The 57,671-nt window shown below is 38.4% G+C and carries 53 protein-coding genes and 1 tRNA gene (1 of these 54 only partly in view); 29 read left to right on the forward strand and 25 right to left on the reverse strand.

The features are described from left to right. The first annotated feature begins 320 nt into the window (after nucleotides 1-320). Nucleotides 321-1,898, forward strand: coding sequence for a glutamine-hydrolyzing GMP synthase (gene guaA, locus H4J56_RS02080; protein WP_182221150.1), 1,578 nt, complete (start codon nucleotides 321-323; stop codon nucleotides 1,896-1,898). A 195-nt stretch (nucleotides 1,899-2,093) separates the two neighbouring features. Here the strand turns inward: guaA and H4J56_RS02085 are convergent, their stop codons facing one another. The 6 genes from H4J56_RS02085 to tkt form a co-directional block, all read right to left on the reverse strand. Further along, entirely contained in the window at nucleotides 2,094-2,879 is a 786-nt protein-coding gene (locus H4J56_RS02085; RefSeq protein ID WP_182221149.1) for a YdiY family protein, read from the reverse strand. Beyond that, complete coding sequence (locus H4J56_RS02090; protein ID WP_182213283.1) at nucleotides 2,869-3,699, reverse strand: mechanosensitive ion channel family protein; 831 nt, start codon at nucleotides 3,697-3,699, stop codon at nucleotides 2,869-2,871. Before H4J56_RS02090 ends, H4J56_RS02085 begins: the two co-directional genes overlap by 11 nt. A 143-nt stretch (nucleotides 3,700-3,842) precedes the next feature. Beyond that, entirely contained in the window at nucleotides 3,843-4,907 is a 1,065-nt protein-coding gene (gene fba / locus H4J56_RS02095) for a class II fructose-bisphosphate aldolase (protein WP_070374794.1), read from the reverse strand. 394 nt (nucleotides 4,908-5,301) lie between these two features. After that, nucleotides 5,302-6,480 (reverse strand): phosphoglycerate kinase, encoded by a 1,179-nt coding sequence (locus H4J56_RS02100; RefSeq protein WP_182213285.1) that lies wholly within the window; start codon nucleotides 6,478-6,480, stop codon nucleotides 5,302-5,304. A 52-nt stretch (nucleotides 6,481-6,532) separates the two neighbouring features. Further along, nucleotides 6,533-7,558, reverse strand: a complete 1,026-nt coding sequence (epd, locus tag H4J56_RS02105; RefSeq protein ID WP_182213568.1) for an erythrose-4-phosphate dehydrogenase — start codon at nucleotides 7,556-7,558, stop codon at nucleotides 6,533-6,535. A gap of 114 nt (nucleotides 7,559-7,672) precedes the next feature. Continuing rightward, nucleotides 7,673-9,661 carry a transketolase gene (gene tkt, locus H4J56_RS02110; protein WP_182258783.1) on the reverse strand — a complete coding sequence of 663 codons (1,989 nt, stop codon included), beginning with the start codon at nucleotides 9,659-9,661 and terminating at the stop codon, nucleotides 7,673-7,675. Between the two features lie 312 nt (nucleotides 9,662-9,973). Between tkt and H4J56_RS02115 the strand changes: the two genes are divergently transcribed. Beyond that, nucleotides 9,974-10,114 (forward strand): hypothetical protein, encoded by a 141-nt coding sequence (locus H4J56_RS02115; RefSeq protein ID WP_182213288.1) that lies wholly within the window; start codon nucleotides 9,974-9,976, stop codon nucleotides 10,112-10,114. 228 nt (nucleotides 10,115-10,342) lie between these two features. Here H4J56_RS02115 and H4J56_RS02120 read toward each other — a convergent pair whose 3' ends face one another. From H4J56_RS02120 to H4J56_RS02130, 3 genes are all read right to left on the reverse strand, one after another. Further along, nucleotides 10,343-10,726 (reverse strand): hypothetical protein, encoded by a 384-nt coding sequence (locus tag H4J56_RS02120; protein ID WP_182258784.1) that lies wholly within the window; start codon nucleotides 10,724-10,726, stop codon nucleotides 10,343-10,345. Between the two features lie 717 nt (nucleotides 10,727-11,443). Beyond that, nucleotides 11,444-12,058, reverse strand: a complete 615-nt coding sequence (locus tag H4J56_RS02125) for a hypothetical protein (RefSeq protein ID WP_182258785.1) — start codon at nucleotides 12,056-12,058, stop codon at nucleotides 11,444-11,446. 19 nt (nucleotides 12,059-12,077) lie between these two features. After that, nucleotides 12,078-12,320, reverse strand: coding sequence for a hypothetical protein (locus tag H4J56_RS02130; protein ID WP_182258786.1), 243 nt, complete (start codon nucleotides 12,318-12,320; stop codon nucleotides 12,078-12,080). 366 nt (nucleotides 12,321-12,686) lie between these two features. Here H4J56_RS02130 and H4J56_RS02135 point away from each other — a divergent pair, with 366 nt between their 5' ends. Continuing rightward, complete coding sequence (locus H4J56_RS02135) at nucleotides 12,687-13,262, forward strand: PEP-CTERM sorting domain-containing protein (RefSeq protein WP_310733824.1); 576 nt, start codon at nucleotides 12,687-12,689, stop codon at nucleotides 13,260-13,262. 64 nt (nucleotides 13,263-13,326) lie between these two features. Here H4J56_RS02135 and H4J56_RS02140 read toward each other — a convergent pair whose 3' ends face one another. The 6 genes from H4J56_RS02140 to H4J56_RS02165 all read right to left on the reverse strand — a co-directional run bounded on the left by H4J56_RS02140 (nucleotide 13,327) and on the right by H4J56_RS02165 (nucleotide 17,336). Next, nucleotides 13,327-13,899, reverse strand: coding sequence for an inovirus-type Gp2 protein (locus tag H4J56_RS02140; RefSeq protein WP_182258787.1), 573 nt, complete (start codon nucleotides 13,897-13,899; stop codon nucleotides 13,327-13,329). Nucleotides 13,900-14,200: 301 nt separating this feature from the next. Beyond that, complete coding sequence (locus tag H4J56_RS02145; RefSeq protein ID WP_259368141.1) at nucleotides 14,201-14,635, reverse strand: hypothetical protein; 435 nt, start codon at nucleotides 14,633-14,635, stop codon at nucleotides 14,201-14,203. An 8-nt stretch (nucleotides 14,636-14,643) separates the two neighbouring features. Next, nucleotides 14,644-14,895, reverse strand: a complete 252-nt coding sequence (locus H4J56_RS02150) for an AlpA family transcriptional regulator (RefSeq protein WP_182258788.1) — start codon at nucleotides 14,893-14,895, stop codon at nucleotides 14,644-14,646. A gap of 73 nt (nucleotides 14,896-14,968) precedes the next feature. Further along, nucleotides 14,969-15,853: a hypothetical protein gene (locus H4J56_RS02155; RefSeq protein WP_182258789.1), complete on the reverse strand. Its 885-nt coding sequence runs from the start codon at nucleotides 15,851-15,853 to the stop codon at nucleotides 14,969-14,971. 1 nt (nucleotide 15,854) lies between these two features. Beyond that, on the reverse strand, nucleotides 15,855-17,093 hold the full coding sequence (locus H4J56_RS02160) for an integrase domain-containing protein (protein WP_182258790.1): 1,239 nt from the start codon (nucleotides 17,091-17,093) through the stop codon (nucleotides 15,855-15,857). Nucleotides 17,094-17,259: 166 nt separating this feature from the next. After that, nucleotides 17,260-17,336, reverse strand: a tRNA-Arg gene (locus H4J56_RS02165). A gap of 183 nt (nucleotides 17,337-17,519) precedes the next feature. Between H4J56_RS02165 and H4J56_RS02170 the strand changes: the two genes are divergently transcribed. The 21 genes from H4J56_RS02170 (at nucleotide 17,520) to lpxC (ending at nucleotide 43,347) form a co-directional block, all read left to right on the forward strand. Continuing rightward, on the forward strand, nucleotides 17,520-19,427 hold the full coding sequence (locus H4J56_RS02170) for a diguanylate cyclase (RefSeq protein WP_182229965.1): 1,908 nt from the start codon (nucleotides 17,520-17,522) through the stop codon (nucleotides 19,425-19,427). Further along, the gene (locus H4J56_RS02175) at nucleotides 19,427-20,728 is read left to right on the forward strand and encodes a GGDEF domain-containing protein (protein WP_182258791.1); all 1,302 of its coding nucleotides are present in this window, start codon (nucleotides 19,427-19,429) and stop codon (nucleotides 20,726-20,728) included. The genes H4J56_RS02170 and H4J56_RS02175 overlap by 1 nt, the downstream gene beginning before the upstream one ends. A gap of 199 nt (nucleotides 20,729-20,927) precedes the next feature. Beyond that, a complete protein-coding gene (gene parC, locus H4J56_RS02180; RefSeq protein ID WP_182221136.1) occupies nucleotides 20,928-23,237 on the forward strand; it encodes a DNA topoisomerase IV subunit A in 2,310 nt (769 codons plus the stop codon). A 91-nt stretch (nucleotides 23,238-23,328) separates the two neighbouring features. Next, entirely contained in the window at nucleotides 23,329-23,820 is a 492-nt protein-coding gene (locus tag H4J56_RS02185; protein WP_182229967.1) for a YcxB family protein, read from the forward strand. 78 nt (nucleotides 23,821-23,898) lie between these two features. Beyond that, complete coding sequence (locus tag H4J56_RS02190; RefSeq protein WP_259368142.1) at nucleotides 23,899-24,696, forward strand: sulfite exporter TauE/SafE family protein; 798 nt, start codon at nucleotides 23,899-23,901, stop codon at nucleotides 24,694-24,696. 256 nt (nucleotides 24,697-24,952) lie between these two features. After that, nucleotides 24,953-25,411 (forward strand): division/cell wall cluster transcriptional repressor MraZ, encoded by a 459-nt coding sequence (gene mraZ, locus H4J56_RS02195; RefSeq protein ID WP_070374782.1) that lies wholly within the window; start codon nucleotides 24,953-24,955, stop codon nucleotides 25,409-25,411. A gap of 82 nt (nucleotides 25,412-25,493) precedes the next feature. Further along, nucleotides 25,494-26,435: a 16S rRNA (cytosine(1402)-N(4))-methyltransferase RsmH gene (rsmH, locus tag H4J56_RS02200; RefSeq protein WP_070377051.1), complete on the forward strand. Its 942-nt coding sequence runs from the start codon at nucleotides 25,494-25,496 to the stop codon at nucleotides 26,433-26,435. Nucleotides 26,436-26,451: 16 nt separating this feature from the next. Beyond that, nucleotides 26,452-26,766, forward strand: coding sequence for a cell division protein FtsL (ftsL, locus tag H4J56_RS02205; protein WP_182213312.1), 315 nt, complete (start codon nucleotides 26,452-26,454; stop codon nucleotides 26,764-26,766). Beyond that, nucleotides 26,763-28,541, forward strand: a complete 1,779-nt coding sequence (locus tag H4J56_RS02210) for a penicillin-binding protein 2 (protein WP_182213314.1) — start codon at nucleotides 26,763-26,765, stop codon at nucleotides 28,539-28,541. Before ftsL ends, H4J56_RS02210 begins: the two co-directional genes overlap by 4 nt. Next, a complete protein-coding gene (locus H4J56_RS02215; protein WP_182221133.1) occupies nucleotides 28,534-30,117 on the forward strand; it encodes a UDP-N-acetylmuramoyl-L-alanyl-D-glutamate--2,6-diaminopimelate ligase in 1,584 nt (527 codons plus the stop codon). The genes H4J56_RS02210 and H4J56_RS02215 overlap by 8 nt, the downstream gene beginning before the upstream one ends. Next, complete coding sequence (gene murF, locus H4J56_RS02220) at nucleotides 30,114-31,526, forward strand: UDP-N-acetylmuramoyl-tripeptide--D-alanyl-D-alanine ligase (RefSeq protein WP_182258793.1); 1,413 nt, start codon at nucleotides 30,114-30,116, stop codon at nucleotides 31,524-31,526. Before H4J56_RS02215 ends, murF begins: the two co-directional genes overlap by 4 nt. Next, nucleotides 31,520-32,602, forward strand: coding sequence for a phospho-N-acetylmuramoyl-pentapeptide-transferase (gene mraY, locus H4J56_RS02225; RefSeq protein ID WP_182213320.1), 1,083 nt, complete (start codon nucleotides 31,520-31,522; stop codon nucleotides 32,600-32,602). The genes murF and mraY overlap by 7 nt, the downstream gene beginning before the upstream one ends. Nucleotides 32,603-32,664: 62 nt before the next feature. After that, on the forward strand, nucleotides 32,665-34,086 hold the full coding sequence (murD, locus tag H4J56_RS02230) for a UDP-N-acetylmuramoyl-L-alanine--D-glutamate ligase (protein WP_182258794.1): 1,422 nt from the start codon (nucleotides 32,665-32,667) through the stop codon (nucleotides 34,084-34,086). Between the two features lie 41 nt (nucleotides 34,087-34,127). Beyond that, nucleotides 34,128-35,378: a cell division protein FtsW gene (ftsW, locus tag H4J56_RS02235; protein WP_259364715.1), complete on the forward strand. Its 1,251-nt coding sequence runs from the start codon at nucleotides 34,128-34,130 to the stop codon at nucleotides 35,376-35,378. Next, on the forward strand, nucleotides 35,365-36,471 hold the full coding sequence (gene murG, locus H4J56_RS02240) for an undecaprenyldiphospho-muramoylpentapeptide beta-N-acetylglucosaminyltransferase (RefSeq protein WP_182258795.1): 1,107 nt from the start codon (nucleotides 35,365-35,367) through the stop codon (nucleotides 36,469-36,471). Before ftsW ends, murG begins: the two co-directional genes overlap by 14 nt. A gap of 11 nt (nucleotides 36,472-36,482) precedes the next feature. After that, nucleotides 36,483-37,943, forward strand: coding sequence for a UDP-N-acetylmuramate--L-alanine ligase (murC, locus tag H4J56_RS02245; protein WP_182221130.1), 1,461 nt, complete (start codon nucleotides 36,483-36,485; stop codon nucleotides 37,941-37,943). Then, nucleotides 37,940-38,881, forward strand: coding sequence for a D-alanine--D-alanine ligase (locus tag H4J56_RS02250; RefSeq protein WP_182258796.1), 942 nt, complete (start codon nucleotides 37,940-37,942; stop codon nucleotides 38,879-38,881). The genes murC and H4J56_RS02250 overlap by 4 nt, the downstream gene beginning before the upstream one ends. Next, nucleotides 38,881-39,672, forward strand: a complete 792-nt coding sequence (locus H4J56_RS02255) for a cell division protein FtsQ/DivIB (protein ID WP_259368143.1) — start codon at nucleotides 38,881-38,883, stop codon at nucleotides 39,670-39,672. The genes H4J56_RS02250 and H4J56_RS02255 overlap by 1 nt, the downstream gene beginning before the upstream one ends. Nucleotides 39,673-39,677: 5 nt before the next feature. Beyond that, nucleotides 39,678-40,913: a cell division protein FtsA gene (ftsA, locus tag H4J56_RS02260; protein WP_070374773.1), complete on the forward strand. Its 1,236-nt coding sequence runs from the start codon at nucleotides 39,678-39,680 to the stop codon at nucleotides 40,911-40,913. Nucleotides 40,914-41,046: 133 nt separating this feature from the next. Beyond that, nucleotides 41,047-42,204 (forward strand): cell division protein FtsZ, encoded by a 1,158-nt coding sequence (gene ftsZ, locus H4J56_RS02265; RefSeq protein WP_070374772.1) that lies wholly within the window; start codon nucleotides 41,047-41,049, stop codon nucleotides 42,202-42,204. 225 nt (nucleotides 42,205-42,429) lie between these two features. After that, nucleotides 42,430-43,347, forward strand: a complete 918-nt coding sequence (lpxC, locus tag H4J56_RS02270; protein WP_070374771.1) for a UDP-3-O-acyl-N-acetylglucosamine deacetylase — start codon at nucleotides 42,430-42,432, stop codon at nucleotides 43,345-43,347. A gap of 96 nt (nucleotides 43,348-43,443) precedes the next feature. Here lpxC and H4J56_RS02275 read toward each other — a convergent pair whose 3' ends face one another. Then, entirely contained in the window at nucleotides 43,444-43,914 is a 471-nt protein-coding gene (locus H4J56_RS02275) for a DUF721 domain-containing protein (RefSeq protein ID WP_070374770.1), read from the reverse strand. An 80-nt stretch (nucleotides 43,915-43,994) separates the two neighbouring features. On the opposite strand from H4J56_RS02275, the gene H4J56_RS02280 reads away from it, so the two are divergent. The 3 genes from H4J56_RS02280 (at nucleotide 43,995) to mutT (ending at nucleotide 48,304) form a co-directional block, all read left to right on the forward strand. Continuing rightward, nucleotides 43,995-44,846 carry a M23 family metallopeptidase gene (locus H4J56_RS02280; protein ID WP_231907448.1) on the forward strand — a complete coding sequence of 284 codons (852 nt, stop codon included), beginning with the start codon at nucleotides 43,995-43,997 and terminating at the stop codon, nucleotides 44,844-44,846. Between the two features lie 78 nt (nucleotides 44,847-44,924). Further along, a complete protein-coding gene (gene secA, locus H4J56_RS02285) occupies nucleotides 44,925-47,624 on the forward strand; it encodes a preprotein translocase subunit SecA (protein ID WP_182258797.1) in 2,700 nt (899 codons plus the stop codon). A gap of 287 nt (nucleotides 47,625-47,911) precedes the next feature. Next, nucleotides 47,912-48,304 (forward strand): 8-oxo-dGTP diphosphatase MutT, encoded by a 393-nt coding sequence (gene mutT, locus H4J56_RS02290; RefSeq protein WP_182213326.1) that lies wholly within the window; start codon nucleotides 47,912-47,914, stop codon nucleotides 48,302-48,304. Between the two features lie 2 nt (nucleotides 48,305-48,306). Here the strand turns inward: mutT and yacG are convergent, their stop codons facing one another. The 9 genes from yacG to H4J56_RS02335 all read right to left on the reverse strand — a co-directional run bounded on the left by yacG (nucleotide 48,307) and on the right by H4J56_RS02335 (nucleotide 56,367). After that, nucleotides 48,307-48,543: a DNA gyrase inhibitor YacG gene (yacG, locus tag H4J56_RS02295; RefSeq protein WP_070374766.1), complete on the reverse strand. Its 237-nt coding sequence runs from the start codon at nucleotides 48,541-48,543 to the stop codon at nucleotides 48,307-48,309. A gap of 112 nt (nucleotides 48,544-48,655) precedes the next feature. Beyond that, the gene (gene zapD / locus H4J56_RS02300; RefSeq protein ID WP_182213328.1) at nucleotides 48,656-49,402 is read right to left on the reverse strand and encodes a cell division protein ZapD; all 747 of its coding nucleotides are present in this window, start codon (nucleotides 49,400-49,402) and stop codon (nucleotides 48,656-48,658) included. A gap of 107 nt (nucleotides 49,403-49,509) precedes the next feature. Next, entirely contained in the window at nucleotides 49,510-50,124 is a 615-nt protein-coding gene (gene coaE / locus H4J56_RS02305) for a dephospho-CoA kinase (protein WP_182221128.1), read from the reverse strand. Nucleotides 50,125-50,134: 10 nt separating this feature from the next. Beyond that, nucleotides 50,135-51,016, reverse strand: a complete 882-nt coding sequence (locus tag H4J56_RS02310) for an A24 family peptidase (protein WP_259368144.1) — start codon at nucleotides 51,014-51,016, stop codon at nucleotides 50,135-50,137. Between the two features lie 69 nt (nucleotides 51,017-51,085). Continuing rightward, nucleotides 51,086-52,336 (reverse strand): type II secretion system F family protein, encoded by a 1,251-nt coding sequence (locus tag H4J56_RS02315; RefSeq protein WP_182258798.1) that lies wholly within the window; start codon nucleotides 52,334-52,336, stop codon nucleotides 51,086-51,088. Between the two features lie 83 nt (nucleotides 52,337-52,419). Beyond that, nucleotides 52,420-54,123: a type IV-A pilus assembly ATPase PilB gene (gene pilB / locus H4J56_RS02320; RefSeq protein WP_182258799.1), complete on the reverse strand. Its 1,704-nt coding sequence runs from the start codon at nucleotides 54,121-54,123 to the stop codon at nucleotides 52,420-52,422. Nucleotides 54,124-54,258: 135 nt separating this feature from the next. After that, nucleotides 54,259-54,720 (reverse strand): prepilin-type N-terminal cleavage/methylation domain-containing protein, encoded by a 462-nt coding sequence (locus tag H4J56_RS02325; RefSeq protein WP_182258800.1) that lies wholly within the window; start codon nucleotides 54,718-54,720, stop codon nucleotides 54,259-54,261. Between the two features lie 160 nt (nucleotides 54,721-54,880). Beyond that, nucleotides 54,881-55,759 (reverse strand): carboxylating nicotinate-nucleotide diphosphorylase, encoded by an 879-nt coding sequence (nadC, locus tag H4J56_RS02330; protein ID WP_404842631.1) that lies wholly within the window; start codon nucleotides 55,757-55,759, stop codon nucleotides 54,881-54,883. A gap of 89 nt (nucleotides 55,760-55,848) precedes the next feature. After that, entirely contained in the window at nucleotides 55,849-56,367 is a 519-nt protein-coding gene (locus H4J56_RS02335) for a TIGR02281 family clan AA aspartic protease (RefSeq protein ID WP_182258802.1), read from the reverse strand. A gap of 42 nt (nucleotides 56,368-56,409) precedes the next feature. Between H4J56_RS02335 and ampD the strand changes: the two genes are divergently transcribed. Continuing rightward, on the forward strand, nucleotides 56,410-57,003 hold the full coding sequence (ampD, locus tag H4J56_RS02340) for a 1,6-anhydro-N-acetylmuramyl-L-alanine amidase AmpD (protein WP_259368145.1): 594 nt from the start codon (nucleotides 56,410-56,412) through the stop codon (nucleotides 57,001-57,003). Between the two features lie 113 nt (nucleotides 57,004-57,116). Further along, nucleotides 57,117-57,671: the 5' portion of a beta-lactamase regulator AmpE gene (gene ampE / locus H4J56_RS02345; protein WP_182258803.1), read on the forward strand. Its footprint extends 375 nt past the window's final position; only the first 555 of its 930 coding nucleotides appear in the window; its start codon is at nucleotides 57,117-57,119; its stop codon lies beyond the right edge, outside the window.

Here is a 57,671-nt window from a genome sequence, read left to right on the forward strand (position 1 = left end):
GCTCATTGACTATCGTCAACTCCGCGCTAGCGCCTTGAAATAGAGCTAAAATATTCTCAACTTGATGCACTGAAAATATTCTTAGTTACTTTTAGTTAACTGGAAAACAAAAGATTCTACAGGCTGAGTTATCAATAAATAACTCAGCCTGTTCATTTTATAAATCCGCTCTAAATGAATGAGCTTTAGGCAAGGCTGTTGAGTAATTAAACAAATGACTTATCTTATTATAAATAAGGTTTTATAAATGATTTTGTTTCATTACGAATACAACGCAGTATAAAGTTTAGACATAACGAGCGTTAAAGTAGGAAAACAACATGAGTAAAGACATTCATGATCACCGAATACTAATTTTAGATTTTGGTTCACAATATACTCAGCTAATTGCTCGTCGCGTACGTGAAATAGGTGTTTATTGTGAACTTTGGTCTTGGGATGTAACCGAAGAGCAAATTAAAGGTTTTAACCCGACAGGTATCATTCTAGCTGGCGGCCCTGAGTCGGTCACTGCAGAAAATTCACCTCGTGCACCTGAATATGTTTATAACGCTGGCGTTCCTGTTCTAGGTATTTGCTATGGCATGCAAACAATGGCTGAACAACTTGGCGGTGGTGTTGAAAGTTCAACGCACAAAGAGTTTGGTTATGCCGCGGTTGAACTTATTGCTAAATCTGCGTTATTCAACAATGTTGAAGACAGTATTGGTACTAACGGTAATGCTTTACTAGATGTCTGGATGAGCCACGGCGACAAAGTGTCAGCTATACCAACAGGCTTTGTTACTGTTGCACAAACAGCAAGTTGTGCTTATGCAGCAATGGCAAACGAAGAAAAGCAATTCTATGGTGTGCAGTTTCACCCTGAAGTGACCCACACTAAACAAGGTTTACGCATTTTAGAAAACTTTGTTGTTGAAATTTGCCAGTGTGAAAAATTATGGACTTCATCATCAATCATTGATGATGCTATTGCAAAAATGAAAGCTCAAGTCGGCGACGACGAAGTTATCTTAGGTCTTTCAGGCGGTGTTGATTCATCAGTAGTTGCTATGTTATTACATCGAGCGATTGGCGATAAATTGACCTGTGTATTTGTTGATAATGGTTTACTTCGTTTAGATGAAGGCCAGCAAGTCATGGATATGTTTGGCGATCACTTTGGTTTAAATATTATAAAAATTGAAGCCGAAGATAGATTTTTAGACCGCTTAGCGGGTGAAAGTGAGCCAGAAGCAAAACGTAAAATTATTGGTAATGTTTTTATTGATGTTTTCGAAGAAGAGTCGAATAAGTTAGATAATGCCAAATGGTTAGCACAGGGCACTATTTACCCTGACGTCATTGAATCGGCCGCCTCAGCGACCGGTAAAGCGCATGTTATTAAATCACATCATAATGTTGGCGGCTTACCTGATTACATGAAACTAGGCTTAGTTGAACCATTACGTGAGTTATTTAAAGATGAAGTACGTAAAATAGGCTTAGAGCTTGGCTTACCGTACGATATGCTTTACCGTCATCCGTTTCCTGGCCCTGGGTTGGGTGTACGTATTCTAGGTGAAGTTAAAAAAGAATATGCTGATTTATTACGTCGTGCCGATGCTATTTTCATTGAAGAATTACACAAGCATGATTTATACACTAAAGTAAGCCAAGCGTTTACCGTATTTTTACCGGTAAAATCAGTAGGAGTTATGGGCGATGCCCGTAAATATGATTGGGTTGTATCATTACGTTGTGTTGAAACCATCGACTTTATGACAGCACGTTGGTCACATTTGCCTTATGATTTCTTAGGTTTAGTGTCTAATCGGATCATTAACGAAATTGATGGTATTTCACGTGTCGTTTATGATATTTCAGGTAAACCACCCGCGACGATTGAGTGGGAATAAACAGCACTTTTATTACTTATAAATAATAATGGCCTTAGCATTTAAATGTTAGGGCTTTTTTTTTACTTATTGTTTTAGCGTGTAAAAATAAAGTAGGTGATAAAACCTGTGCTGAGAGAGATTAGGGATGAAAAGGAAATATATTTAGCCTTCAAAAGAGTTGAAGGCTAAATAAAGCATCTTAGTTTAGGTCAACTAGAAGCTATAAACGAGCGTTAACGCCGTTTGAGTATTGGTGTTTTCTTTGCCTTCTTCAACATCAGTATTATAGTCAATCTTAAAACTAACTTTTAATTGTAACGTTGAAATAAGCTTAGTAGTTATTGAGCTTTCTGCTTGATAATTACTGTTTTCACCACTTTTAGTCGCATACTTAGCAACAAATCGCTGCTTAAATTTAACATGTTCGTTTAAATTACGTGTATACAAAGCTTGTGCTTGTATAATGAAAGCAGACTTGTTTTCAGTATACTCATTACCATTTTCATCTTCTAAACGTACAACGTCTTTTTTATAACCGGGTCCGATATCAGCATCAAATGTGCCTGTTTTACTTTCAAACCAACGACGACCCCAACCAGCAGAGATAGAGCTTTGAGTCTCAAATCCGCCAAAACGATTATCGTCGTGAGATACATTACCATAGACATAGTTAGTTTTTTTAGCGCCAATGGTATAGTTAGTTTGACCCACTATCTTCCATTGCTGATCTGTTGTTTGAGTCTGTTGAACACCCTCTTCATCTTCAATCTCTGCTTTACTTGCAAGCAAGTCAAAGCGAACAGTACTTCGCCATAAACCTAATTCATGATCTAAATCGAAGCCAGCTTTTATATCGGTGCTTTTATTATCGCCAGTTTTAAATAGTGCGCCTAATTCAGCAGACATACTTAATGGATCTTTTGGAGCGACTGCTTCTTCGGCAAAAGCATTAAGTGATAAGCTGCTACATAAAGCAACAATTGCTAATTTATTGTTCATTTTTGGTCTCTTGATTAACATGTACAGAAAGTTGTGGAAAAGGTATTTCGATACCAGCTTTGTCTAGTTCTATTTTAATCGCTTCTAGCAAATCAAAATGCACAGGCCAATAGTCTGCTGTTTTTACCCATGGACGAACGACAAAGTTCACTGAACTATCAGCTAAGGCACTAACACCAACAGTAATAGCTTGGTCTTTTAATACTAAATCATGATTACTCACAACATCTTTTAGTATTTGCTTTGTTTGTTTTAAATCTGCGCTATAACCAACACCAATGACTAAATCTATTCTTCTGGTTGCTTTAGCTGAATAATTTGTAATGGTGCCACTTGTAATACCACCATTAGGAATAATAACTGTTTTGTTATCACCGGTTCTTAACTGTGTTGAAAATACATGCACTTCTTCAACAATACCTGCGGTACCTGAAATTTCAACAAAATCACCGGCTTTAAAAGGCTTTAATGAAATTAACAAAATACCTGAGGCAAAGTTTGATAATGAACCTTGTAATGCTAAGCCTATTGCAAGACCTGCAGCACCAACAATGGCCACTAATGAGGTGGTATTAAAACCTAAGTGAGAAATCGCAGCAATAAAGGCAACCATCACAACTAAGCCATAAATTAAGCTAGCGATAAAAGAAGTTACGGTATTATCGAATTTTTTGTGGGTAAGGATTTTTTTTGTTGCAGAACTGATCAGTTTTGCGACAAATTTACCAATCACAAAGATAGCAATCGCGATGATAAATTTTATTAGATTTTCTTGTAACATAGCCTGGTTTTCAACTAACCAATTAGTAACATTGTCCATTTTTTGTACTCCGTTTAAAAATTGTGGAATATTATAGTGAATTTGACAACATATTTCTAATAATATTACATTTTTCTAATAATATAACGAAAAATTTACAAAAAAAGGAGCCGAAGCTCCTTAATCTTAATGGCTAGCTGATGTTATTTTATAATAGCGTTCAGTTTGCCAGCATCATATAAATCAAACATAGTATCTAATGAAATGGGTTTGATTTTATCTGCATTACCCGATGCGCCAAATGAATCATAGCGAGCTATACAAATTTCAGTCATGGCTTTAGTGGTTTCAGCTAAAAATTTACGTGGATCAAATTCGCTTGGGTTGTGTGCTAAGAAGCGACGAGTTGCCCCCGTTGATGCTAAACGTAAATCAGTATCAATATTAATTTTACGAACACCATTTTTAATGCCTTCTTGAATTTGCTCTACTGGCACGCCGTAAGTTTCAGGAATATTACCACCATATTCATTGATGATAGCAAGCCACTCTTGTGGCACTGATGATGAACCGTGCATAACTAAATGGGTATTTGGGATACGGTTATGTATCGCTTTAATACGGTCAATCGCTAAGATGTCACCTGTTGGTGGACGCGTAAATTTGTAAGCGCCATGAGAAGTTCCACAAGCAATCGCTAAAGCATCAACTTGAGTTTTCTTAACAAAGTCAGCGGCTTCTTCTGGGTCAGTTAACATTTGTTCTTTTGTTAATATCCCTACTGCACCAATACCGTCTTCTTCACCCGCTTCACCTGTCTCTAATGAACCAAGACAACCTAATTCACCTTCAACAGAAACACCACAAGCATGTGCCATTTCAACGGTTCTGCGTGTTACATCAACGTTGTATTCATAGCTTGAAGGCGTTTTACCATCAGACATTAAAGAACCATCCATCATAACTGATGAAAAACCCATTTGAATTGAACGCTGACAAACACTCGGCGAGGTGCCGTGATCTTGATGCATTACCACGGGAATATGAGGGAATTCTTCAATTGCGGCAAGAATTAAATGACGAAGAAAAGGAGCGCCAGCATACTTACGAGCACCTGCAGAACCTTGTAAAATAACCGGGCTATTGGTTTTGTCTGCAGCGATCATTATTGCTCTAACTTGCTCTAAGTTGTTAACGTTAAAAGCGGGAATACCGTATCCGTATTCTGCAGCGTGATCTAACATTTGGCGCATAGAAATTAAAGCCATTGAATTACTCCTAAGTGTTTAAGATGTCATATATTATTTGCCCAATCTCAAAAAAAACAAGTTTCATTGTGAAATTTAAGCTTTCGTAACGTAAGTATATCAGATAAGAAATTGACATGGCAAAAGAAAAAATAATGCCATTAATGGTTTTTATCTGTTTATTTATAACGGTTTTAAATAATGTTCTATAATTACTATCAAGAAGGTCGATAAACTCGATTTATAGCGAATATTTGTGCTTTTGTTTTGTAAGTTTACAACGAAAGAGTGAAATGTAATGAAAGCGCCGTTGATGGTTTTTATGAAGTTTTTTAGAAATAATAAAGAAAGCTAAAAAAAACCGCCTTTTATAAAATAAAGAGCGGTTTGATGTTGATGATTTAATTAACGTGTTTTACGTTTTAGCGCGTTCTTCTAAGATAGCGACAGCGGGTAACACTTTCCCTTCTAAAAATTCTAAGAAAGCACCACCACCGGTTGAAATATAGGAGATTTTATCGGCTATATCATATTTATCAACAGCAGCTAAGGTATCGCCACCACCAGCAATTGAAAAGGCTGAGCTTTCGGCAATTGCTTTTGCAATAGTTTCTGTACCACTACCGAATTGATCAAATTCAAAAACGCCAACAGGTCCATTCCAAACAATAGTGCCAGCATTTTTAATTATTTCTACGAGTGCCTGCGCTGAATCTGGTCCGATATCAAAAATCATATCTTCATCGCTAACATCGTTAACTGACTTTAACGTTGCGACAGCCGTTTCTGAAAACTCTGTACCAGTAATAACATCTGTTGGCACCGGAATATCGCCATCATTTGCTCTTGCCTGCTGCGTTAAACGGTTAGCTTCATCAAGTAAATCGGCTTCGTATAATGATTTACCCACATTATGTCCGCTTGCTGCTATAAAAGTATTTGCAATGCCGCCGCCAACCACTAATTGGTCAACAATTTTCGCTAATGACTCTAACACGGTTAATTTTGTAGAAACTTTAGAACCACCAACGATCGCCACTAATGGGCGTGCAGGATTGTCTAGTGCTTTACCAAGTGCTGCTAATTCACCGGACAATAGTGGACCCGCACAAGCAATAGGTGCAAACTTTGCTACGCCATGTGTACTAGCTTGCGCGCGGTGCGCGGTACCAAAGGCATCCATGACAAATACATCACATAATGCAGCTAATTTTTTTGATAAAATATCATCATTATTTTTTTCGCCGACATTAAAGCGAATGTTTTCAAAAACAACTAATTCACCTACTTTTGCATCAACGCCATCTAAGTAATCTTTTGCTAGATGCACGGGGACATTTAATGCGGCAGCTAAATAGTCAACGACAGGTTTTAATGAAAATTCTTCGTTGTACTCACCTTCAGTTGGACGACCAAGGTGGGACATTATCATCACTTTTGCGCCCGCTTCTAAAGCAAGTTTAAGGGTAGGTAAAGCCGCTCTTAATCGAGCATCAGAGGTTATTTTTCCGTCTTTAAGAGGTACATTGAGATCTTCTCGGATCAAAACTCTTTGATTGGCTAGCGCCAAGTCGGTCATTTTAATTACTGACATTTGCTGTTTCCTATTCGATAAATTTTAAAGTTATGGGTGTTTTTTACTGTTATTATTTTTTAAGCTGAATATCTTTTGCCATGGTTTTTGCCGTATCTATCATACGATTTGCAAAGCCCCACTCGTTATCACACCAGACCAGCATTTTTACTAAACGCTTGTGGCTAACACGCGTTTGGTTGCCGTCAACAATACAAGAATGTGGGTCATGATTAAAATCTACAGAAACCAGTGGTTCTTCTGTGTAGCCTAAAATTCCTTGTAGTCCATTATTTTGTGCACGAATAATGGCTTGGTTAATCGCGTTAATATCAACATCTGTCGACAAGGTTAGGCTTAAATCCATCGCGGTAACATTAATCGTTGGTACTCGCACGGCAATCGCTTCGAAGCGTCCAGCAAATTTAGGCAGTATTCTTTCAATACCTGCTGCTAACTTGGTGTCAACCGGGATGATAGATTGGCTTGCTGCTCTACTAAGACGAAGATCTGGATGGTAAGCGTCGATAACTTGTTGATCATGCATAGAGGAATGAATAGTGGTAATACTGCCACTTTCAACGCCAAAAGCTTCATCAATGACTTTTATGACAGGCACAACGCAATTCGTGGTGCATGAGCCGTTCGAGACTATTTTATCTTTTTCACTGAGTTGTTGATGATTAATACCATAAATAATGGTGGCATCAACGTCTTGTTCACCAGGGTAAGAGTAAAGTACTTTACTGGCTCCTTGGCTCAAGTGAATATTTCCATCGTGTTGATTGGCAAATTTACCGGTGCAATCAAGAACGATATCTATGTTATGTTTTTTCCATGGCATGTCTTCGAGGGACTTTTCATGGCTAAGTTGTATGACATCGCCAGCGATAACTAACTGATTGTCAGCTAACTCAACTGAAAAAGGGAAACGACCATGGGTGGTGTCATATTTTAATAAATGCGCAATACCTTTAGGCTCGGCAAGCTCATTAATTGCGACAAGCTTTAAATATTGGTTATCAGCATTCTCATAGAGGGCACGAGCAACACTTCGACCAATTCGGCCAAAGCCATTAATAGCAATGTTTACAGACATAAGTTTATCGGCATAGGTTGATGGTATTAATTTAGGGTGTTGATAAAAGTCAAAGTCCTTCAAACGAGTATACATTTCGCTTGAAGGCTTTAACTTATAGGCTTTAGTTAATGATTAAAGCTTGTTTACAGTCTTAACAACATTTGCCACGGTGAAACCAAAATGTTCAAGTAACACGTTACCTGGTGCAGATTCACCAAAAGTTGTCATACCGACAACAGCGCCAGAAAAACCAACATACTTGTACCAAAAATCAGTGTGAGCAGCTTCGATAGCGACACGTTTTATCACAGATGAAGGTAATACTGATTCTTTGTATTCGCTTGATTGCACATCAAAAGTATTGGTTGACGGCATAGAAACTACACGTACTTTTTTACCATCAGCGGTTAATTGTTTTGCAGAATCAAGGGCTAATGATACTTCAGAACCCGTTGCAATGAGTATAACGTCAGCAGTACCCTCACAGTCTTGCAATACATAAGCGCCTTTGGCGATGTTTGTTACTTGTGAACTGTTACGCGCTACTGCCGGCAAACCTTGGCGAGAAAATATTAATGACGTAGGGCCATTTTTACGTTCAATCGCTGATTTCCAAGCAACAACAGATTCTGTTGCATCACATGGGCGCCAAGTATCCATATTTGGGGTAGTACGTAAATTCGTTAACTGTTCGATTGGCTGATGTGTTGGACCATCTTCACCTTGGCCAATAGAATCGTGAGTGTAAACAAATATATTTTGAATACCCATTAAAGCCGACATACGAACTGCGTTACGCGCATACTCCATAAACATCATGAACGTTGCACCGTAATTAATGAAACCACCGTGCAATGAAACGCCATTCATAATGCCGCTCATACCAAATTCACGTACGCCGTAATAAATGTAGTTACCGGCAGCGTCTTTTTCAATACCTTTAGAACCTGACCATAACGTTAAGTTAGAACCCGCTAAATCAGCAGAACCACCCAATAACTCAGGTAATATAGCGCCAAAAGCTTCAATAGTATTTTGTGAGGCTTTACGCGAAGCAATATTCTCGCCTTTATCTTGGCAAGCTTGCACTAAGGCATTGGCTTTCTCTTCGAAGTCGCTTGGTAAATCACCTTTAATAACTCGACGCTCGTATTCGGCAGCAAGTTCTGGGTGAGCTTGTTGGTATGCTGAAAATTGGTCATTCCAAGAAACTTGGCTCGATTGGCCTTTTTCTTTTTGATCCCATTCAGCATAAACATCGCTTGGAATTTCAAAAGGGGCATGTGGCCAGTTTAACGCTTTACGTGTCGCTGCAATCTCATCATCACCTAATGGTGCGCCATGACAATCATGTGTGCCTTCTTTATTCGGTGAACCAAAACCAATAATTGTTTTACAACAAATCATTGATGGTTTATCCGTTACTGCTTTAGCTGCAGTAATTGCCGCCGCTATAGCTGCTGAATCGTGACCGTCAACGCTTATAACGTGCCAGCCATAAGCTTCAAAGCGAGCAGGTGTATCATCTGTAAACCAACCTTCAACTTTACCATCAATTGAAATACCGTTGTCATCCCAAAAAGCGACTAATTTACCTAATCCTAAAGTGCCGGCTAATGAACATACTTCGTGAGAAATGCCCTCCATCAAACAACCATCACCTAAGAAACAATAAGTAAAGTGATCAACGATGTCGTGACCTGGACGGTTAAATTGTGCAGCAAGTGTTCTTTCAGCAATGGCCATACCAACGGCATTAGAAATACCAGCACCTAATGGTCCTGTCGTTGTTTCTACACCTGGGGTGTAACCGTATTCTGGGTGACCTGGTGTTTTAGAATGTAATTGACGGAAATTCTTTAATTCTTCAATCGGTAATTCATAACCGGTTAAATGTAATAAAGAATATATAAGCATTGAGCCATGACCGTTCGACAAAACAAAACGATCGCGGTCTGTCCAATTTGGATCTGTTGGATTATGTTTTAGAAAATCGCGCCATAGTACTTCGGCAATATCTGCCATGCCCATAGGGGCTCCAGGGTGTCCGGATTTCGCTTTCTGTACGGCATCCATACTTAAAGCTCTAATTGCATTGGCCAGTTCTTGACGAGACGGCATATTGACTCCAAATCTTTATTATATTTATACTTAAAATGAACTAAGTATATGAGGGGTGAAAGTGCCACCATTTTCACCTAGACCACCACTAAACTGCAAACGATATTATGCAAATAAGTGTTTTTTTTGGTATTACTTAGACCAAATGGCTAAAAAGACCATTAATATAACATTCTCTCACTGGTCGATTGTTTATAATTTATCTGTTTTATTAATTTTAAATGGTTGAATTACCAATGTTAATCGTATAGATTGGTTGAGTTTTGTACAGATGTCAAAATAACAACTATAAAACCTGACACAGGAACATTTATGAACAGGTCATCTTCACGAGGATTTAAGCTGACAACAGTGATTTTTGCGGTAATCGTATTGGCTGTTTCAGCGGCATTGAGTAATATCTCAATCGTAGGTGACAAGGAAGTTACAATAGAAAAATCTACCAGTGAGTAGTCGTTGGTAATAAATTATATGAATTTTAAAGGCCTCGTTTACGGGGCTTTTTTATCTCTACTCTGCATTAGTGCATTCTGCACGTTATTTTTGTTTACGACAAATTATAGACCCTCATCCATGGAGGCAATAGTACGGTGCTGTGACCGTATTGATGCAGGAAGTAGAGTAACGCAGTAGCAGTTATCGAGGTGGCAAGGAGTGTCTATGTTCCGAATCAACCAGCGATCAAGCTAGTTCTTTCTGTAGCCATTTAAGTGCTTGCTGGCGACCTAGCTCTAAACCATTAAACTGCTTAACGTTTAACTTATCATTACTACGTTTATTGATAATATCTTCAGTGTTAGCAACACCTTCTTTAGAATAGTTGATTGAGGCTATTGATTTCATATGAATTAGAGAACCCATCGTTAACTGTGCCTCTAGTGAATAGGTGTAAGGATAAATTTTATTGACGATAACACCAAAATCAGTTTTAAAAAAACTACAAAAAAAAGTTTCAATTTCTTCCATCATTTCAATTGAGATATAAACGTCTTTATCAAAAATTACTTCGGCAATTTTTTCATTTAAAAGGTTTATTTGAACAAAACTTAACCTGTGTTTTTCCATTTGGGGACTCATAGTGAAATGTATTTGATGAAGCAACAATTGTAGTCTGTTTTTGGAATTACTAGTAGGCTGATCTACGGATAAATTTATCGAGGGGCTAGCTAATAACAAAATAGTGCTTTTAGGTTAATAGCTGATATTTAGCGATAAAACTACTTATTAAAAGTGGGGCGCAATACTATGATGTTATCTATAAAGTAGATTATGTGATGGCAGATCAATACAGAGTATTCCCTATATTATATGCTTTATAGGTTCTTATGTGCTTGCTATAGAGGCCGATTACGAGCTTTGGCTAATAATTAAAGATGCTGTTTTTTCAGCTTTTTCTTTAATCCTTTCTCTTTTAAAAGATCTATAAATGGTATTTTTAACTAAAGAAAAATTAACAAAACAGGTGAATATTTCATTTAGTGCCAGGTTAATTTTTATTAACCAAGAGCTATTTCTTTGATTGTGACTTTATTATAGCAATGATAAGTGTGAGGGCTGTTATAAGCGGGTTACCTAGCGGTAAAAGGCTAGTTGTCTGTTTTTAAATTATCACTTAGTTTAGTGATTTTGGTGTCCTGAGAGACGTCGTTTTCAATGCTTAACTAATTGTTAAATATCTTGTTTGTGCTTTAGTCTTGTCTCTAGTGTTACTTGGAGTGTTACCATAATCAAAAGTCACTTTAAATGATTCAATCTATGACCTAGGAAAAATCTTAACAAATTTTAACAGTCAGGCATAAAATTATGACCAAACATTGCTTTCATTTGAGTATCAACCATAGGCCAGTATTTATTTTCTAACTCGCTTATCTTATCTCGTTTTAGATTAAAAGTTTTCCAGCGCATCCATTTAGGTTTAGGCCAATAAGCGATTGGTTCAAACATATTATTAACTTCAGGCCAGTCGTAACCCCATAGCTCTTTTCTTAGTTTTCTAATGCGCCTCATTAGTCGTTCGCTTGGTCTTTCACTTTGGCTGGCGTAATGTAAGCCGATACATTGCCGACAACCATAGGCGTATTTAATCGCGTAAAGGCTTTGTCGCTGTTTTTGGCAGTAGGGGCAAGTGATATATAGTTTATTGCTGGCGCTTTTATTATTAAGCTTTAAGGCTATTTGGTGGGCTTTATCGTTTATAGTAAATATCATTAAACGAGTACCGCACTCTAGCGCTGTTAATTTAAATTTTTGATGTTCAATACTAAGAAAGTCAGCATTAAGTGAGTAGCTACCGAATGGCACTGTTAATAGGTTTTTAAATGTCTTAGCAAATATACGATGATACTCACCAGTGTAAGCCCTTTTTTGTGTTCTCCCGTAATGTTGGCCTTTAGGCATAGTTATTTACTCCGAAAAACTAAAGTGAAAAAATATCATCTTCACCTGTTTCTCTACGAGCAGTCATAACCCCAACTTGTTTAATAGGAGCGCATACAAAAGGCATAAGCTTTGTTAAAAAGTTTAACCTTTGGATAGGGTCTTTAATTTCTGAAAGTGTTTCTGGTAAGTTGGTTAATTCATTTTGAATGGCTTGATTAATTAAATGCCTAATATCGCCAGCCATGTATTTATTGGTAGGTATTTGGTTATCTGTTGTCATATTAAAGTTAAACCTAGTTTGTAATAATATTATTACAGTATATCATTTTTATCTTGTACGAAAAATAGGTCTAAGTTCATACTTTTTTTAGGTCTTTATAAGGCTGGTTCTCTAGCTCTAATGCCTTGTATTATCCTTATCTATATGAGGTTGTTGAAATTAGCTAAATCCACAGTCGTATGAAAAACACCCGATTAACGATATGTAAATGTCCGGTTACTTTACAGTGATAAATTTAAGTCTTGATTTATTTTTATTAAGTTTTTGATATTATTGTATTTTCTCTGTTTGGCGTAATTTTTGCTTAGTTCAGCCAACAATAACAGAATACCCCTATTTCAGGGATTTATTATAAAGGAATATGTAGTGAACATAAAAATGTTAAAAGCCGCTGTTGCTGGTTTGGTTTTATCTGTAAGTGGTTTTGCTAATGCTGGCTTGATAACAACAATTGAGCTAGATACAGCAACAACAGGGCTTAACTATAATTTTGATACTGTTGTTTGGGAATGGTCAACTGCTATAAGCGCTGGCACAACAAATACAAGTGACATTGTTAATCTTTCAATGGCGTTATACTTTGGTTCAAATGTGGTTTTTCAAGATGTCATCATACAAAACAGCATCGCTCAAAATCATGTGGGTTATCCAAGAGTTTTAGGGGATATAGATTGGTCTTTTGATTTTTCTTCTATGACTTTGATATCTTTTGATAATTACGGACCTTATTCAAATTTAAATGGTCAAAATCCATACACTACAATGAACGTCTATGGTGGCAGAGGTACTTTTCGCGCCACTCCTTCTGACGATTATACCTCTAATTACGTCACAACTAACTTTACTCAAAGTACTGTAAATAGTGTGCCAGAACCTTCTACCATTGCCATCTTCGCATTAGGTATTATGGGTTTAGCAGCACGTAGATTCAAAAAACAGTAAACTGTTCTATACTCTTACTTTCAAGTAATGAGTAACGAATAAAGCACCATTGATTGGTGCTTTTTTATTGCCTGTCATTTATATTAATGCGACTTGTACCATAGTTTTTAGTTTGCTCAGGTTTATACCCCTTCCCCCTAGCTTTGGCTAAGTAAGATATACGCCAGATAGCATCCTGTATCGACTCGTAATCATTTCTTTTAACATTGTAATAGCAGTTATCAGGAAAGTATTCAGAGCCGTCTAATTGCCGCCATAGCTCTTTAACTTTGTTGGTTACTTCATAAGGAAAGTTAACCTTGTGACCATCAATTATTAACGCATAGTGATAGTGTTGTTTCTTGGCTGTTTCTAGTTCTCTACACCACATAAAGCCGACACGTTTAAAGTTGTATTTACGCTTCAGCCATTTATGTAATCTACGATTAAATGCCGTAATAATGCCGTTATTTTCAGTGTATTCATAAACTCTTAGATCAAACCGTATGATGTGAATTTTGCTATGGTGACTTAACATCGCATCAATCTGGTTAATCATCGCTTTAATGGTGTGGACAATTAACCCACTTCCTTTCGAGTTTACCCACCAAGTTTGACCGTTTACTGCTAATGCTTTGTCTTTGGTTATATATGCCATTAGATAGTTTATTAACTAAGATAACGCTAAAGGATATTATTAATTACCTAGCTCAATGTTAGTTATTACTTACCTGTCTAAACCGCGTGGTTGTAGTTGGTTTATTACAATTACCATAAATATAGGGGTAACAAACCTATAAATAGTGGTTAATAACAATCAACATAAACAGGGTCGTGCTTAACAGGTTTGTAACTACTAACTATTGAAAAGCTGTTAACTTGGTTATACTCTGGTAGTTGGCTAGTGGCTTTGTCGCTAAACTTATTCCACTAGCCAGTTTAAATGAAAGCCTACTTTGTTAATCCTCAGTGGGCTTTTTGCTTTCTATTCGTTGTTCATATTCTTTATCAGCTTCGGCTTTTTCTTTCTCCGCTTGTTTTAGCCGTTTTACCGCATTTCTACTGCCATAGTATGATCGGTCTTTGTATTGTTTTCGGGCAATAGTTCGTGCGTCTTTGTCTTGCTCCCAATCATAAGAAAAGTGCCGTTCATCTAACCAGTAGTATGCTTGTTTCTTGCCTTCATATTCGCTTTGCTCAGAGTGAATAAGCCAGTGTTGATAATATCCACTCATAAGTTGTTGTAGATTAGCCCTAAATCCTCCACCTAATTGATTACATAAATAATCTCTAGCGTGTTTGTTGCCGTCAGATAGAATTAAAAGTAAATCATAAGCTGGGCTATTTGTTTCAGGTAATGCGCCATCAGGAGCGGTAAATATTAAATTATTCATGTTGCCCCCTATGCTGCTTTACGTTGTTTGATTAGCTCAGAAACAAGCAGTTTAATTTGCTCAGGTGTTTGTTCTTCAATACGAGCTTGGATTATTGCTTCTACTTCATGCTTGATATAAGCAACGGCACGATCACCTATCGAGATAGGAGGGCAGAATAGGCCTGCTTTTTCGTCAAGTTGTAGTGCGGATTTTGATCTAGCTGTTTGAGATAAAACAGAAGGTCTGCGTATTAGTTGAAAGTATTTTTTAATAGTCATGTCAGTTCCTTATTGGTTAACTGACTACCTATTATTCACATATAAATTATGATCGCAAAAACAAATATTGTAGTTATTTGTCCATTACTAGTTGTAAAATATTTACTAAGTTTGATTCTACATTTATTTTACTATCAAAGTGGGCAGTAATTAATTTTGTAATTTCTTCAGGCTTGTAACCTAAACTTGTTAAGCAATTTTTGGTGGCTTCTCTATCTTCTATTGTTTTTGTAATTGATTTTTCATCGTTTATTTTACTCTTCCAACGATCATAACCTTTTAAAAAACTATTTATATTCTCTTCGTGGAAGTAACTTAAAGAGGGTATTTCTTCGTGGTTATTATCTATGTATCTGAGAGCAAAATTTTTTAAATCGAAGTCACTCTTATAATCTTCTCGTATTACGCTAAAATGAAATTCAGAATAAACCTGCTTTGAAGTCTTTCTTTGCGCATAATTACCAGCACGTTTTATAAGTTTTCCAAAAAACACATCCTCTAAAGTTAAAGTGCCATTTGACAAATAATATAGATTAAAGCATTTATATAACGAAGATAAAGTTTCAGGTGTCGGAATTTGACCATAAAGAATGTCGTTCATAAATAAATCGACTGGATTATCAATAATATAATTTGATTCATTAACCTCTGATAAACGTCCTCCTATTTTCAAAAATTTACTTTCAAGCAAATTTAATTCAAAAGAACCAAATGATCTAAAATTATTTAAATCATTTAAATTTGATGTAAACGATGGAGTTAAATCATTTTCAAATAAAGTATCACTAGTAATTAAAGGGAATGTTTCATTATTTTTTATTCTCTCATAGCAATTATTACTCCATTCAAATGAATTGAAATAATTACTTTCTAATAACCCATGATTAACTAAATCTAGAATATTTGATTCTTCATATGTAATTTCATCATTTAAATCATCTAGAAGTTCATCGTCCATATTAACCTCTTAAATAAGCTATTACTTTACTGGTTTTTGGCATACCTGATTGAGCCTGTTCTATATGCTCAGACCACCAAGCCATCATTACTCGCCTTCGCTCTAAGTATTCAGCGTGGTTATAAGCGCGTCTTACTTCGTTTTTATCAACGTGTGCTAATGCCGATTCAATAACATCAGCATCAAAACCTTGTTCGTTTAATGTGGTGCTGGCGAGAGAACGTAAACCATGCGCCACTAATTTGTTCTTATAACCAATACGCTTTAATGCCATGTTTGCTGACTCGCGGTTAGCGTGGCCTTTAAGGTTTCTATCGGCAGGGAATATGTATTCATTGTCGGCACTAACAGGCTTAATACGTTCTAATATTGCTAGGGTTTGTGGCGTTAAAGGTACAACGTGTGGCTTGTTCATTTTCATTACATCGCCAGGAATTCGCCAGCATGCGTTTTCAACATCAATATCAGCCCACTTTGCTGTAGCGGCTTCGTTTGAACGCACCATGGTATGAAGCTGCCATTCAATTAATAAGCGTGTTACTAGCCTTAGGGTTGAATAGCTTAGATCTGCCATTAGCTTTGGTAATTCTTCAGGCTTTATAGTCGGGTAATGTTGTTTCTTTGGTGCTTCAAAGGCTTTTAAAATGCCTGTTAATGGGTTGGTGTCAATCAAGCCTACATTGGCAGAATAGGTCATAATTTCATTAAGGCGTTGGCAAAGTCTTTTAATAACAAACAAACTGCCTTTATTAGCGATTGGCTTCATCGCATCAATAACAATAACAGGCGTTAAAGCGGTAACAGGGTGCTTACCTAGTTTTGGGAATATATGATTGTTAAGCGAGTTCCATGTGTCGTTAGCGGTATTTTGGGCAATGGTTTTCTTCTTTAATTCAAACCAATCTTCAGCAACCTTTAAGAGAGTATTGTTTAACTCTGCTTTTTTGCCTTCGGTAACTTCTTCTTTATGGGTTTTAGGGTCAATATCTTTAGCTAATAACTTTCTCGCATTAGTGCGCTTTTCTCTAGCATCAGCTAATGACACATCGGGATAATTGCCAAAACTAATATTTGCCCGTTTTTTGGTAAAAGGGCGGAAATAGTTAAAGATCCATAATTTAGAGCCTTGAGGTTTAACTCTAAGCGCCAAACCGTCACCGTCAGCAAGGTTGTATTCTTTACTTTTAGGTTTGGCTTTGTTTACTTCTGTATTGGTTAAAGACTTAGTTGTTTTTGCCATAATTGTAACACTGGAAACTCAAAGTAAGGGCTGGTGTTACAATGAGTGTTACAATAAAACGTGATTATTACAAGTTCTCTTTAAGCGTTAATAATCGCTAAATACTCTGATGGTATTGTTTTTAATGGGATTTGTGAGGTTTGTTGATCGTTATGAATAGTGATTTTGGTGTCCCTGAGACGATTCGAACGTCCGACCTAGCGCTTAGGAGGCGCTTGCTCTATCCAACTGAGCTACAAGGACATTATAACGCAAAAAGCGTTGTTAATTTATCTTAAAAGTTGTTGTTGTTCTAGTTTTATTTTCTCTGTATGCGGATGAAAAATAATTAATTAGAAATAACGGTTTATCATTCGCTTTAAATCGTTTTATACTGCAACTGAAGTTGATTAGACTATGGCTAAAACTATAAATAAGAGGTTGAATTTGTTAAAAAAACGTTACAAACAAGTTGCCTTGGTTTTTTGGTCTCTGTTAAGCGCTTTGTTGATAACAACGCAAACATTTGCAGATAATGGCACAACCAATCGTGACTTTATCTTTTTTGTTGAACGCGTTGAAAAATTACAAAATACCAATGTTACCGATGCACTTGCGCTGTTAGATTCTTATCAAACCAACATCAATGCGTTAACCGTTGGGAACCAGGTAAAGTATTACCAAGTACTGTCAGAAGTTTATATTGAAGCCTCTCAATATAAATCGGCGTTTAGCGCCGCATCACAAGGGTTAAAAATAGCACAACATTTAACTAGTCCTACAATATTGATTTCACAACTTTCATACTTACGTGGCTTTTCTTTAGAAAGTTTAGGTGATGCTAGTGGCGCGGTTGAGAATTATTTGAATGGCTTAGAAGTTGCCGAATCCTTAGATGCTAAAAAATTTATTGCCGATGGCTTTATCAACTTAGGTGCTATTTATTACCTAACTGAACAATATGAAAAGTCGTTGACTATGCTCAATAACGCGCTGGTTATTGCCAATACTCTAGATAATGAAGAACTTAAAGGTTCCGTTAACAGCGAGTTGGGTATTTTATACTCTTATATGTATAACCCTAAAAAATCGATAAAATTTTACCAAGCGTCTTACGAACATTATAAAAAAGCGGGTATGGCACTCTATGCGTTAAATAGTTTACAAAATATTGCAGTGAACTACATGGATCAAAGCCGATATGAACAAGCTATCGAGCTATTTGAAGAAGTCATAGCCAGTGCTAATAAATTTAGTAACAATGAAGTTATAAGTGGAGCTTATACTCGTTTGTCTATGTCACACGCTAAGAAGAAAGATCCTGATTTAGATGTTGCTTATCAATATATTACCCTTGCTGAACAATACCTAAAAGGTGTACAGCAACATAATGCCTTATTATTTTTTAACGTTAATAAGGCATACGTACTTGAAGCCATGGAACGATATGATGAGGCGCTTGAAAACTTAGCTGTCGCTGAAAAAATATTAGCAAAAAATAGTCAAACAAAAAATACTTTTTCAAATTATCACTTGATGTATTTGCAGTCTGAAATTTATTATAAAACACAAAGATATCAGCAAGCTTATGAAAAACAATCTCAATTTTTAACGCGTTTATTTAAAGATCAAGAAAACATAAACATGGAACAAATTGAAGAGTTACGATTAAGTTTTGAAAGCAAACAAGCAGACTTAAAAAACAAAATACTTGAACAGGAGAAGTCTGTACAAATAATAGAACTTAACGATGTGACCTACTACGAAGAAAATTTACATTTGTTGATTATTTTTGTCGGTACGGTGCTTGTCATACTCGCTTGGTTTTTGCTTAAAATGTTACAAAGCCAAAAACATCTTGTTCGAATTAGCCAAGTTGATGATTTAACAGGTGTTGCTAACCGCCGGCGTTTAATCGAGTTGGGTGAGCAAATGTTTACGCGAGCGGAAGAAGAACAGACACCTTTTAGTATATTAATGCTCGATGTTGATAATTTCAAAGCGATAAATGATAGCTTTGGTCATAATACTGGTGACAAAATACTCAAAGATATTGCTGACTTGGCTAACCATATTATGCGTCAAAGTGATTGTTTTGGCCGTTTCGGTGGCGAGGAATTTATTGCTTTATTAGCGAACACTTCACCCGAAAATGCTTATGATTTGGCTGAGAGATTACGCTTGAGTATTCAAAATAAAGTTTGGTCATATAAAAAACTCACTGGGGTTACGGTCAGTATTGGTATATCTTCTTACCAAAAAGGAAGTACTACAAGTTTTGCTCAACTGATAAAAGACGCGGATATTAATATGTATCAAGCAAAAAATTTAGGTAGAAATAAGGTGTGTTTTTAATGAAGCATTACTCTTTTTCTAATATATCACTGTGTGTCTTATTGAGCTTCTACTTGGCAAATGTAGCATTTTCTTCAGTAGCGCAAGCTTATTCAGTTGACGAAGCGTTAGCTGCAGAAGAAAATAAGAGTGACAATGCGCCTGCTGAGCCTGAAAATATTTTGAACAATAAAGAGCCGTTACCAATTAATGCTCGTATTTTGTCTTTGTTATCACTGGTTCAACAAAACGATCAAAAAGATGCTGTGCAAGTTACCGGTATTTTATTACAACTAGAAGAAATCAACTCAACTTTTAACGCCGCAGAACAGTATTTAATATTTTTGATACACGCTTTAATCGAGCACCATGCACAACAGGATAAACAGGCTATTGCTTGGCTTGAGAAGACATTAAACTTACGAGATGAAATCCCTGAAAAGCAGCTTTATTTACCTGAATTCTCTGAAGTGAATCTGATTTTTGCTCGCTCATTTTCTGCTTTGGGCGACTTTAAGCAAGCGTTCGATTATAAGAAAAAATATATAAGAAATGGTTACCAATACTTTGATGGAACACGAGCTGATAAAATTAAAGATCTTAATAAAACCTATGCAACTGATGAAAAAATTAAACAAAATGAATTATTAGCCAATCAAAATAAAATTAAACGTTTAAAAATTATTGCCGCAGAGAATAAAAAGTTTGCTCAGCAACGTAATATTTTAATACTAGTTGTCACTGTTATTGTTTTCTTTGTACTTCTATTGAGACAAATAAAAGTCAGAAAAAAATTAAAATATTTAGCAAAAGTAGATAGTCTAACTAACTTATATAACCGACGTACTTTGTTTGAAAAAGGCGCTGAAGCAGTTGCCACAGCGGTCAATGAAAAACAGAGTTTAAGTGTCATTCTATTAGATATAGATCACTTCAAAAATATAAATGATACTTACGGTCACGATATTGGTGATGAAGTTATTAAAATAATTGCCGAACTAGGCAGTGAAACTATGCGCTCTCGCGATCTTTTTGCCCGATTAGGTGGTGAAGAGTTTGCCGGTATATTACCAGAGGTAGGCTGTGCTGAAGCTAAGGCAATAGCCGAGCGTTTACGTGAAAAAGTGGCAAGTAAAGACTGGTCTGAATTTAATATTAACGAACAACTATCGGTATGTATTGGCGTTGCTTGTTTGGAGCAAGTCGAGTCAAATTTTGATGACTTACTTAATGCAGCTGATATAGCGATGTATTATGCTAAAGCTAACGGACGCAACCGCGTCTGTCAGTTTAATGATGAAGGCCAAAATAATAACGATTAATTTACAGGTTTTGATAAAGAAGTGTTTTCCTGCCTTGTCTCCCTATTGTCATTCAAAATGTACTCTCAAAGGCGCATCTTGATTGGCAACAGCTATATAATCATATAAGCTAGAGTCTAGCTAAATGTAATCTAAAAATAATAACCAAAGTCACGGGTAGGGCTACTCCCTAACAGGTTGACAATTCAGGAATTAATTCATGTCAGACGCGCTTAATTTTAGCCTCGAAGGTATTGAACAGCGACCACTTCGACAATTTACCGAAGAGTCTTATTTAAACTATTCGATGTACGTGATCATGGATCGAGCTTTACCACATATTGGTGATGGCTTGAAGCCAGTTCAAAGACGTATTGTCTATGCGATGTCTGAATTAGGTTTGTCTGCCAACGCAAAATATAAAAAATCAGCGCGTACTGTTGGTGATGTGCTGGGTAAATTTCACCCACATGGCGACTCTGCTTGCTATGAAGCTATGGTATTAATGGCTCAGCCATTTTCATATCGATATCCGCTGGTTGACGGACAAGGAAACTGGGGCGCGCCAGACGATCCGAAATCTTTCGCTGCTATGCGTTATACCGAATCACGTTTATCACGTTTTAGCGAAATATTACTTGCCGAATTAGGTCAAGGCACCGTTGATTGGACACCAAACTTTGACGGTACCATGAATGAACCTAAAACCTTGCCTGCTCGTTTACCTCATATACTCTTAAATGGTATTACCGGCATCGCGGTTGGTATGGCTACCGATATTCCGCCCCATAACGTTCGTGAAGTGGCTAATGCATGTGTGCATTTAATTGAACAACCTAAAGCGGAAATTAGTGATTTACTTGAGTATGTCAAAGGTCCTGATTACCCCACCGATGCTGAAATAATTACACCTAAAGCCGATATTGAAAAAATATATAGAACCGGTAAAGGTAGTATTAAGATGCGTGCCATCTTTGAGGTTGTGCAGGGTGATATTGTTATTACAGCTTTACCTCATCAAGCTTCTGGCGGCAAAATACTTGAACAAATTGCTGGGCAAATGAATGCGAAAAAACTACCTATGGTGGTTGATTTGCGTGACGAGTCTGATCATGAGAATCCAACCCGTTTAGTGGTGATCCCTCGTTCTAATCGAGTTGATATAGAACAATTAATGAATCACTTGTTTGCCAGTACCGATTTAGAAAAAAGTTATCGTGTTAATCTAAACATGATTGGCTTGAATAATAAACCTGCAGTAAAAGACTTGCGGGTTATTTTATCAGAATGGCTGGTATATCGTCGCGAAACTGTGCGTCGTCGCTTGCAGTATCGTCTCGATAAAGTGTTAGCTCGTTTACATTTATTAGACGGTTTATTGATCGCCTATTTAAATATTGATGAAGTTATCGAAATTATTCGAAATTTTGATAAACCCAAAGAAGAACTGATTTCTCGTTTTGATTTATCAGAACGTCAAGCAGAATCAATTTTAGAAATTAAGCTTCGCCAACTTGCTAAACTTGAAGAAATTAAAATAAGAGCAGAGCAAGCAGAGCTTAATATAGAACGTGAATATCTTGAAAAAATATTAAACTCAACAGCGCGAATGAATACGCTAATGAAAAAAGAAATTCAAGAAGCGGCTGAAAAATATGGTGATGACCGTCGTTCTGTTCTTATTGAGCGCAGCGAAGCAAAAGCACTATCTGAAAAAGATTTAGTCCCCAGTGAAGCCGTTACCGTTGTCGTTTCTCACAAGGGTTGGGCGCGTTGTGCCAAAGGTCATGATATTGAACCCGAAGCGCTGAGTTATAAATCAGGCGACAGCTACTTATGTTCTTCAAAAGGGCGCAGCAATAATCCTGTGGTCTTTATTGACTCAACGGGGCGTGCTTACACCACCGACGCTCATACATTGCCAACGGCAAGAAGCCAAGGTGAGCCGTTAAGTGGCCGTTTTAGCCTATCGACAGGAGAAACGTTTGTCACGAGTTTAATGGCAAGTGATGAAAGCAAATATTTACTCAGCAGTGATGCTGGCTATGGTTTTGTTGGTAAATTTTCTGACATGATCAGCCGCAATAAGAATGGTAAAGCATTATTAAGCGTGCCAGCAAATGCCAAAGTGAATACACCATTACCAATTGCTAATATTGATAATATGTTAGTGCTTGCCATTACGTCTGAAGGTCGAATGCTGGTATTTCCAGTTAAAGACTTACCGATACTTAGTAAAGGTAAAGGTAACAAAATTATTAATATTTCTGCAGCAAGAGCGAAAAGCCGTGAAGAATTTGTTTCGATACTAAACGTTATTTCAGCAGAAAGTTCGGTAACATTGCACGCGGGTAAACGTAAGTTAACCTTAAAAGCCAGCGATGTTGAACACTATCGTGGTGAGCGTGGTCGCCGTGGCAATAAGTTACCAAGAGGTCTACAACGCGTTGACCGTGTCGAAGTGGGTATGATCGCCGAAGAAATTAACATTGAAGACGTGGTAATTCCAACAGCCAATGATGAGATATAAGTAACCGTAACTTTTAATCACTATTTACTTCATCATTTATTAAAAACTCAGGTAAAATAACATTATTATTTTACCTGAGTTTTTTATCTTTATGTCACAGCCTTTTACCTACTCAACAACCTACGAATTAGACAAAGCCCATTTTCAAGAATGTTTTAGCGAATCTGTTGTCATCGTTACTTCAATAAGCGCCTATAAAAAATCAATTGCCTTAACCGTTGCTGGAATGTTGTTAGTACTGTTTACCGAAATGAATCCCTATGCAGCTTGGTTTGTTTTTGCTTTAGGTATTCTTGAAGCCGTCAGTACCTATTATCAAAAACCGTGGTGGGTGATGCGACAAATGCTCAGTAAAGCCGCCAAAGGTAATGTTGATTTAACGATTGATGAACAGGGCATTGTGAGTAAATCATTTTACGCTAGCTTGACATTATTGTGGTCAGACGTGCAATTAATACAAAACACCCAGCTAGGTTGGTTAATAAGACACGCTCAGGGGCGTAGTTACATTTCTAATAAAAATTTATCGGCAGCAGCGATAACATTCCTTACCGATAAACAGGCTCAGCAAAGTAAGCGTTAATATTCAGTGAATTTTTTTCGCTTAAATAACCCTAAATTTATTTTATTATTCATTTCGATTTGGTTTGGCATGCTAGTAATGTCTCCTATAGCTATCGAAGACATTCGTGAGTATGGGGTCTTTAGTTTTATTGGCTTACTTGGCGGTATTTTTGCCAATTCAACGGGAGCAGGTGGCGGGGTTGTCTTTATCCCATTGTTTAATCAACTCAACTTTACTGAACAACAATCTATAGCGACCAGCTTTGCTATTCAATGTTTTGGTATGACTGCCGGCGCTTTTACTTGGTGGTTTCATTACCATAGTGAAAAAACACAATTACGTTTATGGCAAGGGTTTAAACGTATTATCAGTGTGACCACAATAAGCTCAATTATGGGTATTTGGTTTGTTTATGGTAATCAACTTAGCTCACCCACTTCTTTGCATCACAGCTTTAGCTGGTTCTCTTTAGTGCTTGGCCTATTTATAATTGGCACTATCTTCTTTATTAAGCCACATCGCGAGCGTAGCCAACTCTACCTTTTTGATTGGCTCGCTTTAACCACCATAGGACTATTTGGTGGTGCGCTTACCGCTTGGCTATCGGTAGGTGTTGGTGAGTTATTGGCTATTTATTTAATTCTTCGACGTTTTGACATTAGTATGGCCGTGGCCGCAGCCGTGATTGTTTCAGCTTTTACTGTTTGGTCTGCCATCTGGCAGCATACCTTGATTCAATTTGAAATTTATTGGCAAGTGGTGCTATTCGCAGGTCCAGGTGCCTTGCTTGGCGGTATTTTTGCTAAGACCTTAGTGACGCACCTCTCAGCAACTAAGTTGAAATTATTTTTTGCTTTTTGGTTGTTAATAATAGGACTCATTGGTATCAAGTAAGTAGTCGCTAACCGCTCATCTTTTCTTCGAAATTAGCTAAAAAATTAATTGTATTACATATTCTGGGGCAAGGATCCACAAAACCCCACAAATTCATCAACTTTGCTCAAAGCCTTAATTTTATTGGCGTTCGGCCAGATCATTTATACCAATCTTTGCTTGACATGACTTCACTTTTCTCACTAAACTGTATCAATGTGGGAATAAGTGGGAATTAGTGGATCTTAAAGGATTACTAAAATAATAAAGCAGGATTATGTTTAGAGGCACAAGCGCAATTACGCTCGACAGTAAAAATAGAATCACGGTACCGACCAAGTACCGCGAAGAGCTATTTGCCGATTGCCAAGGAAAAATGGTTTGTACCGTTGATATTCAACATCCCTGCCTACTACTTTACCCGCTTCCTGAATGGGAAGAAATAGAATTAAAATTGTGTAGTTTATCGAGTATGAACCCACAAGAAAGATTGTTACAGCAAGTACTTTTAGGCAATGCTTCTGATTGTGAAATTGATAAGAGTGGTCGCTTATTGATTAATGGTCCGTTGCGTTTACATGCCAATTTAGAAAAAGGTGTGATGCTGGTAGGACAATTAAAGAAATTTGAAATTTGGAGTGAAAATGCCTGGCAAGCGCAAATGCAAAAAGGCATTAGCCAAATTCAGTCGGGTGAAATTGAACTGACTGACCGCTTGTTAGACTTATCACTGTAAATAGCAAAAATAAGACTAAAAATAGTTAATAACCCGATACCGAATTGATCACTTGGTATTCAGTAACATGGTGTTACCCAAAATGAAATTAGATAATTCACATATCTCGGTATTGCTTGACGAAGCAGTGACCGGACTCGCAATCAACCCCGATGGTACCTATATCGACTGTACGTTTGGTCGAGGCGGGCACTCAGCCCTTATACTTTCTCAACTCTCTGAAAATGGTCGGCTTATTGCCATTGACCGAGATCTTACGGCAATTAAAGCAGCAGAAAAATTTGCTGACGATGCTCGATTCACTATTGAGCACGAAGGCTTTGCCGACTTACAAAACATTGCTGAAAAGCATCAATTACTTGGTAAAGTTGACGGTATTCTCCTTGACCTTGGCGTGTCTTCGCCACAGCTTGATGAAGCCGAACGTGGCTTTAGCTTTATGAATGATGGCCCATTAGACATGCGTATGGATACTTCGCGTGGACAAACCGCAGCAGAATGGATTGCTGTGGCTGATGTTGAAGATATTACTTGGGTACTACGTACTTTTGGTGAAGAAAAACACGCTTGGCGAATTGCTAACGCCATTGTTGATACACGTGAAGAAACCCCTTATACCCGTACTAGTCAGTTAGCCAAAATCATTCAAACGACAGCACCACAACGCGAAATTAAAAAGCACCCAGCGACACGAAGCTTTCAAGCGATCCGTATTTACATTAATAGTGAGTTAGAGCAAATTGAAAAAGTACTTGCGGCATCATTATCAGTACTTGCTGAAAATGGTCGTTTAGTGGTTATTAGCTTCCATTCATTAGAAGACCGTCTTGTTAAGCAGTTTATGAAAAAACACTCGCAAGGCAAAAAAGTGCCTCGTGGTTTACCGATCAGTGAAGCAGAATTGAATAAAGGTAAAAAATTAGAACTTGTTGGTCGAAGACTAAAACCCAGTGAAAGTGAAGTTGAAGAAAATAAGCGTTCACGAAGTTCAGTCATGCGGGTTGCAATGAGATTACCGCTTTAATGCGGCTGATATAGTTATGGCAAACTCAAAAATGGCATTGCCATTAGAAGTTTGGTACGACATTCAGCGACATATATTTATATATCTGTTGTTAGTTATGGTGGTTATTTCGGCATTTTCGGTGATTTACTTCACCCATTTAAATCGTCAAACCACCAGTGGTTTAGAAATATTATTAACAGAAAGAGATGAGTTAGATATTGAGTGGCGTAATTTATTGTTAGAGCAAAATAGCCTAGCTGAGCACAGTACGATAGAAAGCAAAGCTAGAAAATTATTACAGATGAAAAGACCGAATATAAATTCGGAAATTATCATTCAACAACAATGAGCAAGTTAGTGAAGAAACAAGTAGATAAACAGCAAATTTCGGTGGCATGGCGTTTTTACGTTGTGGTCGGCCTAATAGTGTTTGTTTATGCAGGTTTGTTGGCTCGCAGTGCATATATTCAAATCATTGAACCCGACATGTTGAAAAAACAGGGAGATATGCGCTCATTACGTACCGCTGCTCATACCGTACAACGTGGTTCAATTGTCGATCGTAACGGCCGTGAACTGGCGATCAGTGTCCCGGTTGAAACCGTGTGGGCAGATCCTAAAATTATCATGGACAACAATGCGCTAGCAATGAAAGAGCATTGGCAAGCACTTGCCGATGTTTTAGGGCGTAATGTTAACAAACTAACTTCACGTATTGTTAAAAACCCAACTAAACGTTTTGTTTATGTTGAACGTAAAGTATCGCCAGCAATGGCTAAATACATTAAAGAATTAAAAATACCGGGTATTCATTTACGAAAAGAATCAAAACGCTTTTATCCGTCAGGAGAAATAAGCGCTCATGTTGTTGGCTTTACCAATGTAGATGACAAAGGTATCGAGGGTGTTGAACGCGTTTACGATCAATTACTGACGGGAACTGACGGCGAAAAACAATACCGTAAAGATGCTAAGGGCCGTAAAATAGAAATACTGTCTGAGCAAGAATCTACTCAGCCCAAAGATATCGTTTTGAGTATTGATCAGCGTATTCAAGCCATCGCTTATAAAGAATTAAAAGGTGCGGTAAAAGCATTTAAAGCGACATCAGGCTCAGTCGTTGTTACTAATGTTCATACCGGCGAAATTTTAGCGCTGGTAAATAGCCCATCTTATAATCCTAATAATCGTCGAAACACAGCGATCCATCGTTTTCGAAATCGAGCGATCACCGATTTTTATGAACCGGGTTCAACCTTAAAACCTTTAACTGCATTAACCGCCTTAGAGTTTGGTTCGGTAAAAGCCGACAGCATTATTGATACCAGTCCAGGTTGGATGCGTTTAGGTGGCCGCAGAGTTGGCGACCCAATTAACCGTGGCAAATTAAGTATTACTGATATTTTGGTGCATTCATCAAATATGGGCACGACAAAACTAGCACTTTCAGTACCGAAAGAATTTTTACTGAATAAATTTTTTGATGCTGGCTTTGGCGAAGAAACGGGTGTTGGCTTAGTTGGCGAAAGTTCAGGTATTATGCATGATCGCCAACGTTGGTCGAAATTTGAATTAGCGACCTTATCTTGGGGACATGGTGTTGCGGCAACCCCGCTTCAACTAGCACGTTTTTATTCAACCTTAGCTAATGGCGGCATTAAAAAGCCGCTCACTATTATCAAAAAAGATACCTTGGATACTATTCCACTTCGAGATGTACGGATTTTTTCAGAGCAATCGAGTGAACAAGTTGTTGGCATGTTAGAAAATGTGGTTAATGAACATACCCCAAATGCTAAGGTAGAAGGTTACCGTGTTGGTGGCAAAACGGGCACTGCAATTAAAGCTTTCGCTGGTGGCTATGGCAATGAATACGTTGGCTTGTTTGCTGGTATGGCACCAATTTCTGATCCTGAGATTGTGGTTGTTGTTGTTATTAATGAACCTGGCGGCGATTTATACCATGGTGGCGAAGTTGCTGCCCCTGTCTTTTCAAGAGTAATGAAAGGCGCATTGCGGGTATTAAATATTGCTCCAGATGCAAAGCGTGTTGCTGATATAAGACCTGTGGTCAGTGAAGACAAGCCAACAATGAAAGTAAAACAGGAGCATGCCGATGCCTAAGTTTACTTTTTCATTGAGCCAAGCACAATTATTTGACGTTTTTAAACGGTTTAATTTACCGTTACCCGCATTGGCTGAACGGGCTTATTTCCCAATGAATTGTGGAGATTTGATTAATGATACCCGTAAATTAAAAACGGGCGATGTCTTTTGTGCGATTATCGGCCATCAGCAAAATGGTAATGATTTTATTAACCAAGCCGTATCATTAGAGTGTGGGTTAATCATTGCTGAATGCAGCCATGCCAGCCAACATGGTGAAATTGTTTATTTAACGACAGAAAATTCAGATAAAAAAATAGCACAAGTCTATTTCTATCAACTCAATGAAAAGTTATTTTCATTTGCTAAGGGGTATTATCAAAGTCCACAAGATAATATGACGATTATAGGTATTACTGGCACCAATGGTAAAACCAGCACCAGTCAAATAATCTCAAAATTATTAGCGAGTTGCCAACAAAGAACAGCGGTTATAGGCACCAATGGCGCTGGACAAATTGAATCGCTACAATCCGTTGAAAATACGACACCGGCAGCAACACAGTTGCATCAGTTAATGGCTGAGTTCTCTGCAGATCATTGTAAAAATGTTGCTATGGAAATATCTTCTCATGCACTTGAGCAGCGGCGTGTTATAGCAAATTTACTTGATATTGCCGTGTTCACCAATTTGACACGCGATCATCTTGATTATCATAAAACCATGACAAACTATGCGGACGCCAAATATCAAATTTTTAGTCATGATGCCAAACAAATAGCCATTATTAATGGTGATGACCAGCAAGGTAAACAATGGTTAGCGCATTGGCCAAATAAGCAAAGTCTTATTGTTTATGGTAAATCGGCCGCAGTTACTCAATTTTCAGCTTATGCCCAAGCCAGTGAGATTAAAACCCATGCTAATGGTGTTCAATTCATCTTGAATACCCATCTTGGTCAACAAGAAATTGACAGCGTGCTAATGGGCGATTTCAATATTGAAAATTTATTAGCGGGTATTGCTGTATTGATGAGCAAAAATATTTCATTAAATGATATCGCGTTAGCGGTTAAAGCATTAACACCGATTGTTGGCCGTATGGAAACATTTAAAGCCAATAATAAAGCGACCACTATTGTTGACTATGCACATACTCCCGATGCATTAGTCAGTGCACTGCATGCTTGTCGCCACCATTGTAAAGGTGAGTTATGGGTGGTGTTTGGTTGTGGAGGAGACAGAGACAAAGGTAAGCGACCACTAATGGCGCTAGCAGCCGAGAATGGTGCTGATCATCTGGTGTTTACCACAGATAATCCAAGAACAGAAAAAGCTGAAGATATCGTTGCCGATATGCTCGCGGGGTGTCTTTTTCCTGAAAAAATCACCGTTTTACTTGACCGCGAAGCCGCGATCAAAGCTACCTTGGCAAAAGCAAAGGCTGATGACATGGTTTTACTTGCGGGTAAAGGCCATGAAGACTACATCATAGTAGCTAATGAAAAAATTAATTATAACGAACGTGAATTGGTTAAAGCCATTTATGACGTTTATCAACAACAAAGTAACACTGCAGGAGCAATATCATGATCCCATTATGCTTAGCTGAAATTGCTTTAGCCGTTGATGGTAAGCTCGTTGGAGAAAACATCACTATTGATAGCATTAATACCGATAGTCGAGCATTAGCAAAGGGTGAATTATTTCTTGCGCTCAAGGGGCCAAATTTTGATGCACACCGTTTTTTGAATCAGGTGATTGAATTAGGTTGTGCAGCCGTGATTGTTCAAGATGATTGCCAACTGAGTATTCCTCAAATTATTGTTGAAGATACGCATAAAGCCTTAGGCAAGATAGCTGCTTATGTGAAAGAAAAAGTTGCCCCTAAAACGGTTGCTATTACCGGAAGTAGTGGTAAAACCACAGTAAAAGAAATGGTAGCGGCAATTTTATCACGCTTGGGTAAGGTATTAGCAACAAAAGGGAATTTTAATAACGATATTGGTGTGCCACTCACCTTATTGCGCCTTGAGCCACAGCACGAATTTGCTGTGGTTGAGTTGGGTGCAAATCATATGGGTGAAATAGCTTACACCTCAGCATTAGTGAAGCCTGATGTTGCTATTATTAATAATATTGCCGCGGCTCATTTAGAGGGATTTGGCGATTTATGCGGTGTGGCACGTGCAAAAGGTGAAATTTTTGAAGGCCTAAGCAGTGGCGGCATTGCTCTATATAACCAAGATTGTAAATTTGCCAATAAATGGCAATGGCGTTTGGTTGACAAAAAAGTAAGAACGTTCTCATGTGAACAAGCTGCTGACTGTTTCTCAAGTGATGTAATACTTGATGATACAGGTTGTGCTGGCTTTAAGCTTAATACTCACTCTGGCAATACGTTCATTGAATTAACGGTGCCGGGGAAACACAATGTTTGTAATGCGGTTGCTGCAGCTGCGATTGCTTTAGAGTTTGGTGCTAGCCTTGACGATATTCGTTTAGGCTTGGCTGAAATGTCACCGGTGAAAGGCCGATTAAATTTACATCAGTTAACACCCACGTTTAAATTAATTGATGATACTTACAACGCAAATGTTGAATCAATAAAAGCGGCTAGCGATTTATTGGCTAGCTACTCAGGCCGACGCATCCTTATCCTTGGTGATATGGGCGAATTGGGCGCACAAGCTCGAGGTTATCATCATGAAGTTGGCGATTATGCTAAACAATGCAAAATTGATGATTTACTGACGCTGGGCGTGCTGAGTCAAAGTTCAGCTGATGCTTTTAATGGCCAACATTTTAGTGACAGAGTGTCGTTAATGCGTTGTTTAACTTCTTTATTGGAAAATGAGCAGCAAGCGATCTCTATCTTAGTCAAAGGATCACGTAGTGCCCGTATGGAAAATGTAGTGCAAGATATTATTAACTGGCGTAAAAATTTAGAACTCTCTTCGTCAACTTCAGAACATAAATCATCGGAGATAAGTTCATGCTAGTTTGGCTAAGTGAATATTTAACACAGTATTACAGTTTTTTTAATGTTTTTTCTTATCTAACATTTCGCGCCATTGTAAGTACATTAACCGCGTTAACTATATCTTTGTACTTTGGTCCTAAGCTGATCCGTTTCTTGCAAAATATGCAAGTGGGTCAGGTTGTTCGCGATGATGGCCCCGAAAGCCATTTGGTGAAAACCGGCACGCCGACTATGGGTGGGCTGTTAATTTTAGCCGCTATTGTGGTCAGTGTTTTACTCTGGGCCGATTTAAGTAATACCTATGTTTGGGTCGTGCTTTTTGTTATCACCAGTTTTGGCCTAATAGGCTTTGTTGATGATTATCGAAAAGTTATTCGCAAAGACCCTAATGGTTTAATTGCGCGTTGGAAATACTTTTGGCAAACCGTTGCGGGTTTAGCGACAGCCTTGTTTTTATATTCTCTTGCTCAAAGTCCCGAAGAAACAAGTTTACTTATTCCGTTCGTTAAAGACGTATTACCTCAACTGGGTATTTTTTACGTTGGTATGACCTACTTTGTGATTGTTGGAACCAGTAACGCAGTTAATTTAACTGATGGTTTAGATGGCTTAGCAATAGTACCAACGATAATGGTCGCCGGCGCTTTTGCTATTTTTGCCTACATGACAGGACACGCAAACTTCTCTGAATATTTAAATATTCCCCACATTGCGATGGCGAGTGAGTTAGTGGTTGTTTGTACGGCTATTGTTGGCGCAGGTTTAGGATTTCTCTGGTTTAACACTTACCCTGCACAAGTATTTATGGGCGATGTTGGTTCTTTAGCACTTGGTGCAGCCTTGGGTGTTATCGCGGTTTTAGTTCGACAAGAATTAGTGTTGTTCATTATGGGCGGTGTTTTTGTTATGGAAACGGTGTCAGTTATTTTACAAGTTGGCTCTTATAAATTACGTGGCCAACGTATTTTCCGTATGGCGCCTATTCACCATCATTACGAATTAAAAGGCTGGCCTGAGCCAAGAGTTATTGTCCGTTTTTGGATTATCTCATTAGTACTGGTATTGATTGGTTTAGCGACATTAAAACTACGCTAACAATGATTGATTAATAAATCGTTTAATAAAAAATAGTATTTAAAGTAGGTATAAAGCATAAAATGACGCAAAAGACATCACAAGCTCCGCTAGCGATAGCGCAGTTAACAACCCAAAAAATTGTTGTCCTCGGTGCAGGGTTAACAGGGTTGTCTTGTGTGCGTTATTTAGCAAAAAATGGCTTAACTTGCTCGGTAAATGACAGTCGTGATAATGCCATTAATATTGACGTTTTTAAGCAAGAGTTTCCACATACATCGTTAACGTTAGGTGGCTGGGATAAAACACTGATCGCTTCAGCCGATGTTTTACTGGTCAGCCCAGGTGTAGATACCAGTATTGCTGACATTGCTAAGCAGATAAGTAAAAATTGTATTGTTGCTGGAGACGTTGAGCTTTATTGTCAAAATAATAACACCGCTATTCTTGCTGTTACCGGTTCAAATGGTAAATCAACGGTGGTGTCTTTATTGGCTTTTCTCGGACAAAGGCTGGGTAAAAAAGTTGAACTAGGCGGTAATATTGGAGTACCGGTACTAGAACAATCGCAAAAATCACTCGACTGCTTAGTCTTAGAACTTTCTAGTTTTCAATTAGAGACATTACGCAGTATGAAGGCGATTGCTGCAACTGTTTTAAATGTGAGCGATGATCATTTAGATCGTCATAAAACCTTAGAAAACTATGCCGCGATTAAACGAGGTATTTATCAACAGTGTCAAACGGCTATAACTAATCGTGATGATGTTAATACTCAACTTGTTGGTAAGGCGCAAAAGTCACTTTCGTTTGGTAGCGATGTTGCACTTGACGGTCATTTTGGCATGTCGGTGATTGATGGACAAAGACAATTAATGTTTGGCTCAAAGCCGCTTATTGGTGTTAATCAACTACCTATTGCCGGTTTACACAATGCCTTGAACTGTTTAGCGGTATTGGCACTAGGTCATAGTGCTGGTTGGCCACTTGACGAGATGTTAGTACATTTAGTTGAATTTAAAGGCTTGGAACATCGTTGTCAGCTGATATCAACGTATAAAAATGTGCAATGGATTAACGACTCTAAAGCAACCAATGTTGGCGCAACCCTAGCAGCGATTGAAGGCTTAGCCGCTATGATGTCAGTAGATAACAACTTATATGTTATTGCGGGTGGCGATGGCAAAGGAGCAGACTTTTCCCCATTAACTAACGTTTTTTCTAAAGATGTTAGCCATGTTTTTACCTTAGGTAAAGACGGCGATGAAGTGGCTGCTGTCGCTAATAAAGCACAGATAAAAAATAGTAAAGTTACCCGTATTGAACAAGCGATTAATATCCTTGGCAATATCGTTAAATCAGGTGATGTAGTGTTACTTTCACCGGCTTGTGCCAGCATTGATATGTTCAAGAACTTTGCTGAACGTGGCGAAGTCTTTGTCAATGCGGTTAACAAGTTGAGCGGAGAAAATAAAACACCAAGCTTGCCAGAGGAGAACTCATGACAACATCAGTTCTCTCTAAACTCGATAATATAAAACTACCCATGTGGTTATCGGCAGAGCAAGGTGCTAGCAGCGCTACATTTGATCGTACGTACTTATTACTCGCTATTAGTATGTATATGATTGGTCTCATTATGGTCGCCAGTTCGTCTATGCCTGTAGCAGAAAGATTGTTCAATGACCCGTTTCATTTTGTCGAGCGTCACTTTATTTATATTTGTATAAGTTTGTTGGTGGCCGTTGTCACGATGAGCGTACCGATGAGTCTTTGGCAAAAACATAGTGGGCATTTACTGCTATTGGGGATTTTGCTGTTAGTTGTGGTGTTAGTGATTGGCCGAACGGTTAATGGTTCGACACGGTGGATTGTTGTGGGTCCAATAACGTTACAAGCGGCAGAGCCTGCGAAATTGTTTTTCTTTTGTTATTTATCGTCTTATCTTGTTCGACGTCGTGATGAAGTGATGGAAAACGTTAAAGGGTTTGCTAAACCACTCGTTGTCTTTACTGTACTTGGTGGTTTGTTATTAATGCAACCAGATTTAGGTACCATTGTTGTGATGTTTGTGACCACTTTTGGTCTGTTATTTTTAGCTGGCGCTAAACTTTGGCAATTTGCTTGTGTATCTGGCGTTGGCATTAGTTTATTATCCGCGCTCGCTTATTTTTCTCCTTATCGTTGGGCGCGAGTTACCGGCTTTTTAGACCCTTGGGAAGATCCCTTTGGCAGTGGTTATCAATTAACACAATCATTGATGGCATATGGCCGTGGTGAGATTTTTGGACAAGGGTTAGGAAATAGTATTCAAAAGCTAGAATATTTACCCGAAGCGCATACCGATTTTGTTATGGCGGTTGTTGCAGAAGAACTTGGCTTTATTGGTATAAGCGTGATCTTAATGCTGAGTATGTTTTTAGTGCTCAAGGCACTGTTACTTGGCAGAGCCGCTTTACAAAAAGAAAAATATTTCGAAGGTTTTTTTGCTTACGCTATTGGTATTTGGATAAGCTTTCAAGCTGCGGTCAATGTTGGTGCTAGTGCAGGTGTAGTGCCCACTAAAGGGTTAACGATGCCGTTATTAAGTTATGGCGGTAGCTCGATGATCATTATGACCATGGCGGTGTTTATCTTGATGAGAATAGATCATGAGATACGTTTGCAAAGTATTCAGGCGACCACTAAGAAAAAATCAAAGAAAAACAAAATAAAAAAAAGTAATGCAATGAATAAAATAGTAGTAAAACCCAAAACTAAAGATGATAAGGAGGGTGAACAATATGACTGGATTTGAAAATACAACTAGTAAAAAAACACCCACTTTATTAGTGATGGCTGGTGGCACAGGGGGTCATATTTTCCCAGGTATAGCTGTGGCAGAAATGCTCAAAGCTCAAGGTTGGAAGATACATTGGCTTGGCACTGAAAAACGTATGGAAGCAAAAATTGTTCCTGAGCATGGGTTTGATATTTCATTTATCAATATTGCCGGTGTACGTAATAAAAGCTTGTTAGAGCGTGTTAAAATACCGTTTCAATTATTACAGTCGGTTTTACAATCAATTGCGATATTACGCAAAGTAAAACCCGATGTTGTCTTAGGCATGGGCGGTTATGCAAGTGCTCCTGGTGGCTTTGCTGCTTGGTTAATGCGGATCCCTTTAGTTTTACATGAACAAAATGCGGTTGCTGGCATGACAAACCGTTATTTAGCGAAAATTGCCACTAAAGTGTTGAGTGCATTCCCAAACGCTTTTACCGCTAATATTGACTTTCAGGTGGTTGGAAACCCGTTGCGTAAAGAAATAACCGCGTTAACGCCAGTGATCCCCGAGAATCCAAGTAGTAGTAAAAAAGTACTAGTGGTTGGTGGAAGTCTTGGCGCTAAAATTTTGAATGAAACCGTGCCACAAGCGTTAAAACAAATACAACTGCAAAATATTGACGTTTGGCATCAAACGGGTCGTGATAATCAAACAGCAGTACTGGCCAGCTATAAAAAGTTTGGCTTGTCAGAAGATAAAGTTAAAGTGACTGAATTTATTGAAGATATGGCGGCCGCTTATCAATGGGCAGACATTGTTGTTTGCCGAGCAGGTGCCTTAACCGTTTCAGAACTCGCTATGGCAGCTAAACCTGCTATTTTTGTGCCTTTACCTCATGCCGTTGATGACCATCAAACCAAAAATGCGATGTATTTAGTTTCACGTGGTGCTGCAAAATTATTACCACAAAAAGAATTTAACGGTACGACTTTAGCGCAAATGCTTAACAGCCTTTTTATTTCCGACAGCGTAGTAAGGTCGATGGTGAAAGCGGCGCACGATGCTGCTCACGTTGATGCAACTCTCCGTGTTGCTAATACTTGCGCGGAGTTAGTTAACTAATGAGTAAGATAATGAGAAATAAAATAGCCAATAACACCGCACCTATTAAATTACCAGAAATGCGCCGAGTAAAAAGCATTCACTTTGTCGGTATTGGCGGTGCAGGTATGGGGGGTATTGCTGAAGTATTGTTAAATGAAGGCTACCAAATTACTGGCTCTGATATTGGCGAAAATCAAGTTGTGACTCGCTTAATGGCGTTAGGTGCAAATATTACTATAGGTCATGCGGCAGATAACATTGTTGGTGCGAGTGTTATTGTTGTTTCAACGGCAATTAAAGCAGATAACCCAGAATTGGTGAATGCGCAAACGTTACGTATTCCTGTGGTACGTCGTGCAGAAATGTTAGCTGAATTAATGCGTTTTCGCCATGGTGTTGCGATTGCAGGGACTCATGGCAAAACAACAACGACCAGTTTGATTGCAAGTATTTTTGCTGAAGGTGACCTAGACCCAACATTTGTGATTGGTGGCTTATTAAATAGCGCTGGCACCAATGCGCGTTTGGGTAAAAGTCGTTACCTTATTGCAGAAGCCGATGAGAGTGACGCGTCATTCTTGCATCTGCAGCCTATGGTTTCAGTGATCACTAATATCGACGAAGATCACATGGAGACTTACCAAGGTGATTTTGAAAAACTTAAAGATACCTATATCGAATTTTTACATAACTTACCGTTTTATGGTTTAGCGGTTGTTTGTATTGATAACGATGTTGTGCGTGAACTCATTCCAAGAATGGGTCGTCAAGTGATCACCTATGGTTTTAGTGAAGATGCTGATGTACGTGCGACAAACTTTCAACAAAATGGTGGCGTTAGTCATTTTACCGTACAGCGTGAAGGTTTTGCTGATATCAATATGTCAGTAAACTTACCCGGTGAACATAATGTGCTGAACGCCTTGGCGAGTATCGCTGTTGCAACTGATGAAGGCGTAGACGACGCGGCCATTGTCAGTGCTCTAGAAAAATTTGCGGGTATCGGTAGACGTTTTGAACAATTGGCTAATTTAGCGACAGAAAAAGGTGAGATGATCTTAGTCGATGATTATGGACATCACCCTCGTGAAGTTAAAGCAACAATTAAAGCGATGAGAAATGGCTGGCCTGAAAAACGCTTAGTGATGATTTTTGAGCCACACCGTTATTCTCGTACGCGCGATTTATACGAAGACTTTGTTGAAGTGTTATCTGAAGTTGATTGCTTATTTTTACTCGATGTTTATGCGGCGGGCGAAGCGCCTATCAACAGTGCTGACAGTAAAAGCCTAGCGCGAAGTATTCGCCAGCGTGGTCAAATTGAACCTATCTATGTTAGTAGCGCTGAAATATTAGCAGAATTGTTGCAAGCGCAATTACAAGACGGCGATATGGTTATTACACAAGGCGCAGGTACTATTGGCGTTATAGCTCGTGAAATTATGATAAACCCGTTACTAAATGTTGACCTTAAAGGGGCTAAAAAGTGAAAGCACTGAAAGACCAAAGGTTAGCTGTTTTATATGGCGGCGACTCAGCAGAACGCGAAGTATCACTTAATTCTGGAAAAGCGATTACCAAGGGTCTACAACAAGCTGGTTTTGACGTTGAACTCATCGACACTCGAGGATTTTGTTTAGCTGACTTAACTAAACGAAATATCGATCGTGTTTTTATCGCTTTGCATGGTCGAGGCGGTGAAGATGGTTGTGTGCAGGGGGCTTTACAATATATGGGCATCCCCTATACCGGTTCTGATGTTTTAGGATCTGCGTTGTCCATGGACAAAATTCGTAGCAAGCAAGTGTTTCAAGCACAAGGATTACCAACTGCGCCTTTTGCTATTGTCGAAAAAGAGGCTTACCAAGAAACCCAAGCAGAAAAAATACTGGCGGCACTCGGTGGCATGGTGATGGTTAAGCCAGCCAATGAAGGCTCAAGTATTGGTATGGCCAAAGCCAAAACAGCCAATGAATTACACCAAGCATTAACGACTGCCTTTGAATATGATGACCAAATTTTAGTAGAAGCATGGATTAATGGCCCTGAATATACGGTGGCTATTTTAGGCGAAGAAGCGTTACCCGCCATTCATATGGAAACGCCTCGTGAGTTCTATGACTACGAAGCTAAATATCAATCAACGACAACACAATATCATTGTCCTGCTGGTTTGAGTGATGAAGATGAGCAAGCACTTAAAGCATTAGCGCTTAAAGCTTTTAAAGCTACTGGTGCAAAAGGATGGGGGCGCGTAGATGTTATGCGCAACAATGAAAATAAATGGCAACTACTGGAAGTCAATACTGTTCCAGGTATGACTGAAACGTCATTGGTACCTAAAGCAGCAAAGGTACACGGCTTAAGTTTTAGTGAGCTGGTAACAAAAATAGTCGCCATTAGCACAGGACAATTAGCAGATAAATAATGACAATAACTAGTAGCAATCAACCGTCATTGTCACCATTAATGACGGAACAACAAGAAAAATTACACTGGTCTTTTTGGCTCGGTGTGACTTTTTTTGTGCTGGTGATTGTTACGATTATTTCATTCAGTTGGTTTTTAAATAATAAAATGTCATCTGAAGAGTCAATGCCTGTTACGTCGATTGTTATTGGCGGTGAAATGCCGTTTACCAATAGACAAGATATAGAAAATGCGATTGAAGATGTTAACTTAGGAAACTTTTTTAATGTTGATGTCAATCACGTACAACAGAAAGTGGCTGAATTACCTTGGGTATACTCGGTATCGGTACGAAAAAAGTGGCCGAATGAACTGAAAATTTATGTTGTTGACCAAACGCCGATTGCTTTATGGAATGGTGACTTTTTAATTAATCAATACGGTAAAGCATTTCAGGCAGACACCACACGTTTACAGTCTGCATTACCCGCATTTTTTGGTCCTGAAGGCAGTGAAGATCTTGCCTTAAGTAACTTTGTTAATTTAAGTAAATTGCTGAAGTTTAGTGAGTTGTCAATTGATGAATTGTTACTTACCGAACGTCATTCTTGGCAGTTAACGCTGAAGAACGGCATAACGCTTAATTTAGGTAGAGAAAACAAAATTGAGCGTGTACAACGCTTTATGGATGTCTACCCGCAAATAATGAAAACAAAAGAAGAAAATCAGCAAGTGGATTATGTTGATTTACGTTATGACACTGGACTCGCTGTTGGTTGGAAAACCGCAGAGAATAAACAAAGAGCTTAACTTTAATGTCAAAAGTAAACGAAAGAAACTTGGTAGTAGGTTTAGACATAGGAACGTCGAAAATATCTGTTGCTGTTGGTGAAATAACACCGGACAATCAATTAAGTATTGTTGGTGTTGGAAATCAACCTGCACGAGGTATGGATAAAGGTGGCGTTAATGATTTGAATTTGGTTATTCAATCAATTCAGCGTGCTATCAACGAAGCTGAATTAATGGCCGATTGCCAAATTAGCTCGGTTTACTTAGGTATTTCAGGTAAGCATATTAGTTGTCAAAATGAAAATGGCATGGTGCCAATCAATGACAAAGAAGTCATTCAAGAAGATGTTGATAACGTAATACATACCGCGCGTTCAGTACCGATTTCCGCGGAACGACGCATGTTACATGTACTACCACAAGAATTTAGTATTGACTGCCAAGATGGGATAAAAAGCCCGATTGGTATGTCAGGTGTCCGAATGGAGGCCAAAGTTCATATTGTTACTTGTGCTAACGACATGGCTAAAAATATTGTTAAATGTGTTGAGCGCTGTGAAGTAAAAGCCGATCAACTTATTTTTTCAGCATTAGCATCTAGTTATGCTGTGCTAACAGATGATGAGAAAGAACTCGGTATTTGTGTGGTAGACATGGGCGCAGGTACGATGGATATTGCGGTATTTGCTGGCGGTGCTTTAAGACACACTGCGGTTATACCTGTGGCCGGTAATCAGGTCACCAGTGATATTGCGAAAATATTTAGAACGCCGTTAAGCCACGCAGAAGACATTAAAGTGCAATATGCTTGTGCGCTTCGACAAATGGTGAGTATGGAAGAGAACATTGAAGTACCGAGTGTTGGTGGTCGTCCTGCACGCTCAATGTCTCGTCACACTTTAGCGGAAGTTGTTGAGCCACGTTACCAAGAGCTTTTTGAACTTATTCAAGAAGCGGTACGCGAAGCGGGCTTAGAAGATCAAATTGCCGCAGGTTATGTGTTAACCGGTGGTACAGCGAAAATGGAAGGTGTTGTTGAGTTTGCTGAAGAAGTTTTTCAAATGCCAGTACGTGTCGCTAAGCCAAAAGGTATGAGTGGTTTAAAAGAGTATGTTGATGATTCAACTTACTCAACGGTTGTTGGTTTATTACATTACGGTATGCAAGCCAATGAACAACAAAGTATAGAGAGTAAGAAAAGTGAAGGTATTGCTAGTATTACTTCGCGTATCTTAGCTTGGTTTAAAGGTGAGTTTTAACCCTCACTAAAACCTTTGTTATAAGAAGAGTAAATAAATTTTTATAATCTACCTCAATCATGGTGGGTAAGTAAAAAGTAAGAGTTAAATCGCGTTTTGGTGGAACAAAACATAAAAATCGGAGAGAGTAAAAATGTTTGAATTAATGGAAGATCATAACGAAGAAGCAGTAATCAAAGTCATTGGTGTTGGTGGCGGTGGCGGTAATGCAGTTGAGCACATGGTTTGTCAAACCATTGAAGGTGTTGAATTTATTACGGCAAATACCGATTCACAAGCATTACGTAATTCAGCAGCCAATGTTACTTTACAACTTGGTGCAGATGTTACTAAAGGCTTAGGTGCCGGCGCTAACCCTGAAATAGGTCGTCGCAGCGCTGAAGAAGACAGAGAAACGATTAGAGAAACTCTACAAGGGGCTGATATGATCTTTATCGCCGCAGGTATGGGTGGTGGTACAGGTACGGGTGCTGCTCCAGTTGTTGCTGAAATTGCAAAAGAAATGGGCATATTAACGGTTGCTGTTGTTACCAAACCCTTCCCATTTGAAGGCAAGAAACGCATGAACTATGCAGATCAAGGTATTGAGTTATTATCGAAAAGTGTCGACTCATTAATTACTATACCTAATGAAAAATTATTAAAAGTTTTAGGCCCAGGTACGTCGTTACTTGACGCTTTTAAAGCCGCAAATAATGTATTGTTAGGTGCTGTGCAGGGTATTGCAGAGCTAATTACTCGTCCAGGTTTGATTAACGTCGATTTCGCCGATGTGCGTACCGTTATGTCAGAAATGGGCACAGCAATGATGGGTTCTGGTATTGCATCGGGTCCTGATCGTGCAGAAGAAGCTGCAGAAGCTGCAATTTCGAGTCCATTACTTGAAGATGTTGACCTAGCTGGTGCTCGCGGTATTTTGGTAAACATTACTGCTGGCATGGATATTAGTATCGATGAATTTGAAACAGTGGGTAATGCAGTAAAGGCCTTTGCTTCTGAAAATGCAACGGTTGTTGTTGGTGCGGTTATCGACCCTGAAATGACTAATGAATTACGTGTAACTGTAGTTGCAACCGGTATTGGTGCTGATCGCAAGCCAGATATAACACTAGTAAATCCAGCTCCTACTGTTGCACCTATTGCCGTTGGCCAAGAATTTATTGCTAGCCCACAGGCAGAAGTAAATACAGCGCCGATAACAATGCAAGACAGCAATGCTCAAGTACAAACTGCAGCAGATATCGAGAACTATTTAGATATCCCGGCATTTTTACGTAAACAAGCTGACTAATTTGAACGGTTAATTTTGTCATCAGAGAATAAAAATAGTGTATATAATCGCTAATATTATTCGAATTAATATGTGACTAGGATACAGCTGGTTGAACAGTTGTGTGTAAAATAATGTGAAGCTAAAAGCTGATATTTTGATTTTGTTATGTTTTTCTGCTATATTGTGCGCCCGTCGAAAGAGGACGGTGCATTTCAAGGTTAGTAAAAGCTTAATAAGGCATTTATGATTAAACAACGTACATTAAAAGACAGTGTAACCGCCGTTGGTGTTGGTTTACACAAAGGTGAAAAGGTGCAGTTGACTCTCCGTCCTGCGCCAGCCAATACTGGTATTGTTTTTCGCCGCATAGATTTAGATCCGATTGTTGAAATTTCAGCAACGCCTGAAGCTGTGGGCGAGACAACTTTGTGTACGTGCTTAGTCAATGAACAAGGTGTGAAGATTTCCACCGTCGAGCACTTGTTATCAGCTGCCGCAGGTTTAGGTATTGACAACTTAATTGTTGAAATAGATTCTCCTGAAATCCCGATTATGGACGGTAGCGCATTGCCGTTCGTTTATTTAATACAGTCGGTTGGCATCAAAACATTAGCAGCAGCAAAACGTTTTATTCGCATAAAGAAAACTGTTCGTGTTGAAGAAGGTGACAAATGGGCAGAATTAAAGCCTTACCATGGTTTTAAAATTAATTTTGCTATTGAATTTGAACATCCTGTTATTTCTAAAACATGTCAGACGATGAGCATGGACTTATCTAGCTGTTCTTTTATTAAAGAAATTAGTCGAGCACGTACTTTTGGCTTTATGAGTGATATCGAATTTCTTCGCTCTCACGATTTAGCTTTAGGTGGCAGTTTAGAAAATGCCATTGTACTTGACGAATACCGCATGCTTAATAAAGATGAATTACGCTATGACGATGAATTTGTTAAACACAAAATACTCGATGCGATTGGCGACTTGTATATGTGTGGTCACAGTATTTTAGGTGAGTTAAATGCCTTTAAATCTGGACATGGCTTAAATAATATCTTGTTAAGAGAAGTCTTTAAGCAAAAAGAAAGTTGGGAATGGGTGACTTACGAAGATGAAACACCGTCTCCTATCCAATATCAAGAAGTAACGGCTGCCGCATTTTAATTAAGATACTGCTAATGTTACTCAATAAAAAAACCAGTCAAATGACTGGTTTTTTATTTTAAGATAAAGGGTATAAATCATATCTAGGCAAAATTATCATATGGCGTTTTTGTCAGCGTGTTTTGCCAATTTTTCTAATTTTTTACGTAAACTCTCAGGCGCGTTTTTAGCAATAGCCAATAATTGGTTAGCGGTGTTTTGTGAGATATGTAATGGCTCCGCGGGTTTTTCTTCAGATTGATAAACGACTTTATTGCGATAAGGCGATACCTTAATTTCAATTTGATCAAAAGCCTTGTCGGTAGCAATGGCCAGTTCACGGCAAATATTCATCCGTTCAAACTGTAGTCTTTGGCTCCAAACAGCAGATGTGACTTCAATTACTAAAGAATTTTGCTTAAAATTGGCAATATGCCAGACATCTGCTGGCAGGTCAGGGCAAGTTTGGCGTACAATGTCAGACAAGATAGTTAAAGAGTTGGTTTTTGCTGCTATTTGTGCCAAAGTGCCTTTCGATGATTGAAAGAGCTCTGACATATCTGAAGGTTTTCTTGTTTTGCGTGCCATTAACCACTCTACTTTGGAATAGTATTTAAGTAATTATGAGTTTAACACTACTATATCGTGGAAAGAACGTTAGATTTTCAATGACGCTGAATAAGTTGCATTGGTTGTCTGCGATCACTGTATTTGCGCTAATATCAGGCTTTGTTGTTCATTTGATTTTTTCTGCTGATGACGTGCCACAAGCTGTACCCTATGCTTTGAATTCACCCGCTAAGATAGATCCTCAGCAATTAACTGAACCACAATTAACCGCACTAACGATGAAACTCGCTGAGTTGCAAAGCCAAGTGTTACGACTGAATGCTTTAGGTGACCGTTTAGCAAGTGAAGCATCAATTCCAGAAAATGAATTTAATTTTCAACAATTACCGCCATCAGGTGGTCCTATGCTGCAGAGTGAAAACCATTATAAAAAGCCACTGGCAGAGTTGTTAACTGAAATATCAACACTAGAAGAAAGTTTGCACCACGAAGAAAATCAACTGACTACGCTTGAATCTTTGACTTTGGGTCACCATATAGAAAGTAGCAGCTATTTGTCTGGTCGACCAATGATTGGTGGTTGGCTCTCTTCATATTACGGTGTACGAAAAGACCCATTTAGTGGTAAAGCAGCGATACATAAAGGTGTAGACTTCGCAGGTAAAGAAGGTGCTGCGATAATTGCAACGGCTTCAGGTGTTGTTTCTTGGGCAAGTGACCGGTACGGCTACGGGCAACTTATCGAGATTAATCACGGTAGGGGATTAAAAACTCGTTATGGTCATAATAAAAATTTACTCGTTAAAGTAGGAGATGTGGTTAGCAAAGGACAAATTATTGCACGTATGGGTAGCACGGGGCGCTCGACTGGACCTCATGTTCATTACGAAATTTTACGCAATAATGCACAAATAGATCCAATTAAGTTCGTATATAGAAAAGCAAAATAAAAACAATTTATGTGACCCTTGTTGGTCACGTTATTTTCAGCGGAAGTATTTCTTCTAATATCAATATGGTTTAACAAGATGTTTGTAAAGTTAATGACGAAAATGTTTGGTAGTCGTAATGATCGATTAATTAAACAAATGAATAAAGAAGTTTTAAAAATAAACGCCTTAGAGCCCGTTATGGAAGCTCTTTCTGACGAAGAACTAAAAGCAAAAACCGCAGAATTTAAAGAGCGTTTAGCCAAAGAAGAATCTCTATCAAGTATCCTACCAGAAGCATTTGCTGTTGTACGTGAAGCCAGTAAACGTGTCTTTGGTATGCGCCACTTTGATGTACAAATGATCGGCGGCATGGTCTTAAACGATGGTAAAATTGCGGAGATGCGCACTGGTGAAGGTAAAACGTTAACCGCGACACTTCCTTCTTACCTCAACGCATTAACAGGTAAGGGTGTTCACGTTATAACGGTGAATGATTACCTAGCAACACGTGATGCTGACTGGTGTCGACCATTATTTGATTTTCTAGATATGACGGTAGGTTGTAATATTGCCGGATTAGCATCAGCTGAGAAGCAAGCGGCTTATAATTCAGATATTACCTATGGTACTAACAACGAATTTGGTTTTGATTACTTACGTGACAATATGGCCTTTTCGCCAGAAGAGCGTACGCAAAAGCCATTGAATTTTGCTGTTATTGATGAAGTCGATTCAATTTTAATCGATGAAGCTAGAACTCCTTTGATTATTTCGGGTCAAGCCGAAGATAGCTCTGAACTTTATCGTCAAATTAACCTTGTTGTGCCGACGTTGGTACTACAAAACGAAGAAGACAAAGATAAAGATACTGGTCAATCTAAAGATTTTGTTGAAGGTGATTTCACAATTGATGAAAAGTCTAAGCAAATCTATCTAACAGAGCATGGCCAAATAAGAATTGAAGAAATCATGAATGAGAAAGGTCTCATTCAAGACGGAGATTCTTTGTTTTCAGCCACCAATATTACCTTATTGCATCATGTTATGGCGGCATTACGTGCCCATAAGCTTTTCCAAAAAGATGTCGATTATATTGTTAAAGATGACGAAATCGTTATTGTTGATGAACATACCGGTCGTACGATGGAAGGCCGTCGTTGGTCAGAAGGGTTACATCAAGCCGTTGAAGCAAAAGAAGGGGTGAATATTCAAAACGAAAATCAAACCTTAGCTTCGATAACGTTCCAGAATTTTTTCCGTATCTACGAAAAATTATCAGGAATGACAGGTACTGCTGACACAGAAGCATTTGAGTTTAATCATATTTATGGTTTAGAAACCGTAGTTATTCCAACCAATCAACCTATGATCCGTAAAGATCTTGCCGATCTAATCTATTTAACCGCTGATGAAAAGTTTGAAGCGATTTTAGAAGATATTAAAGATTGTGTTGAACGCGGACAACCTGTGCTTGTTGGTACGATCAGTATAGAAACCTCTGAGTTTTTATCTGACTTCTTAAAGAAAGCAAAAATTAAGCACAAAGTATTGAATGCTAAGTTTCACCAGCAAGAAGCTGAAATTGTTGCTGATGCGGGTAAAGTTGGCGCAGTAACTATCGCAACTAACATGGCAGGCCGTGGTACCGATATCGTCTTAGGCGGAAACTTTGATGCGATTGTTGCTAAATTAAAAGAGCAAAGCAAAGAAAGCATCGCTAAAGCGAAAGAAGAATGGATAATACAGCACAATAAAGTCTTAGAATTAGGTGGCTTACACATAGTTGCCACTGAACGCCATGAGTCTCGTCGTATTGATAATCAATTACGCGGCCGTTCAGGACGTCAAGGTGATGCAGGTTCAACTCGCTTCTACTTATCGATGGAAGATGCACTGATGCGAATTTTTGCTTCAGAACGTATTTCAAACATGATGCGCAAGTTAGGCATGGAGCACGGCGAAGCCATTGAACATCCATGGGTCACTCGCAGCATCGAAAATGCTCAGCGTAAAGTTGAAGGTCGTAACTTCGATATTCGTAAACAACTTCTTGAGTTCGATGATGTTTCTAATGATCAACGCCAAGTTATTTATGAACAACGTAACGAGTTAATGGACGAAGCTGATATTGCTGATGTTATTAAAAATATTCGTACAGATGTAGTAACTGGTATTATAAATCAGCATATTCCTCAGCAATCTATGGAAGAAATGTGGGATATCTCTGGTTTAGAAGAGCGCTTTAAGGGCGAGCTATCTTTAGAGTTCCCTATTGCAAAGTGGCTTGAAGAAGATACTAAATTGCATGAAGAAACTTTACGCGAAAAATTATTAGCAGAAGTTGAAGCTAACTATACCGAGAAAGAAGAGCAAGCTGGTGCCGATGTTATTCGTCAATTTGAAAAAGCGGTTATGTTACAAAGCTTAGATTCTCATTGGAAAGAACATTTAGCAGCGATGGATCATCTACGTCAAGGTATACATTTACGTGGCTATGCTCAGAAAAACCCTAAGCAAGAGTTTAAACGTGAATCTTTTGAGTTATTTGGTGAATTACTTGAGACCCTGAAATATGACGTTATTAGTATTCTTAGCAAAGTAAAAATTCGCGCTGAGTCTGATGTTGAAGCCGTTGAAGAGCAACATCGTAAAGCTGAAGATATTCCAAAAGAATATACCCACGAATCTGCTAGCAGTACAGAGACAAAGCCAGAAATACAACGAGTAGGTCGTAATGAAGCTTGTCCATGTGGTTCAGGTAAGAAATATAAGCAATGTCATGGTAAATTAACCTAATCGTTATTTATTAATATGTATGAAAAAAACGCCAGTTATTGACTGGCGTTTTTTATATGCGCAATGCTAATGACGATTATTATTGCAGTGTTCAGTTATAATTTTTGTTACAGACGAATCATCATTAACTAAATTCATTCGAACAATGTCGTTTTCACAGACATGGCAATGCATGGTTATGTAAAATTATGCGTAGGGTATGATTAGACGCTTTGTTGTTTAAGCTAGGTTCGTCTTTTACGTTAACAACGAAATCATTGATTAATTTAAAGCTTTAGGAAAGAGTTATGCAAAAAGTAGTACATGTAGCGGTCGGTGTTATCATGCGAGAAGAGCAGTACTTTCTTACCAAGCGCCTCGCTAATGCGCATCAAGGCGGGAAATGGGAGTTTCCTGGTGGTAAGGTGGAAAAAGATGAAACAGTTGCTCAGGCTTTGCACAGAGAGCTTCAAGAAGAAGTAGCAATAGATGTTCTCTCTTGCTACCCGCTCATTAAAGTTAGCCATGATTATGGCGATAAAAAGGTGCTATTAGATGTTTATGTGGTTGATAACTTCCAACATGAACCTATTGCCCAAGAAGGACAGCAATCAGCTTGGTTCACATTAGCGCAGTTAAGCCAATGTGACTTTCCCGCCGCTAATGTTGCGATTGTTGAAAAACTGCTGATGAACAAATAATACTATTCCGGTTCAACAAAAAACTTATTACTTTGTAAAAACTCACCTTCAAGTGCGTCAAGCATCTCTTCGGTTAACTGGATATCACCTTGTAATGGCTGGCTGATTTTATGTCCTTCATCAGCCCATTCACCAATATCAATTAACTGGCAACGTTTGCAGCAAAAAGGGCGAAACTGACTCTCTGGTTGCCAAATAACTTCTTTTTGACACGTTGGACAAGATACTTTTAAGGTCATAGTTGGTGCTTGTAATTAAATACTTAGTGGTAGGATTATACCCTTCCTACTCCAAGATGAAACCTGCATATTGAATGGATAAAGGGTATTTGTGAAATTAATTAAGCGAATGCTAACAGCGAGCTAATTGAAATGAAGTGGCCTTATTTGAATACTTACGTCCGGTTTCATCACAAAGAGACATAAAGCGAATAGAATAACGCAGACGATTACCACTTACCGTTGGGTAATAAGGTGATTTTTGGTCAACTTTAATACGAAGTAATAAAATACCTTCACCATTATCTTGGTAAAAACCACTCTCGGTATCTATCTGTTTGAATTCAGCCCGTTGGCGAATAAACTTTAATATCATATCTAAAGCGCTTTTAACTTGTTCAAGTAGGGCAAGCCAGCCTTGGACATCTTTAGCAAGAATCTCACTGTCTTGATGTAACCAAAACTGTAATTGTGGTAAATCGAAACTTGAGCTGCCACCCTGCATGGCAAAGCGTTGTTTTAAGGTCGCCAGAAACTTGTCGTGTTTGAGTTGTGCCCACACAGGAGTATTTGGTTTTAATTGACAAATAAGCTCGACAGTTTGTTGTAGATTTTCAGCTAAGATACTGTCATCTATTTCAGGCGCTTGTGACCATATCACTAAATTTTGTTCTAGTTTTTCAAGATCTTTAATTAAGTCACCGCGAACATCATTTCGTTCTAAGGTATCAATAATGGCAAATAAGGCGTTAAAGAAAACTTGATGGCTGACTGAAATTTTACGCTGCAGACAATCTTGTGCCTGAGCAAATAAATGTTCAAGTTTAAGGTAGTTACGGATCCGTTCGTTAAGCGGATGTTCATATAAAATTTTAGTCATTAACCTAATGTCATCAATAAAGCTGAGTGTTTAGCTTTCCATACTAACGACACCCAACAGAAATGGCGAATTTTTTTGCTAAAAATAGTAAAATTTGTACAATTTTACTAACTCGTTGCTAAATTTCGATATTTTTGGTCTAGCTTAATGACACTCGCTTTTATTAGGCTCAAGTCAGAACCGGAGTTATCAATAATATCATCGGCATGTTTTAAGCGATCTTCCCTTGATATTTGACTGGCAATAATACGCTTTATTTCATCTGATGAGCTAGGATCACGCAATACCGCACGCTTAACTTGTGCTGATTCACTGATATCAATTACTAAAATACGTGCAACTAGACTCTGTAAGTTGTTCTCGATAAGTAAAGGTGCGACAAGCAAGCAATATGGTGACTGACTTTGCTGGATCTCTTCGAGCATGGTTTGTCTTATTAACGGGTGAAGTAAGTTATTAAGCCATTGTTTATCTGCTTCATTACTGAATATTTGACTGCGTAATAAGGCCCGATTAAGGGTGCCGTCTGGCATAATAAACGTCTTGCCAAAATGCTGAGATATTTGCAGTAATGCGCCGCTGTTAGGTGCGACAACTTTTCTTGCCGCGATATCGGCATCAATAATATCGATGCCTAAGTCGGCAAAAAAATTAGCAACGGTTGTTTTGCCACAACCAATACCGCCGGTTAAACCAATAACGATCTTTTTTGCTATAGTCATTTTCATTCGGCTAAAGCACTTGGACTAAATACCAAGACCATATATTTTCACCCCATAAAAATGTGATCCAACCTGCGATCGCAAGGTAAGGGCCAAAAGGAATCGCCTGATCTTTTTGATGATTTTTAAAAAGCATTAAACTAATGCCGATAATGGCACCGACTACTGATGCCATTAAAATAAGTAAGGGTAATAATTGCCAACCTAGCCAAGCACCAAAGAGTGCAAACAGCTTAAAATCACCAAAGCCCATACCTTCTTTGCCCGTCGCTAATTTGAACAGCCAAAAAACCGTAAAAAGGCTGGTGTAGCCGGCAATAGCGCCGATAACAGCATCTTCTAAAGGCACAATTCCATTTGATAGATTTACGATTAAGCCTAACCACATTAATGGCAGAACAATTTGGTCGGGGAGCAGCATATGATCAAAGTCGATCATCGTTAAGGCAATTAGGCCCCACGTCAATATTAAGGCGTAACAAGTGATAACAGTGACACCAAAATGTTGAGCAATAACTAAACTCAATAAAGCGGTACTTAATTCAACTAATGGATAACGCGCAGAGATTTTATTTTTACATTGGCTACATTTTCCTTTCAACATTAACCAGCTAACCACAGGAATGTTTTCATAAAAACGAATGCTATGTTGGCAATATGGACAGGTAGAGTCGGGCGTTGATAAAGTAAGGGGCTCTACTTGCTTTGTCGATGATGGCTTGAGCTCATCGGCAAGAAATTCTCGACACTCTTGATACCAACCTTGTTCTAACATTTTTGGAAAACGATAAATAACTACGTTTAAAAAGCTACCTATCATTAACGAGAAAACAAAAACAAAGCCATAAAAAAACAGCGAGTTACTTTCTAACAGATGAATAAATTCAGACAAGATAAAACCTTTTATTATTTATTAATTAACTATGGTGAAAACTAGGTATAAAAATATTAGCGCGCGACATTAAACAATTTTACCAATTTCGAAAATAGGTAAGTACATAGCGATAATTAATCCGCCAATCACTACGCCGAGTACTGCCATTATCATCGGCTCTAATAAACTGGTCAGTGAGTCTACTGCGTCATCAACTTGTTGCTCATATATTGTGGCAACTTTGGCAAGCATATCATCTACAGCGCCTGATTCTTCACCAATCGCAACCATTTGTATAACCATGTCAGGAAAGATATTACAGTTACGCATTGCTAAATTCATTTGCATACCCGATGACACTTCGGCGCGAATTTCAAGAATTGCAATACGAAAAACTGCATTACCAGACGCACCCGCAGCCGACTCTAATGCGTCAGGTAAGGGGACACCGGCGGCAAAGGTGGTAGATAAAGTTCTTGCGTAGCGGGCAACGGCTGCCTTTTCGAGTAAGGCACCAATAACCGGAATTTTTAATATTATTCTATCAACTCGGTCTCTAAAACTTTGGCTGTTAAGATGAGCTTTTTTAAAAAAGAAACTGGCAATAAATAGCCCCGCTAAGCCTAAATACCAATAAGCTTGCATAAATTCCGATAGGGCAATAACAAATAAAGTGAAGGCAGGTAGCTCAGCGCCAAAGCTGGCAAAAATTTCTTGAAATACTGGCACGACAAAAATTAATAATATTGAGGTAACAATGAATGCTATCACTAATACAGAGATAGGATAAGTCATCGCTTTTTTAATTTTAGACTTTAATGCTTCGGCTTTTTCTTTGTAAGTCGCAATACGATCATAAATGGTCTCAAGTGCGCCCGATTGCTCGCCAGAACTGACTAAATCACAATATAAGTCATCAAAGTATTGTGGATGGTCGCGTAAACATTCAGATAATGGAATACCCGATTGCAGTTTATTACTGATATCACCTAACAATCTTTGCATGTTACCATTGTTATGACCTTTACCTATCATTTGAACGGTTTGTACTAAGGGCACACCAGCGCCAAGCATGGTCGCTATTTGCCGAGTAACAATGGCCATATCTGCAGGTATTATTTTTTTGTCATTGGCATTCCCAAAAATAGACTTGGCTTTCTTTTTTACTTTCCCTGGGGTAATGCCTTGTTTGCGTAACTGAGCTTTTAGTTCTAGCATGCTGGTCGCGGGTAGCTCACCGTTAACTTTTTTACCCTTACGGTTTACCCCTTGCCAAACAAACGTATCAAGAGCTTTAGCTTGCGGTAAGTTTCTTTTTTTAGCCCCTGAAGTTGCCATATAGTGTTTACCTGTAAAGTTAAAATATTAATCATTGTTAATACTAGTCAAGATCACTAAAAATAATAGTGAGTGCTTAATTTTTATGCAGAAGTTACACGGTTTATTTCCGCCAAACTTGTTACCCCTTGATGGGCTTTTTCTAAACCCGATTGGCGTAAGTTATTGTAACCTTCTTTTTGACACTGCTGAGCGATATCCATAGAATTACCACCTTCCATAATAATAGAAGACATTTTTTCACTGATTTTTATCACTTCATAAACACCAACTCGACCTTTGTAGCCCCCCGTACATTGATCGCAACCTACGGGTTTAAATAATTTTATTTCGCTAAGTTGTTCAGGGGTAAAACCTTGTTTTTCTAGTTCAGGTCTAGGTATAACATCTTCAACCTTACAGCGATTACATAAGCGTCTGGCTAAACGCTGAGCAATAATAATACTGACCGAACTGGCGACGTTATATGAAGGAACGCCCATATTTAATAATCGAGTCAGGGTTTCTGAGGCTGAGTTTGTGTGCAACGTAGACAACACTAAGTGTCCGGTTTGCGCGGCTTTAATCGCTATTTCAGCAGTTTCAAGATCACGAATTTCCCCTACCATAACAATATCGGGATCTTGGCGAAGAAAAGAGCGCAGCGCATTAGGGAAAGTTAAGCCGGCACGCACATTAATTTGTACTTGATTAATGCCATCTAAATTTATTTCTACCGGATCTTCTGCTGTTGATATATTACGTTCTTCGGTGTTAAGAATATTTAACCCGGTGTAAAGAGACACTGTTTTACCTGAGCCGGTTGGTCCCGTGACTAATATCATACCTTGGGGTTGCGCTAAAGCGTCCATGTAAATTTGCTTTTGCGCCGGCTCATAGCCGAGCATTTCAATACCTAACATCGCACTTGAAGAGTCAAGAATACGCATTACCACTTTTTCGCCCCACATCGTCGGTAACGTTGAAACACGAAAATCAATTGATTTTTTCTTGGACAAGGCTAATTTTATCCGTCCATCTTGGGGGACTCGCCGTTCAGCGATATCGAGTTTTGACATGACTTTTAAACGTGCCGCCATACGAGAGGCAAGTGATACTGGCGGCTTTGCCATTTCAGTTAAAATGCCATCAACACGAAAGCGTATACGGTAAGATTTTTCGTAAGGTTCAAAGTGTAAATCTGAAGCCCCTTTGCGAATAGCATCGAGTAATATCTTATTGATATAGACAACAATCGGTGCATCTTCTTTATCACCGGTAGCGCTATCATCTTCTTGACGCTCTTCTTGAACGTCAATACCTGCAAGTTCCGCAGCATCAATATCGGTAATATCTAAAGCATCACTTTCTTCTTCAAGAATTTTATCAATAAAGACTTGTAGGTTTTGTTCATTGGTTAACACTAATTCGGTAGGAAAACCGGTGTTAAATTGAATATCTTCTAACGCATCTAAATTGGTTGGGTCAGACATCGCGACAAATAACACTTTGCCACGTAAAAATAAGGGCAGTGCATTATGTTTACGGATCAATTTTTCGTTGCGAATGCCATCGGGGATCATTGTACTATCGAAAGCGTTAAGGTCGATTAACGGAAAGCCAAAACTACGAGAGAGTATTACCGCGATACTATCCGCGTTTAAATTTTTATCTTCAATAAGAAATCGTACGAAAGGTTTTGTTTGTTTAAGAAAGTCAGCACTAATCGATTCGACCATATTCTCGGCGACAATGTCATGCTTTAAAAGTGTAGCTAACACACTTGATTGTCCGTGATGTCCTTTCATGTAAACCTTTTAGTCGTAAGGAAAATGTTAACTATAATTATATGTTAACCCGTTTTAAGTTGAGTAAAAAGAAGTGTTGATAAAATTTAGGTAAAAAAAAAGCTCCAGAGGAGCTTTTTAATAATAATAATTATACTAACAAAGTGTAGAACAGTTATCTGCCCAGGTTACTTTACCATTAGCAAGTGTGCCTGTTAATATAAATTCATCGCCCACAAGGATACCACCACCTGCAACAGGCACAACAGTAATAACAGTATTAGTCGCATCAGCAACACCCTCACTTATAGTTACAGAAGTTATTATACCACCGTTATTCGCTGCAGTAACGGCTACTGGAATGCCATTCAAGCTATGACCACAAGTTGCTATTGCTAATGTGTTTTCTACTTGGGCACACACTTCAAGGGCTGATTTGAATGCAGAGCTAGCTAGTACAACTTCAGTATATTTTGCTTTAGCGGTATAAGATTGATACGCAGGTAGTGCAACTGCGGCTAAAATACCGATGATCGCAACAACGATCATTAATTCAATAAGGGTAAAACCCTTTGCTTTATTTAAAGATTTATTTCTTAAAGATTTAACATTGTTCATAATAGGTATATCCATACATGATTACGGGGGCTGAATTTATATTGCGACAAAAATCAGGAAATGTAAAATTTTGTGACACTTTTTTTATCATTTTTTTGATATTAGTTAAAAAAACATCAATAAGTAACATCTTTTTAACTAATTGTGACACGCTAAAATGTTAAACAAAGCGCATAGAAAGGTCAATAGCATTGATATTTTTAGTTAATGCGCCCACTGAAATAAAATCGACACCTGCTTTTGCATAGCTTTTCAGTGATTCTATGGTCATATTGCCAGAAACTTCTAATTTGGTTTTACCTTGTGAAATTTCAGCGGTTGCCATAACCGCTTGCTCAATCATTTCATGACTAAAGTTATCAAGCATAATAATATCGCTGCCAGCCTTTAATGCTTGAGTGAGTTCTTCGATATTTTCAACTTCAACTTCAACCGTTTTATTTGGATGGTTTTTTCGAGCCGTTTGAATCGACTTCTCGATGCCACCACAGGCGGCAATATGATTTTCTTTAATTAAAAAAGCATCAAATAAACCAATACGATGATTAACACCGCCGCCACATGTTACCGCATATTTTTGCGCGCTACGTAAGCCAGGCAATGTTTTTCGGGTATCAAGTAACTTAGTGTTACTCGCCGATAATTCTTTAACATAGCGACTGGTTAATGTTGCGGTTCCGGAAAGGGATTGTAAAAAATTTAAAGCACATCGTTCGCCAGTAAGAAGAACACGTGCGTTTCCAGATAATTCAAATAAAGTGCTATTGGCTTTGACACTTTCGCCGTCGTTAACAAACCAAGTAATATCCGTTTTTGTCTTATGTATCACATCGAGCTGGGCAAAAACTTCGTTAACCCAAGCCACACCACAAATAATACAATCTTCACGGGTAATGATATTAGCAACCGCTATATTTTCCAGTGGAATTAACTCAGCTGTAATATCTTGGCTATTTTTTAATGCGTCGGCGTTATCAACACCTAAATCTTCACATAATGCCCAAGTTACTGTTTTTTTAATATCGTGTTGTAGTTGCACAGAAAGCATTGAATTTTATTCTCTTGTTGGTAAATAATTAAGTGAGTTTTTAGTGGGGCGTTTATCGCCAGTAAATCACAGCAGGTAGATCATTGCTCGCGTAAAACAAGTTTCTTACCTATCTGGCTGAATTCTACCCTTTTTAATGCGCTCATGCCCAATAGAATTTCATTAGACTGCATGCTGGGATTGATGTGGGCGCTAACATCATACAAATAAATATTACCAATACTGAGCTGTTGTAATTCAGTTTGATAAACAGTGGTAGTGCCATTGGCCGTATTAACGAGTGACGGTCTGTTTCCCTTGAGCTGCAATTGCTCTGCTATATGAGCGGGAATCGACACTTGTGTTGCTCCAGTGTCGAGTAAAAAAACCACGGGCATCTCATTTATTTCACCATGTACTACATAATGACCTTGGCGGTTTTGTTGTAATGTTACTTCCGCTTTACCCTGTGTATTTAAACTCATCTGTGGATCTTTGTTAGGATCCCATTGCTTATCAAGTACATCTTGAAAAAAAAACACCATTAATGCCAACGCAATTAACCACGCTAACCAAATAAATATTTTTCCCATTTTGTTTGTCGAATCAAATTCAGTCATACTCTGTTCACAAATCTTGAAATTAAATATTAAAGCTATTGTATGACGAAAGACTTAAAAAATAAATTGTCCACCAAGCAAAATAGTAATATGCCTATTATCAGTGGCTGGCTTGTGAATGAAGAACAACAAAAATCACCACATTTTAGTGTGCGAGATAAAAATGATACGGTTCATTTATTGGTTGTACATAATATCTCATTACCGCCAAATCAATTTGGTGGTGGCTATATTACTGATTTTTTCTTAGGAAAGTTAGATAGCAAAGCACATTGCTATTTTGAAGAGATTGCCCAGCTAAAAGTTTCTGCTCATTGTCTGATAACCAGAGTAGGGCATATTATTCAATACGTTTCATTTGATGATAAAGCTTGGCATGCGGGTGTATCCTCCTATCAGGGGTTTGATAAATGTAATGATTTTTCTATTGGTATTGAGCTTGAAGGCGCTGATGATATTCCTTATGAAGCGGCGCAATATCATACTTTGGCGCAATTAACCCAAGCATTGCAACAATGTTATCCCGACATTAAAAGTCATATAGCCGGGCATAGTGATATTGCGCCAGGGAGAAAGACAGATCCGGGTGATGCTTTTAATTGGCAACATTTTCATGATTGTTTAAAGTCTAGTTAATTCAATAGCAAAGGGTATATACTCGTTACCAATGAAAATGCAGATATCAGAGTGTTTGAATGGCCACGGCGATATACTCATTTTACAAATGGATAATAAATTAGGAAAACTATATGAGTCTTATTAGCTTACTTATTGCCTTGGCGGCAGAGCGTTACTTGTCGACGACAGCGTGGCAATTTCAAACCTATTTTCATGCTTATGTTGATCTATTTAAACGCACTAAATTAATGCATTTAGCCAAACCGTCAATTGTCTCACAGCTTATCTTTATTGCCATCCCCGTTGTTGTTTGTGACTTATTGCTCGAGCTTGTTGATGATGGCTTACTCTATTTAATCTTTTCAACCTTGATTTTGATTGTTTGTTTTGGTTGTACGAAAACGCGGCAGAGCTACAAAGCCTATTTATTGTCGGCTTTTCGAGGCGAGCCGACAACATGTGAATTGCATCATAGCCAACTGCAACAAGATACCTGCAGCGCACCAATGAGTTTTGGTCAATTATTAGTATGGTTAAATTACCGATATTTTATTGCCATTATGATTTTATTCGTTGTCTTTGGACCCGCTGGTGCATTATTTTATCGTCTACTAGTGACCATGAATGAATGTCCTGAAGTGCTTGCAGAAGAATGTTCAGACAAGCAAGAAAAAGCTAACGCTGAG

This window comes from Colwellia sp. BRX8-4, assembly GCF_014077345.1.
Classification (GTDB): domain Bacteria; phylum Pseudomonadota; class Gammaproteobacteria; order Enterobacterales; family Alteromonadaceae; genus Colwellia_A.

What these genes read in the sequence shown, in the direction of transcription:
- H4J56_RS02280 (WP_231907448.1), top strand. Translation starts at nt 43,995, where the DNA reads ATGACGCTGAATAAGTTGCATTGGTTGTCTGCGATCACTGTATTTGCG.
- guaA (WP_182221150.1), top strand. Translation starts at nt 321, where the DNA reads ATGAGTAAAGACATTCATGATCACCGAATACTAATTTTAGATTTTGGT.
- ftsA (WP_070374773.1), top strand. Translation starts at nt 39,678, where the DNA reads ATGTCAAAAGTAAACGAAAGAAACTTGGTAGTAGGTTTAGACATAGGA.
- ftsL (WP_182213312.1), top strand. Translation starts at nt 26,452, where the DNA reads ATGGCAAACTCAAAAATGGCATTGCCATTAGAAGTTTGGTACGACATT.
- secA (WP_182258797.1), top strand. Translation starts at nt 44,925, where the DNA reads ATGTTTGTAAAGTTAATGACGAAAATGTTTGGTAGTCGTAATGATCGA.
- ampD (WP_259368145.1), top strand. Translation starts at nt 56,410, where the DNA reads ATGACGAAAGACTTAAAAAATAAATTGTCCACCAAGCAAAATAGTAAT.
- coaE (WP_182221128.1), bottom strand. Translation starts at nt 50,124, where the DNA reads ATGACTATAGCAAAAAAGATCGTTATTGGTTTAACCGGCGGTATTGGT.
- murD (WP_182258794.1), top strand. Translation starts at nt 32,665, where the DNA reads ATGACGCAAAAGACATCACAAGCTCCGCTAGCGATAGCGCAGTTAACA.
- murG (WP_182258795.1), top strand. Translation starts at nt 35,365, where the DNA reads ATGACTGGATTTGAAAATACAACTAGTAAAAAAACACCCACTTTATTA.
- murC (WP_182221130.1), top strand. Translation starts at nt 36,483, where the DNA reads ATGAGAAATAAAATAGCCAATAACACCGCACCTATTAAATTACCAGAA.
- zapD (WP_182213328.1), bottom strand. Translation starts at nt 49,402, where the DNA reads ATGACTAAAATTTTATATGAACATCCGCTTAACGAACGGATCCGTAAC.
- H4J56_RS02090 (WP_182213283.1), bottom strand. Translation starts at nt 3,699, where the DNA reads ATGGACAATGTTACTAATTGGTTAGTTGAAAACCAGGCTATGTTACAA.
- fba (WP_070374794.1), bottom strand. Translation starts at nt 4,907, where the DNA reads ATGGCTTTAATTTCTATGCGCCAAATGTTAGATCACGCTGCAGAATAC.
- pilB (WP_182258799.1), bottom strand. Translation starts at nt 54,123, where the DNA reads ATGAAAGGACATCACGGACAATCAAGTGTGTTAGCTACACTTTTAAAG.
- murF (WP_182258793.1), top strand. Translation starts at nt 30,114, where the DNA reads ATGATCCCATTATGCTTAGCTGAAATTGCTTTAGCCGTTGATGGTAAG.
- H4J56_RS02145 (WP_259368141.1), bottom strand. Translation starts at nt 14,635, where the DNA reads ATGAATAATTTAATATTTACCGCTCCTGATGGCGCATTACCTGAAACA.
- mutT (WP_182213326.1), top strand. Translation starts at nt 47,912, where the DNA reads ATGCAAAAAGTAGTACATGTAGCGGTCGGTGTTATCATGCGAGAAGAG.
- mraZ (WP_070374782.1), top strand. Translation starts at nt 24,953, where the DNA reads ATGTTTAGAGGCACAAGCGCAATTACGCTCGACAGTAAAAATAGAATC.
- H4J56_RS02255 (WP_259368143.1), top strand. Translation starts at nt 38,881, where the DNA reads ATGACAATAACTAGTAGCAATCAACCGTCATTGTCACCATTAATGACG.
- H4J56_RS02120 (WP_182258784.1), bottom strand. Translation starts at nt 10,726, where the DNA reads ATGGAAAAACACAGGTTAAGTTTTGTTCAAATAAACCTTTTAAATGAA.
- H4J56_RS02100 (WP_182213285.1), bottom strand. Translation starts at nt 6,480, where the DNA reads ATGTCAGTAATTAAAATGACCGACTTGGCGCTAGCCAATCAAAGAGTT.
- H4J56_RS02190 (WP_259368142.1), top strand. Translation starts at nt 23,899, where the DNA reads ATGTCTCCTATAGCTATCGAAGACATTCGTGAGTATGGGGTCTTTAGT.
- H4J56_RS02155 (WP_182258789.1), bottom strand. Translation starts at nt 15,853, where the DNA reads ATGGACGATGAACTTCTAGATGATTTAAATGATGAAATTACATATGAA.
- H4J56_RS02210 (WP_182213314.1), top strand. Translation starts at nt 26,763, where the DNA reads ATGAGCAAGTTAGTGAAGAAACAAGTAGATAAACAGCAAATTTCGGTG.
- H4J56_RS02215 (WP_182221133.1), top strand. Translation starts at nt 28,534, where the DNA reads ATGCCTAAGTTTACTTTTTCATTGAGCCAAGCACAATTATTTGACGTT.
- ftsW (WP_259364715.1), top strand. Translation starts at nt 34,128, where the DNA reads ATGTGGTTATCGGCAGAGCAAGGTGCTAGCAGCGCTACATTTGATCGT.
- H4J56_RS02335 (WP_182258802.1), bottom strand. Translation starts at nt 56,367, where the DNA reads ATGACTGAATTTGATTCGACAAACAAAATGGGAAAAATATTTATTTGG.
- H4J56_RS02175 (WP_182258791.1), top strand. Translation starts at nt 19,427, where the DNA reads ATGAAGCATTACTCTTTTTCTAATATATCACTGTGTGTCTTATTGAGC.
- mraY (WP_182213320.1), top strand. Translation starts at nt 31,520, where the DNA reads ATGCTAGTTTGGCTAAGTGAATATTTAACACAGTATTACAGTTTTTTT.
- H4J56_RS02160 (WP_182258790.1), bottom strand. Translation starts at nt 17,093, where the DNA reads ATGGCAAAAACAACTAAGTCTTTAACCAATACAGAAGTAAACAAAGCC.
- H4J56_RS02275 (WP_070374770.1), bottom strand. Translation starts at nt 43,914, where the DNA reads ATGGCACGCAAAACAAGAAAACCTTCAGATATGTCAGAGCTCTTTCAA.
- H4J56_RS02085 (WP_182221149.1), bottom strand. Translation starts at nt 2,879, where the DNA reads ATGAACAATAAATTAGCAATTGTTGCTTTATGTAGCAGCTTATCACTT.
- parC (WP_182221136.1), top strand. Translation starts at nt 20,928, where the DNA reads ATGTCAGACGCGCTTAATTTTAGCCTCGAAGGTATTGAACAGCGACCA.
- H4J56_RS02315 (WP_182258798.1), bottom strand. Translation starts at nt 52,336, where the DNA reads ATGGCAACTTCAGGGGCTAAAAAAAGAAACTTACCGCAAGCTAAAGCT.
- H4J56_RS02325 (WP_182258800.1), bottom strand. Translation starts at nt 54,720, where the DNA reads ATGAACAATGTTAAATCTTTAAGAAATAAATCTTTAAATAAAGCAAAG.
- H4J56_RS02140 (WP_182258787.1), bottom strand. Translation starts at nt 13,899, where the DNA reads ATGGCATATATAACCAAAGACAAAGCATTAGCAGTAAACGGTCAAACT.
- tkt (WP_182258783.1), bottom strand. Translation starts at nt 9,661, where the DNA reads ATGCCGTCTCGTCAAGAACTGGCCAATGCAATTAGAGCTTTAAGTATG.
- ftsZ (WP_070374772.1), top strand. Translation starts at nt 41,047, where the DNA reads ATGTTTGAATTAATGGAAGATCATAACGAAGAAGCAGTAATCAAAGTC.
- rsmH (WP_070377051.1), top strand. Translation starts at nt 25,494, where the DNA reads ATGAAATTAGATAATTCACATATCTCGGTATTGCTTGACGAAGCAGTG.
- yacG (WP_070374766.1), bottom strand. Translation starts at nt 48,543, where the DNA reads ATGACCTTAAAAGTATCTTGTCCAACGTGTCAAAAAGAAGTTATTTGG.
- H4J56_RS02130 (WP_182258786.1), bottom strand. Translation starts at nt 12,320, where the DNA reads ATGACAACAGATAACCAAATACCTACCAATAAATACATGGCTGGCGAT.
- lpxC (WP_070374771.1), top strand. Translation starts at nt 42,430, where the DNA reads ATGATTAAACAACGTACATTAAAAGACAGTGTAACCGCCGTTGGTGTT.
- epd (WP_182213568.1), bottom strand. Translation starts at nt 7,558, where the DNA reads ATGTCTGTAAACATTGCTATTAATGGCTTTGGCCGAATTGGTCGAAGT.
- H4J56_RS02150 (WP_182258788.1), bottom strand. Translation starts at nt 14,895, where the DNA reads ATGACTATTAAAAAATACTTTCAACTAATACGCAGACCTTCTGTTTTA.
- H4J56_RS02185 (WP_182229967.1), top strand. Translation starts at nt 23,329, where the DNA reads ATGTCACAGCCTTTTACCTACTCAACAACCTACGAATTAGACAAAGCC.
- H4J56_RS02115 (WP_182213288.1), top strand. Translation starts at nt 9,974, where the DNA reads ATGAACAGGTCATCTTCACGAGGATTTAAGCTGACAACAGTGATTTTT.
- H4J56_RS02125 (WP_182258785.1), bottom strand. Translation starts at nt 12,058, where the DNA reads ATGCCTAAAGGCCAACATTACGGGAGAACACAAAAAAGGGCTTACACT.